58 protein-coding genes and 1 tRNA gene (2 of these 59 cut by a window edge) are annotated in these 55,046 nt (G+C 60.3%); 35 read left to right on the forward strand and 24 right to left on the reverse strand.

Annotated features, from left to right (window positions below):
* From ACRQ1B_RS21375 to argH, 4 genes are all read right to left on the reverse strand, one after another.
* A protein-coding gene (locus ACRQ1B_RS21375; protein ID WP_432296065.1) for a TIGR02302 family protein crosses the window boundary here: on the reverse strand, positions 1–610 show its 5' end (the start). It extends 2,171 nt beyond the left edge of the window; only the first 610 of its 2,781 coding nucleotides appear in the window; it begins with the start codon at positions 608–610; its stop codon lies off the left edge, out of view.
* Positions 611–793: 183 nt separating this feature from the next.
* Complete coding sequence (gene lysA / locus ACRQ1B_RS21380) at positions 794–2,062, reverse strand: diaminopimelate decarboxylase (protein WP_432296067.1); 1,269 nt, start codon at positions 2,060–2,062, stop codon at positions 794–796.
* A 13-nt stretch (positions 2,063–2,075) separates the two neighbouring features.
* A complete protein-coding gene (gene lptM, locus ACRQ1B_RS21385) occupies positions 2,076–2,285 on the reverse strand; it encodes an LPS translocon maturation chaperone LptM (RefSeq protein WP_432296068.1) in 210 nt (69 codons plus the stop codon).
* 109 nt (positions 2,286–2,394) lie between these two features.
* Complete coding sequence (gene argH / locus ACRQ1B_RS21390) at positions 2,395–3,798, reverse strand: argininosuccinate lyase (RefSeq protein WP_432296069.1); 1,404 nt, start codon at positions 3,796–3,798, stop codon at positions 2,395–2,397.
* A 21-nt stretch (positions 3,799–3,819) separates the two neighbouring features.
* Here argH and tlpA point away from each other — a divergent pair, with 21 nt between their 5' ends.
* The gene (gene tlpA / locus ACRQ1B_RS21395) at positions 3,820–4,491 is read left to right on the forward strand and encodes a thiol:disulfide interchange protein TlpA (protein WP_432296070.1); all 672 of its coding nucleotides are present in this window, start codon (positions 3,820–3,822) and stop codon (positions 4,489–4,491) included.
* A gap of 333 nt (positions 4,492–4,824) precedes the next feature.
* Here tlpA and ACRQ1B_RS21400 read toward each other — a convergent pair whose 3' ends face one another.
* The 6 genes from ACRQ1B_RS21400 to ACRQ1B_RS21425 all read right to left on the reverse strand — a co-directional run bounded on the left by ACRQ1B_RS21400 (position 4,825) and on the right by ACRQ1B_RS21425 (position 9,353).
* The gene (locus ACRQ1B_RS21400; protein ID WP_432296071.1) at positions 4,825–5,706 is read right to left on the reverse strand and encodes a 3-hydroxybutyryl-CoA dehydrogenase; all 882 of its coding nucleotides are present in this window, start codon (positions 5,704–5,706) and stop codon (positions 4,825–4,827) included.
* 121 nt (positions 5,707–5,827) lie between these two features.
* On the reverse strand, positions 5,828–6,757 hold the full coding sequence (locus ACRQ1B_RS21405; protein WP_432296072.1) for an electron transfer flavoprotein subunit alpha/FixB family protein: 930 nt from the start codon (positions 6,755–6,757) through the stop codon (positions 5,828–5,830).
* Between the two features lie 20 nt (positions 6,758–6,777).
* On the reverse strand, positions 6,778–7,524 hold the full coding sequence (locus ACRQ1B_RS21410) for an electron transfer flavoprotein subunit beta/FixA family protein (protein ID WP_432296073.1): 747 nt from the start codon (positions 7,522–7,524) through the stop codon (positions 6,778–6,780).
* Positions 7,525–7,708: 184 nt separating this feature from the next.
* The gene (locus ACRQ1B_RS21415; RefSeq protein ID WP_432296074.1) at positions 7,709–8,287 is read right to left on the reverse strand and encodes a cob(I)yrinic acid a,c-diamide adenosyltransferase; all 579 of its coding nucleotides are present in this window, start codon (positions 8,285–8,287) and stop codon (positions 7,709–7,711) included.
* On the reverse strand, positions 8,287–8,484 hold the full coding sequence (locus ACRQ1B_RS21420) for a twin transmembrane helix small protein (RefSeq protein ID WP_112729151.1): 198 nt from the start codon (positions 8,482–8,484) through the stop codon (positions 8,287–8,289). The genes ACRQ1B_RS21415 and ACRQ1B_RS21420 overlap by 1 nt, the downstream gene beginning before the upstream one ends.
* Positions 8,485–8,519: 35 nt before the next feature.
* Positions 8,520–9,353, reverse strand: coding sequence for an SDR family oxidoreductase (locus ACRQ1B_RS21425; RefSeq protein WP_432296075.1), 834 nt, complete (start codon positions 9,351–9,353; stop codon positions 8,520–8,522).
* Positions 9,354–9,472: 119 nt separating this feature from the next.
* On the opposite strand from ACRQ1B_RS21425, the gene ACRQ1B_RS21430 reads away from it, so the two are divergent.
* Positions 9,473–10,453: a YihY/virulence factor BrkB family protein gene (locus tag ACRQ1B_RS21430; RefSeq protein ID WP_432296076.1), complete on the forward strand. Its 981-nt coding sequence runs from the start codon at positions 9,473–9,475 to the stop codon at positions 10,451–10,453.
* Here the strand turns inward: ACRQ1B_RS21430 and gluQRS are convergent.
* Positions 10,418–11,299, reverse strand: coding sequence for a tRNA glutamyl-Q(34) synthetase GluQRS (gene gluQRS, locus ACRQ1B_RS21435; protein ID WP_432296077.1), 882 nt, complete (start codon positions 11,297–11,299; stop codon positions 10,418–10,420). The two genes, ACRQ1B_RS21430 and gluQRS, sit on opposite strands and share 36 nt — an antisense overlap.
* 67 nt (positions 11,300–11,366) lie before the next feature.
* Between gluQRS and ACRQ1B_RS21440 the strand changes: the two genes are divergently transcribed.
* Complete coding sequence (locus ACRQ1B_RS21440) at positions 11,367–12,008, forward strand: DNA-3-methyladenine glycosylase family protein (RefSeq protein WP_432296078.1); 642 nt, start codon at positions 11,367–11,369, stop codon at positions 12,006–12,008.
* Positions 12,009–12,142: 134 nt separating this feature from the next.
* Positions 12,143–12,700: an HNH endonuclease gene (locus tag ACRQ1B_RS21445; protein ID WP_432296079.1), complete on the forward strand. Its 558-nt coding sequence runs from the start codon at positions 12,143–12,145 to the stop codon at positions 12,698–12,700.
* Between the two features lie 96 nt (positions 12,701–12,796).
* Here ACRQ1B_RS21445 and ACRQ1B_RS21450 read toward each other — a convergent pair whose 3' ends face one another.
* Positions 12,797–13,324 carry a disulfide bond formation protein B gene (locus ACRQ1B_RS21450; protein ID WP_432296081.1) on the reverse strand — a complete coding sequence of 176 codons (528 nt, stop codon included), beginning with the start codon at positions 13,322–13,324 and terminating at the stop codon, positions 12,797–12,799.
* 260 nt (positions 13,325–13,584) lie between these two features.
* Between ACRQ1B_RS21450 and ACRQ1B_RS21455 the strand changes: the two genes are divergently transcribed.
* Both ACRQ1B_RS21455 and ACRQ1B_RS21460 read left to right on the forward strand, forming a co-directional pair.
* A tRNA-Leu gene (locus tag ACRQ1B_RS21455) sits at positions 13,585–13,669 on the forward strand.
* Between the two features lie 206 nt (positions 13,670–13,875).
* The gene (locus tag ACRQ1B_RS21460) at positions 13,876–14,082 is read left to right on the forward strand and encodes a hypothetical protein (RefSeq protein ID WP_432296082.1); all 207 of its coding nucleotides are present in this window, start codon (positions 13,876–13,878) and stop codon (positions 14,080–14,082) included.
* 132 nt (positions 14,083–14,214) lie between these two features.
* Here ACRQ1B_RS21460 and rhaI read toward each other — a convergent pair whose 3' ends face one another.
* Positions 14,215–15,507, reverse strand: a complete 1,293-nt coding sequence (gene rhaI / locus ACRQ1B_RS21465; protein ID WP_432296083.1) for an L-rhamnose catabolism isomerase — start codon at positions 15,505–15,507, stop codon at positions 14,215–14,217.
* 158 nt (positions 15,508–15,665) lie between these two features.
* On the reverse strand, positions 15,666–17,762 hold the full coding sequence (locus ACRQ1B_RS21470) for a bifunctional rhamnulose-1-phosphate aldolase/short-chain dehydrogenase (RefSeq protein WP_432296084.1): 2,097 nt from the start codon (positions 17,760–17,762) through the stop codon (positions 15,666–15,668).
* A gap of 198 nt (positions 17,763–17,960) precedes the next feature.
* On the opposite strand from ACRQ1B_RS21470, the gene ACRQ1B_RS21475 reads away from it, so the two are divergent.
* The 8 genes from ACRQ1B_RS21475 to ACRQ1B_RS21510 all read left to right on the forward strand — a co-directional run bounded on the left by ACRQ1B_RS21475 (position 17,961) and on the right by ACRQ1B_RS21510 (position 26,400).
* Positions 17,961–18,779, forward strand: a complete 819-nt coding sequence (locus ACRQ1B_RS21475) for a DeoR/GlpR family DNA-binding transcription regulator (protein WP_432296085.1) — start codon at positions 17,961–17,963, stop codon at positions 18,777–18,779.
* Positions 18,780–18,831: 52 nt separating this feature from the next.
* On the forward strand, positions 18,832–19,827 hold the full coding sequence (rhaS, locus tag ACRQ1B_RS21480; RefSeq protein WP_432296086.1) for a rhamnose ABC transporter substrate-binding protein: 996 nt from the start codon (positions 18,832–18,834) through the stop codon (positions 19,825–19,827).
* A gap of 73 nt (positions 19,828–19,900) precedes the next feature.
* Complete coding sequence (locus ACRQ1B_RS21485; RefSeq protein ID WP_432296087.1) at positions 19,901–21,454, forward strand: sugar ABC transporter ATP-binding protein; 1,554 nt, start codon at positions 19,901–19,903, stop codon at positions 21,452–21,454.
* 10 nt (positions 21,455–21,464) lie between these two features.
* Entirely contained in the window at positions 21,465–22,454 is a 990-nt protein-coding gene (locus ACRQ1B_RS21490) for an ABC transporter permease (RefSeq protein ID WP_432296088.1), read from the forward strand.
* Entirely contained in the window at positions 22,451–23,479 is a 1,029-nt protein-coding gene (locus ACRQ1B_RS21495; RefSeq protein ID WP_432296089.1) for an ABC transporter permease, read from the forward strand. The genes ACRQ1B_RS21490 and ACRQ1B_RS21495 overlap by 4 nt, the downstream gene beginning before the upstream one ends.
* Positions 23,476–23,796, forward strand: coding sequence for an L-rhamnose mutarotase (gene rhaM, locus ACRQ1B_RS21500; RefSeq protein WP_432296090.1), 321 nt, complete (start codon positions 23,476–23,478; stop codon positions 23,794–23,796). The genes ACRQ1B_RS21495 and rhaM overlap by 4 nt, the downstream gene beginning before the upstream one ends.
* On the forward strand, positions 23,793–25,196 hold the full coding sequence (locus ACRQ1B_RS21505) for an FGGY-family carbohydrate kinase (protein ID WP_432296091.1): 1,404 nt from the start codon (positions 23,793–23,795) through the stop codon (positions 25,194–25,196). Before rhaM ends, ACRQ1B_RS21505 begins: the two co-directional genes overlap by 4 nt.
* A gap of 295 nt (positions 25,197–25,491) precedes the next feature.
* Positions 25,492–26,400, forward strand: a complete 909-nt coding sequence (locus ACRQ1B_RS21510) for a hypothetical protein (protein ID WP_432296092.1) — start codon at positions 25,492–25,494, stop codon at positions 26,398–26,400.
* Positions 26,401–26,486: 86 nt separating this feature from the next.
* On the opposite strand, the gene ACRQ1B_RS21515 is transcribed toward ACRQ1B_RS21510, so the two are convergent.
* The 3 genes from ACRQ1B_RS21515 to secA all read right to left on the reverse strand — a co-directional run bounded on the left by ACRQ1B_RS21515 (position 26,487) and on the right by secA (position 32,059).
* Entirely contained in the window at positions 26,487–27,755 is a 1,269-nt protein-coding gene (locus tag ACRQ1B_RS21515; RefSeq protein ID WP_432296093.1) for a GNAT family N-acetyltransferase, read from the reverse strand.
* Positions 27,752–29,170, reverse strand: coding sequence for a lipopolysaccharide biosynthesis protein (locus ACRQ1B_RS21520; RefSeq protein ID WP_432296155.1), 1,419 nt, complete (start codon positions 29,168–29,170; stop codon positions 27,752–27,754). Before ACRQ1B_RS21520 ends, ACRQ1B_RS21515 begins: the two co-directional genes overlap by 4 nt.
* 177 nt (positions 29,171–29,347) lie before the next feature.
* Complete coding sequence (gene secA, locus ACRQ1B_RS21525; protein ID WP_432296094.1) at positions 29,348–32,059, reverse strand: preprotein translocase subunit SecA; 2,712 nt, start codon at positions 32,057–32,059, stop codon at positions 29,348–29,350.
* Positions 32,060–32,307: 248 nt separating this feature from the next.
* Between secA and ACRQ1B_RS21530 the strand changes: the two genes are divergently transcribed.
* The 6 genes from ACRQ1B_RS21530 (at position 32,308) to ACRQ1B_RS21555 (ending at position 36,324) form a co-directional block, all read left to right on the forward strand.
* Positions 32,308–33,177 (forward strand): peptidylprolyl isomerase, encoded by an 870-nt coding sequence (locus ACRQ1B_RS21530; protein WP_432296156.1) that lies wholly within the window; start codon positions 32,308–32,310, stop codon positions 33,175–33,177.
* 71 nt (positions 33,178–33,248) lie between these two features.
* Positions 33,249–34,490 (forward strand): bifunctional glutamate N-acetyltransferase/amino-acid acetyltransferase ArgJ, encoded by a 1,242-nt coding sequence (gene argJ, locus ACRQ1B_RS21535; protein WP_432296096.1) that lies wholly within the window; start codon positions 33,249–33,251, stop codon positions 34,488–34,490.
* Positions 34,471–35,277 (forward strand): GNAT family N-acetyltransferase, encoded by an 807-nt coding sequence (locus ACRQ1B_RS21540; RefSeq protein WP_432296097.1) that lies wholly within the window; start codon positions 34,471–34,473, stop codon positions 35,275–35,277. Before argJ ends, ACRQ1B_RS21540 begins: the two co-directional genes overlap by 20 nt.
* A complete protein-coding gene (gene mutT, locus ACRQ1B_RS21545) occupies positions 35,274–35,687 on the forward strand; it encodes an 8-oxo-dGTP diphosphatase MutT (protein WP_432296098.1) in 414 nt (137 codons plus the stop codon). The genes ACRQ1B_RS21540 and mutT overlap by 4 nt, the downstream gene beginning before the upstream one ends.
* A gap of 120 nt (positions 35,688–35,807) precedes the next feature.
* Positions 35,808–36,140: a hypothetical protein gene (locus ACRQ1B_RS21550; RefSeq protein ID WP_432296099.1), complete on the forward strand. Its 333-nt coding sequence runs from the start codon at positions 35,808–35,810 to the stop codon at positions 36,138–36,140.
* A gap of 10 nt (positions 36,141–36,150) precedes the next feature.
* The gene (locus ACRQ1B_RS21555) at positions 36,151–36,324 is read left to right on the forward strand and encodes a Flp family type IVb pilin (protein WP_432296101.1); all 174 of its coding nucleotides are present in this window, start codon (positions 36,151–36,153) and stop codon (positions 36,322–36,324) included.
* 3 nt (positions 36,325–36,327) lie between these two features.
* Here ACRQ1B_RS21555 and ACRQ1B_RS21560 read toward each other — a convergent pair whose 3' ends face one another.
* Entirely contained in the window at positions 36,328–37,203 is an 876-nt protein-coding gene (locus tag ACRQ1B_RS21560) for a methyltransferase domain-containing protein (protein ID WP_432296102.1), read from the reverse strand.
* Between the two features lie 288 nt (positions 37,204–37,491).
* Between ACRQ1B_RS21560 and ACRQ1B_RS21565 the strand changes: the two genes are divergently transcribed.
* The 5 genes from ACRQ1B_RS21565 to ACRQ1B_RS21585 all read left to right on the forward strand — a co-directional run bounded on the left by ACRQ1B_RS21565 (position 37,492) and on the right by ACRQ1B_RS21585 (position 40,482).
* A complete protein-coding gene (locus ACRQ1B_RS21565) occupies positions 37,492–38,220 on the forward strand; it encodes a ComF family protein (RefSeq protein WP_432296158.1) in 729 nt (242 codons plus the stop codon).
* Between the two features lie 103 nt (positions 38,221–38,323).
* Entirely contained in the window at positions 38,324–38,581 is a 258-nt protein-coding gene (grxC, locus tag ACRQ1B_RS21570; RefSeq protein WP_432296103.1) for a glutaredoxin 3, read from the forward strand.
* A gap of 38 nt (positions 38,582–38,619) precedes the next feature.
* Positions 38,620–39,477 carry a carbon-nitrogen hydrolase family protein gene (locus ACRQ1B_RS21575; protein ID WP_432296104.1) on the forward strand — a complete coding sequence of 286 codons (858 nt, stop codon included), beginning with the start codon at positions 38,620–38,622 and terminating at the stop codon, positions 39,475–39,477.
* Entirely contained in the window at positions 39,474–39,902 is a 429-nt protein-coding gene (locus tag ACRQ1B_RS21580) for a DUF1178 family protein (protein WP_432296105.1), read from the forward strand. The genes ACRQ1B_RS21575 and ACRQ1B_RS21580 overlap by 4 nt, the downstream gene beginning before the upstream one ends.
* A 1-nt stretch (position 39,903) precedes the next feature.
* A complete protein-coding gene (locus tag ACRQ1B_RS21585) occupies positions 39,904–40,482 on the forward strand; it encodes a DUF3291 domain-containing protein (RefSeq protein ID WP_432296106.1) in 579 nt (192 codons plus the stop codon).
* Between the two features lie 36 nt (positions 40,483–40,518).
* Here the strand turns inward: ACRQ1B_RS21585 and ACRQ1B_RS21590 are convergent, their stop codons facing one another.
* From ACRQ1B_RS21590 to ACRQ1B_RS21605, 4 genes are all read right to left on the reverse strand, one after another.
* Complete coding sequence (locus ACRQ1B_RS21590) at positions 40,519–40,860, reverse strand: type II toxin-antitoxin system RelE/ParE family toxin (protein ID WP_432296107.1); 342 nt, start codon at positions 40,858–40,860, stop codon at positions 40,519–40,521.
* Between the two features lie 2 nt (positions 40,861–40,862).
* Positions 40,863–41,126: a ribbon-helix-helix domain-containing protein gene (locus ACRQ1B_RS21595; protein ID WP_432296108.1), complete on the reverse strand. Its 264-nt coding sequence runs from the start codon at positions 41,124–41,126 to the stop codon at positions 40,863–40,865.
* Between the two features lie 94 nt (positions 41,127–41,220).
* Complete coding sequence (gene ubiG / locus ACRQ1B_RS21600) at positions 41,221–41,967, reverse strand: bifunctional 2-polyprenyl-6-hydroxyphenol methylase/3-demethylubiquinol 3-O-methyltransferase UbiG (RefSeq protein WP_432296109.1); 747 nt, start codon at positions 41,965–41,967, stop codon at positions 41,221–41,223.
* Positions 41,964–42,434, reverse strand: coding sequence for a hypothetical protein (locus ACRQ1B_RS21605; protein ID WP_432296110.1), 471 nt, complete (start codon positions 42,432–42,434; stop codon positions 41,964–41,966). The genes ubiG and ACRQ1B_RS21605 overlap by 4 nt, the downstream gene beginning before the upstream one ends.
* Positions 42,435–43,162: 728 nt before the next feature.
* Between ACRQ1B_RS21605 and ACRQ1B_RS21610 the strand changes: the two genes are divergently transcribed.
* The 9 genes from ACRQ1B_RS21610 (at position 43,163) to ACRQ1B_RS21650 (ending at position 53,100) form a co-directional block, all read left to right on the forward strand.
* Complete coding sequence (locus ACRQ1B_RS21610; protein ID WP_432296111.1) at positions 43,163–43,975, forward strand: SH3 domain-containing protein; 813 nt, start codon at positions 43,163–43,165, stop codon at positions 43,973–43,975.
* Positions 43,976–44,285: 310 nt separating this feature from the next.
* A complete protein-coding gene (locus tag ACRQ1B_RS21615) occupies positions 44,286–45,560 on the forward strand; it encodes an aspartate kinase (protein WP_432296112.1) in 1,275 nt (424 codons plus the stop codon).
* A gap of 78 nt (positions 45,561–45,638) precedes the next feature.
* Positions 45,639–47,915, forward strand: a complete 2,277-nt coding sequence (ptsP, locus tag ACRQ1B_RS21620) for a phosphoenolpyruvate--protein phosphotransferase (RefSeq protein WP_432296113.1) — start codon at positions 45,639–45,641, stop codon at positions 47,913–47,915.
* Positions 47,916–48,096: 181 nt separating this feature from the next.
* Entirely contained in the window at positions 48,097–49,179 is a 1,083-nt protein-coding gene (prfA, locus tag ACRQ1B_RS21625) for a peptide chain release factor 1 (protein ID WP_432296114.1), read from the forward strand.
* A 4-nt stretch (positions 49,180–49,183) separates the two neighbouring features.
* Positions 49,184–50,068, forward strand: coding sequence for a peptide chain release factor N(5)-glutamine methyltransferase (gene prmC / locus ACRQ1B_RS21630; protein ID WP_432296116.1), 885 nt, complete (start codon positions 49,184–49,186; stop codon positions 50,066–50,068).
* 341 nt (positions 50,069–50,409) lie between these two features.
* Complete coding sequence (locus ACRQ1B_RS21635) at positions 50,410–51,342, forward strand: DUF4167 domain-containing protein (RefSeq protein WP_432296117.1); 933 nt, start codon at positions 50,410–50,412, stop codon at positions 51,340–51,342.
* 612 nt (positions 51,343–51,954) lie between these two features.
* Positions 51,955–52,281 (forward strand): hypothetical protein, encoded by a 327-nt coding sequence (locus ACRQ1B_RS21640; RefSeq protein WP_432296119.1) that lies wholly within the window; start codon positions 51,955–51,957, stop codon positions 52,279–52,281.
* 37 nt (positions 52,282–52,318) lie between these two features.
* Entirely contained in the window at positions 52,319–52,693 is a 375-nt protein-coding gene (locus ACRQ1B_RS21645) for an EF-hand domain-containing protein (RefSeq protein ID WP_432296120.1), read from the forward strand.
* Between the two features lie 158 nt (positions 52,694–52,851).
* Positions 52,852–53,100: a hypothetical protein gene (locus tag ACRQ1B_RS21650; protein ID WP_432296121.1), complete on the forward strand. Its 249-nt coding sequence runs from the start codon at positions 52,852–52,854 to the stop codon at positions 53,098–53,100.
* A 78-nt stretch (positions 53,101–53,178) separates the two neighbouring features.
* Here the strand turns inward: ACRQ1B_RS21650 and ACRQ1B_RS21655 are convergent, their stop codons facing one another.
* Complete coding sequence (locus tag ACRQ1B_RS21655; RefSeq protein WP_432296122.1) at positions 53,179–53,472, reverse strand: hypothetical protein; 294 nt, start codon at positions 53,470–53,472, stop codon at positions 53,179–53,181.
* 385 nt (positions 53,473–53,857) lie between these two features.
* Here ACRQ1B_RS21655 and ACRQ1B_RS21660 point away from each other — a divergent pair, with 385 nt between their 5' ends.
* Complete coding sequence (locus tag ACRQ1B_RS21660; RefSeq protein WP_432296123.1) at positions 53,858–54,820, forward strand: class 1 fructose-bisphosphatase; 963 nt, start codon at positions 53,858–53,860, stop codon at positions 54,818–54,820.
* A 94-nt stretch (positions 54,821–54,914) separates the two neighbouring features.
* Here ACRQ1B_RS21660 and ACRQ1B_RS21665 read toward each other — a convergent pair whose 3' ends face one another.
* A protein-coding gene (locus tag ACRQ1B_RS21665; RefSeq protein WP_432296124.1) for a hypothetical protein crosses the window boundary here: on the reverse strand, positions 54,915–55,046 show its 3' portion. It continues 72 nt past the right edge of the window; 132 of the gene's 204 nt are visible here — the last part of the coding sequence; the start codon falls outside the window, past its right edge — the gene reads right to left on this strand; the stop codon is at positions 54,915–54,917.

Genomic DNA, 55,046 nt, shown 5'->3' on the forward strand with positions numbered 1-55,046 from the left:
GGGCGGCCGGTGCTGACGGGATGAGGGCGTCAGCTGTAGAGCCGCCACCATTGGAGAAGGAATAACCGAAGGCTGCGACGAGGAGGAGAGCCGGCAGTGCGCGAAAACCATAACGGTCGTAATTGGCGATGCCGGGGCGGGGCAGGCCGGCATCGAGGGCGGCGATACGCTCGGCCATGCGGGTCTGGTGTTCGCGCCAGAGGGCGCGTGAGAACGGCGTTTCGAAGGCCGGTTCGTCATCCTGCACGCCGACCGGCTGGTGCGGGAGGTTGTTGCGGTCTTCCAGCAGACGGTCCGCATCGGCCGAACCCGGCAGGCGCATGCGCACCAGTGGCAGAAGCGAGGCGAGGAAGGCGAAGGTGAAGAGGAAATTCAGCGCCCAGCGCAGCCAGTCCGGCGAGAGGCGCATGAGGCCGAACCACGAGATGGACAGGAACAGCGCAACGACGCAAAGCGGTGCGAGCGACAGCGGCAGAAGGCGTTCCAAAAACAGGACGAGGCGGGCGACACCACGCTTCAGCGCCACGCGGCGTGCCAGATCCGGCTTCAGCGCGAAAGCACCTTTGGCGCCACTGTCTCCGGCTTTGTTGCCCGTGTTTTCCGGTCTCATGCGGTCCGTCTCCGTCGTCGTGGCGGCGCAAATCGGTGGCGCGGCGCGCTCTGAGGCGCAATCCTTCAAACTGCAAGGATAGCAATCTTTGTGGCGAAGACGAGGGGGCAGGGGCCTAAGCCCCCGCATTTTACGATATATCGCTCAATCGTGAACGGGCTTCACGCCCGTATCAGCGTGAGATCAGGCCAGCCAGTCGGGCACGGAATCGAGCGCGATCAGCTCCTCATAGGTGCCGCGCGGGCGGATGACGTGGAACGTGTCGCCCTTGACCAGCACTTCGGGAACCAGAAGGCGGGTGTTGTAGGTGCCGGCCTGCACGGCGCCATAGGCGCCGGCGGAAGAGACTGCAAAAAGGTCGCCCGGCTTCGGCACCGCCATGTCGCGGTCGAGTGCCAGATAGTCGCCAGTCTCGCAGACTGGGCCAACCACGTCGGCCTTGATGTGGACGGCGTCCTTTTCCGGCAGAACGACGGGGCGAAGGCCGTGATGGGCTTCGTAGAGCGTCGGGCGGATCAGGTCGTTCATGGCACCGTCGACGATGACAAAGGTTTTTTCGCCGGCATCCTTCACGTACAGCACTTCGGTCACCAGAATGCCGGCATTGCCGACGATCAGGCGGCCGGGCTCGGTGACGACGCGGCAGTTGAGGCTCTTGAGGCCATCGGTGACGATTTCCGCATATGCCGTCGGCTCCGGCGGCGGATTGTTGTCATCGTGATAGGGAATGCCGAGGCCGCCACCGACGTCCACATGGGTGATGGTGTGGCCATCGCCGCGCAGCGTTTCCACCAGTTCGCGCATCAGCTTGAAGGCATCGGCAAATGGCTGCAGATCGGTGATCTGGCTGCCGATATGCATGTCTATGCCGGCGACTTCGATGCCGGGCAGCTGAGCTGCATGCGCGTAAACCTCGCGGGCGCGCTTGTAGGAAATGCCGAACTTGTTTTCCTTCTTGCCCGTCGAGATTTTTGCATGCGTGCGGGCATCGACATCCGGGTTGATGCGGAAGGAGACGTGTGCCTTCTTGCCGGCCTTGACGGCGCGCAGGTTCAGCACTTCCAGTTCCGGTTCGGACTCGACGTTAAAACAGTAGATGCCGGCTTCGAGCGCGAAATCCATTTCCGCTGCCGTCTTGCCGACGCCGGAAAACACGATGCGTTCGGCCGGAATACCGGCAGCCAACGCGCGGCGCAACTCACCGCCCGAAACAACGTCGGCGCCGGCGCCGAGGCGGGCGAGCGTCTTCAGGACGGCCTGGTTGGAGTTCGCCTTCATGGCGTAGCAGACCATGGCATCAAGGCCGTCAAAGGCCTTCGAAAAGACCTTGTAGTGGCGTTCCAGCGTTGCCGTCGAATAGACGTAGAACGGCGTACCGACCGCCTTGGCGATTTCGGTTACGGGTACGTTTTCGGCGTGCAGCACGCCGTCGATATATTGAAAATGGTTCACGGTTCAGCCCGGATCAGAGCAGGGAGTCGAGGACGAAAGGCTTTTCCGGCGCCTGTTCCTTTGGCGCGTTGGTGTCCTTGCGCTTGTTCTGCATTTCGATCGGCGTGCTCGGGCGGTCGAGATCACCCTTGCGGCCACAGCCGGCAAGAACGAGGCCGGCAACGGCAGCGACGACCGTGATGCGGCCAGCATTGCGCCCCAAATTCAGCAGCGATTTCGACATTCCCGTTCCCTTAAATCAGCATGGCGGACGACGATGTCATAGAGGGTTTCGTCGCCCTTGTGCAGTCACATTCGCGAAGTCGGGCAGCGCGCCCGCCGCTTCATGGCAATCAGTTGCGCGCGCGCCACCAGGCGATCTGTTTTCTGACCTCTGCCGGTGCCGTGCCGCCAAAACTGGTGCGGCTGGCGACGGAGGCATCGACCGAGAGAACGTTGAAGACGTTTTCCGTGATCGCCGGGTTGATCTCCTGCAGTTCGGCCAGCGACAGTTCGGAAAGATCGCAGCCCTTGCTCTCCGCCAGCGCGACGGCGCGGCCTGTGACATGGTGGGCTTCGCGGAAGGGCAGGTTGACTTCGCGCACCAGCCAGTCGGCAAGGTCGGTGGCGGTCGAATAACCGGCGCCGGCGGCCTGGCGCATGCGGTCGGTGCGGATGGTCATGTCGCGCATCATGCCGGTCATGGCGGCAATCGCCAGTTCCAGGTTTTCGGCGGCGTCAAACACCTGTTCCTTGTCTTCCTGCATGTCCTTGGAATAGGCGAGCGGCAGGCCCTTCATGACCGTCAGAAGCGCCACCAGCGAGCCGTTGATACGGCCGGTCTTGGCGCGCACCAGTTCGGCGGCATCGGGGTTCTTTTTCTGCGGCATGATCGACGAGCCGGTGGAAAAGGCGTCGGACAGGCGCACGAAACCGAATTGCGGCGTCGACCAGATGACGATTTCTTCGGCGAGACGCGACAGGTGCATGGCGCAGATGGCGGCGACCGACAGGAATTCCAGCGCGAAATCGCGGTCGGAAACGGTGTCGATCGAGTTGCGGGTCGGCTCGCGGAAACCGAGTGCCTTTGCCGTCATGTGGCGGTCGATCGGGTAGGGCGTGCCGGCAAGCGCTGCGGCACCGATCGGGCTTTCGTCGAGATGGTCGATGGCATGGCGCACGCGGGCGCGGTCGCGACCGAACATTTCGACATAGGCCATGCAGTGGTGGCCAAAGGTGACCGGCTGGGCGGTCTGCAGATGCGTGAAGCCGGGCATGACGGTATCGGCATGTTCTTCGGCGCGGTCGAGGAAGGCGGCGATCAGGTCGCTCAGCATCCTCTCCGTCTTGGCAAGCTCTTCCTTCACCCAGAGGCGGAAATCGAGCGCTACCTGGTCGTTGCGCGAACGGGCGGTGTGCAGGCGGCCGGCGGCGGGACCGATCAGGTCGGCCAGCTTCGCCTCGATATTCATGTGAATGTCCTCGAGCTTGCGCGAGAACTGGAACGAGCCCTGCTCGATCTCTGACATGATCGTGTTCAGACCGGTGATGATCTTGTCTTTATCTTCGCTCGAAATGATGCCTTTTTCGGCGAGCATGGTCGCATGCGCGATCGAGCCGCGAATATCCTGGGCGTAGAGCTTCTTGTCGAAACCGATGGAGGCATTTATCTCCTCCATGATAGCGTCCGGCCCGGAAGCAAAACGACCGCCCCACATCTGGTTGGAGGTGAGTGCGTCCTTCGTGCCGTCAGCCATGATGCCCGTCCTGGAGTAGTTATGACAGAGAAACGACCTTTCGGCCTACCGTCTGCCAGATTGATTGCCATTGCTGCCACCGCGGGGATCCTGGCGGGAGCCGTGGCGGTATACGTGACGAACATGGGGTCTGGCAATGCCACCGAGGTTGCCGGTGGCGCCTGTGAGGGTGCGATCAAGCGGGTGGCGACGGTCAACGAGCTGTCGAAGGGCGAAGTGGCGGCAATGAGCGGCGTCGATCGCCCACGGCCGATCGACACTCTCGTCTTCAAGGACGCGGCGAAAGGCGAGGGCGCGCCTGATCTCACCATGACCGATTTTGCCGGCAAGACGGTGCTGCTCAATCTCTGGGCCACCTGGTGCGTGCCCTGCCGCGAGGAAATGCCGGCGCTGAACACGCTGCAGCACGAAATGGGCGGTAAGGATTTCGAAGTCGTCGCGATCAATATCGATACCGGCAGCGCCCAGAAGCCGAAGAATTTTCTCACCGATACCGGCGTCGATGCGCTCGGGTTTTATCGCGACAGTTCGATGGGCGTGTTCAATGCGCTGAAGAAGGAAGGCCTGGCTTTTGGCCTTCCGGTCTCGTTGCTGTTCGATGACAAGGGGTGTCTGATCGGCGCGATGAACGGTCCGGCCGAGTGGGCGAGCGAGGATGCCAAGAAGCTGATTACGGGCGTGAAAGGCGGGTGATCCACGTCGGCCTGCGTCCAGAGACTTTACGGCCAAAGTCTTTTTGTTATTCTCGGTATGGTTGCGCTGACGGAAGCAGATGCGCTCTGCCAGGCGTCTCGGGGAGGGTGGCCACTCCGACCTAGGCGAAGGCCTCGTCATCCAACCGGAGGGTGATCTATGTGGCCTATGCCATTTAGAATCACGTTTATCTTACGGAAAACCCGCACGAGCTGGCAGGCAAGCGTGCGGGTTGAATTCCGAAAATAGACCAGAGAGGCGGGCGCAAGCTCGCCTCTCACTCCGAAATATACGCCTTGACGGCATACTGTGCAAGACAGTGCGCGCTTCGAACTACCGCGTCGGGACCGGCACTTCGCCGCGGTAATCATAAAAACCGCGACCGGACTTGCGGCCGAGCCAGCCGGCCTCGACATATTTTACGAGAAGCGGGCAGGGGCGGTATTTGCTGTCGGCCAGTCCATCATGCAGGACCTGCATGATCGACAGGCAGGTATCGAGGCCGATGAAATCGGCGAGCTGCAACGGGCCCATTGGATGGTTGGCGCCGAGCTTCATGGCGGTGTCGATCGCCTCGACCGAGCCGACGCCTTCATAAAGCGTATAGATCGCCTCGTTGATCATCGGCAGCAGGATGCGGTTGACGATGAAGGCCGGAAAGTCCTCGGCGACCGTAAAGGTCTTGTCGAGAGTGGAGACATATTCCTTGGCGGCGTTGAAGGTCTTTTCTTCCGTCGCGATGCCGCGCACCAGTTCCACCAGCTTCATCACCGGCACCGGATTCATGAAGTGGATGCCCATGAACCGTTCCGGGCGGTCGGTGGCGGAGGCAAGGCGGGTGATGGAGAGCGACGAGGTATTGGTCGCGAGAATGGCTTCCGGGCGCAGGACGGGACACACGGTCGCAAAGATCTTGCGCTTGATCGCTTCGTCTTCCGTGGCAGCCTCGACCACGAGATCCATCGAAGCAAGGTCGTTGACATCCGTCGAGCCGCTGATGCGCGAAAGAGCCGTCTTGCGTTCTTCTTCCGTCAGCTTGCCGGCGCCGACCTGACGGGCGAGCGTGCCGTTGATCGTGGCAAGGGCTGCCTCGATGCGATCCTGGGCCAGATCGTAGATCTGGATCTTGTAGCCGGCGATGGAGGACACATGTGCGATGCCGCAGCCCATCTGGCCCGCGCCGATGATGCCGATGTTCTTGATGGCGGTGGACATGTTCGCTCCTGCGTTTCTGTCTGGTTTGCCCAGTCGAATGTAAAATGCCGAACCCTTGTCGGGTCCGGCAGATTGTTAGCCATGCGGGTGGTATTTAGCCAGCCCCTTTTGATGCACTCGGTTAAAGCGCCTTTTCCAGCTGCGGCAGGATCTCGAACAGATCGCCGACGAGGCCGTAATCGGCGACCTGGAAGATCGGCGCTTCCTCGTCCTTGTTGATGGCGACGATGACCTTCGAATCCTTCATGCCGGCGAGATGCTGGATGGCACCGGAAATGCCGACCGCGATATAAAGCTGCGGTGCGACGACCTTGCCGGTCTGGCCGACCTGCCAGTCGTTGGGGGCATAGCCGGCATCGACGGCGGCGCGCGAGGCACCGACGGCGGCACCGAGCTTGTCGGCCACCGGCAGGATGACTTCCTGGAATTTTTCCGAGGAGCCAAGCGCACGGCCACCGGAAATGATCACCTTGGCCGAAGTCAGTTCAGGACGTTCGGATTCAGCCAGTGCGTCGGACACGAAGGTCGACAGGCCGGCATTGCCGGCTGCCGTTGCGTTCTCGACTGAGGCCGAACCGCCTTCCGCCGTTGCCGCAAAGGACGCGGTGCGCACGGTGATGACCTTTTTGGCATCGCTGGACTGCACCGTCTGGATGGCGTTGCCGGCATAGATCGGACGCTTGAACGTGTCGGCCGAAACGACCTCGACGATTTCCGAAATCTGCATGACATCGAGCAGGGCTGCGACGCGCGGCAGGACGTTCTTCACCGAAACGGAGGCCGGTCCGAGGATGACGTCATAGGCAGGGGCGAGCGAGACGATCAGGTCGGCCAGCGGCTCGGCGAGATTGTTGGCATAAGCCGCATCGTCAGCCAGCAGAACCTTTGTTACGCCCGAAAGCTTTGCAGCCGCGTCGGCGGCAGCCTTGGCGCCGGAACCGGCCACCAGCACATGCACGTCGCCGCCGATCTGGGATGCTGCGGTCAGGGCCTTGGCGGTCTGGTCGTTGAGGCTGGCATTGTCGTGTTCGGCGAGAAGAAGAATGGTCATGATTTGCTCCTGTCCTACCGTTAGATCACGCCAGCGGTCTTGAGGCTGGACACCAGCTCCTCAACCGACTTAACCTTGATACCGGCCTTGCGGCCGCCCGGCTCTTCCGTCTTCAGAACCTTCAAGCGCGGCGCGACATCGACGCCGAAATCGGCCGGCGCCTTCTTGTCGAGCGGCTTTTTCTTGGCCTTCATGATGTTCGGCAGCGAGGCGTAACGCGGCTCGTTGAGGCGCAGGTCGGAGGTGACGATGGCCGGCAGCTTGACGTCGATCGTCTGCAGTCCGCCATCGACTTCGCGGGTCACGGTCGCCTTGTCGGCACCGAGGTCGATCTTGGATGCAAACGTTGCCTGCCCCCAGTTGAGCAGGGCTGCCAGCATCTGGCCGGTCTGGTTCGAATCGTCGTCGATCGCCTGCTTGCCGACGATGACCAGGCCCGGCTGTTCAGCCTCGACCACGCCCTTCAGCAGTTTTGCGACGGCGAGCGGCTCGACGGCTTCGTCGGTCTCGATCAGGATGCCGCGATCGGCGCCCATGGCAAGAGCGGTGCGGATGGTTTCTTCCGCCTTCGCCGGGCCGATCGATACGATGACGATCTCTTCCGCCTTGCCGGCTTCCTTCAGACGCAGCGCTTCCTCGACGGAAATTTCGTCGAACGGGTTCATCGACATCTTCACGTTGGTCAGTTCGACACCCGTATTGTCCGGTTTCACCCGGATTTTTACGTTGTAATCGACCACACGTTTTACCGGCACAAGGATCTTCATGGCTTCCTTCCTTTGGACATCACGCCGCCGCAAGATGCGACGTCTCCCACGCGTTCAGTTGTCAATTGACGACATGGGTAAGCATTTTTTTGAGCGAACACAATGTGCTTGCCCGACATCGGGCGTGTCGATTTGTCATAACGCCATTCCATCCTCCCGGAGTACCGCGCGATGGCAAAGCTGTTCAGCGATTTTGCCCCGGCACCCATAAAATATCGGCCTTGCCGTTGCCATTGGCATAACGGGCGGCCACGAACAGGAAGTCGGAGAGCCGGTTGATGTATTTCAGTGCCGGTTCGCTGACGACCTCGTCTGCCTGCTGCGCCAGCGCCACCATGATGCGTTCGGCTCGCCGTGATGTCGCACGCGCGACATGCAGGTTGGCCGCGGCCGGGCTGCCGCCGGGAAGAACGAAGGAGGTGAGCGGATCAAGGCTTTCGTTCAGGCGGTCGATTTCGGCCTCGAGCCGGTCCACCTGCGACTGCACGATGCGCAGTGGTTCGTATTTCGGCGGCGTGCCGGTATCGGGTGTGGCAAGGTCTGCACCGAGGTCGAACAGGTCGTTCTGGATGCGGAACAGCATCGGGTCGAGCGCGGACATGGCGCCGGTGTGGAGGCGTGCGATGCCGATGAGCGAATTGGTCTCGTCCACCGTGCCATAGGCTTCGACGCGCAGATCGTGCTTGAAGCGGCGCGGGCCATCCACGAGGCCGGTCGTGCCATTGTCGCCGGTGCGGGTATAGATCTTGTTGAGCTTGACCATCAGCGGCCACCGCCGGACAGCCACAACGTGAGCATGATCAGGCCGATGGCGACAGCCTGCAGCAGCACGCGCAGCTGCATCAGCTTGTTGGAACGGTTGGCATCCTGCCCCTTGACCATGTTGAACAGGCCGCGGATCAGCACGAGCGCCACGAGGCCCATGACGATCACCGTGAGAACGGTGGTGAAACTGGACATTTTTGGCGCCTCCCGGATTTTCTTGTCGTTATTGTTCAGTCAAATTTGCGCATCAGCCGGTAGAAAAGGTCTGCGGGCAAAAACCATTTCAACAACATGCCCTGTTTTGCCGGTTTGGTGACGAGATAATGTGGCTTTGGCCTCTGTGCGGTCAAGGCGTGTATCAGCACCTTGTGAACGGCTTCGGGCCCGAGCTTGTGGCGATTGACCGGGCCTGAACCATCCAGCCGCGCCAACTGGCGTTTGTATTCCTGCGCATGGGCGGAATTTTCGAGGTCGATATTTTTTCGCACGGCCTCGAGCGCATTGGCGGTGAAACGCGAGGCGATCGGGCCGGGTTCGATCAGGCTGACATGGATGCCGGAACCGTCGAGTTCCATGCGCATCGTCACCGTCAGACCTTCGAGCGCAAATTTGGAGGCATTGTAGGCGCCGCGATAACGATAGGGGATGAGGCCGAGGATGGAGGAGCAGTTGACGATGCGGCCATGGCCCTGGGCCCGCATGATGGGGATGACCCGCCGCGTCAGTTCGTGCCAGCCGAAGACGTTGGTTTCGAACTGGACGCGCAGCACATCGGTGGTGAGGTCCTCCACTGCGCCCGGCTGGCCATAAGCGCCGTTGTTGAACAGTGCGTCGATGCGGCCGCCAGTGCGCGTTGTGACTGTCTCTACCAGCGCGGCGATGGTTTCGGTTTTCGTGTAATCCATCAGCAGGGCTTCGATACCGTCGGCTTCGAGCGCCGCGAGGTCTTCTTGCTTGCGTACGGTCGCAAAAACACGCCAGCCTTCGGCCTTCAATGCCCGCGCGCAATAAGCGCCTATGCCGGATGAACAGCCGGTGACGATGATGGTGCGCCGCTCGGTCATGTTCTGCAAACCTTCATGCTCATTCGGAACTATAGATCCTGTACAACGCCCGGGGATTTCCCATATTTCAGGGTGGAAAACAACGGAGCGGCGGGTGCCAAAAAACCTGTCCGGAGAGAATGCGCAAAACCGCCTGGTACAGCCTTGCCTATACGGTCCTGTCGGATGCCTATAACCATTTCCACGAGGACGATGGCTGGGCGATGGCGAGCCATGTGGCGCTGTCCGGTCTGCTGGCGCTCTTCCCGTTCCTGATCTTCGGGACCGCGCTTGCCGGTTTTCTCGGCGCCAGCACGTTTTCATCGACCTCCATCCATCTGCTGTTTGACGCATGGCCGGCGGATATCGCCGATCCGCTGCAGGCCGAAATCCAGCGTGTGCTCGAAATTCCGCGCGGCGGCCTGTTGACGGTATCTGTTCTGGCGGCCGCCTATTTTGCCTCCAATGGCGTGGAGGCGCTGCGCATCTCGCTCAATCGCGCCTACCGCGTCAGCGAAACCCGCGCCTGGTACGTTACCCGTTTGGCCAGCCTTGGTTACATCGTGGTGGTTGTCGTGGTGTTTGCGGCGATCAGCATTCTGCTCGTTGCCATTCCCATCGCCTTGCGCTTTGCCGGCACGCGGTTTCCGCAATTGCAGGACTGGCTCGGTGGGCTGATGAACTACAGCACTTACGGTATCTACGGCACGGTGGCGATTGTGGTGATCGGCTTGATCGCCTCGCACAAATGGCTGCCGGCCGGTAGCCGGCGGCTGGTCGATATTTTGCCGGGCGCGCTGCTGACCATTGTCTTCTGGGCCGGCGGCGCCTTTGCCTTTGCCTCCTACCTGTCTACCTTCGCCACTTACGCGGCCACCTACGCCGGCCTTGCCTCGGTGATGATCGTGCTGGTGTTTCTCTACATGGTCGGCGTGATCTTCATGCTCGGCGCGGAAGTGAATGCGGCGCTGATGAAATACCGCGTCTATTCCGTGGTGACCCATCATCTGCGCACGGGCGAAATGCCGGGGGAGGTGACCGGCGCCGGTGGCCGTGATCCGGCCGACGCCGGGTCGAGCCAAACTCTAGAGGCCGACAAGGTGGCGGATATCGGCCGCTGAGCGGCCGTTTTCGCGTAAGTGTGCAAGCCCGGTCGAACCGCTGCTTTTCGAGAGTTTTTTGCCGTCTTGATCCAGCAATAGCCGATGGTGATGGTAGAGCGGTTGCGGCAGGTTCAGCAATGTCTGCAAAAGCCGGTGTACGGATGTGGCGTGAAACAGATCCAGCCCGCGCACCACATTGGTGATGCCTTGCAGGGCGTCGTCCACCACCACTGAGAGGTGATAGCTGGAAGGCGCATCCGAGCGCGACAGGATGATATCGCCCCATGCGGCAGGGCCGGCGGGAATGCTGCCGCGTTCTCCGTCGCCGGTCTCCTGCCATGTCAACGGTTCACTGATCGTCGCCAGCGCCCTTGCCATGTCCAGCCGCCATGCATGGCGGATGCCTTGCTGCATCAGCGACTGACGCTCGTTGGCGGAGCGCAGCTTGTCCCTGTCAGGGTAAAGCGGTGAACCGTCGGGATCACGAGGCCATGGTCTGCCGGTCTTTTCGTGGTCCGCCACGATCGCCTTGACCTCGCCTCGTGTCAGGAAGGCGGGATAGATCAGCCCCATGGCATCCAGCCGCGCCAGCGCTTCGGCATAGGCATCGAAATGCTGCGATTGTTTTCGGACCGGCTCTTCCCAGGTCAGGCCTAGCCATGCCAGGTCCTCGAAAATCGCCTGTTCGTATTGCGGCGTGCAGCGGGTGAGGTCGATATCTTCGATGCGCAGCAGAAAGCGCCCACCCGCCTGTTGCGCCATGTCGTGGTTGAGGATGGCGGACAGGGCATGGCCGAGATGCAGAAGCCCGTTGGGGCTCGGCGCGAAACGAAAGACAGGTTTTGGGTGGACATTCGAAGGCATGCGCGATTTGCTTGCGTTCGGGGGACTTGGTCAAGTCCGCGCATAAAAACTCATTCCACAGGGTTTCATGACAACCATCCGAGACATGAGCGATATCGAAACCGGCTTGACCTATCTGGTCGAGCTCGACCCGCGTCTCGAAACGGTTGTTGCCGCATCCGGCGCCGTGCCGTTGCGGCTGAGCGAGCCGGGTTTCGCGAGCCTTGCCTCCATCATCGTCTCGCAGATGGTGTCGAAGGCCAGTGCTGCCGCGATCTGGAACCGCATTCTGGCGCAAGGCATGGTGACGCCTGCCGGTTATCTGGCGATCTCGCCAGAAATTTCCGCCACGTTCGGCCTGTCGCGCGCCAAGGCGAAAACGCTGGCCGGTCTGGCCGAAGCCATCGCGGAAAAACGTGTCGATCTCGACGCGCTTTTGCAACTGCCGCCGGACGAGGCCATTGCCGGCCTGACGGCGCTGCCGGGCATCGGACCGTGGACGGCGGAAGTGTATCTGATGTTCTGCGGCGGGCACCCGGATGTTTTTCCGAGCGGTGACGTGGCCTTGCAGGCGGCGGTGGCGCATGCCTTTGCGCTCGAGGCACGGCCATCGTCCAAACAATTGCGGCAGATGGCCACAATCTGGTCGCCCTGGCGTTCGGTCGCCGCAAGGCTGTTCTGGGCTTATTACGCCACCCATATGCGCCGAGATGCCCTGCCGACGCTCTGATTCGGCACATGTTTGCGAGATTGGCTGTGACTGATTCGCCTATCAGCCAAGTGCCTGCATTTCTTGGCTTCACATTCCTGTAACAACGGTCCTAATATAGAGGAGATAGATGCCGAATCGGGTAGGAGCGTCACTTGACGATTGCAGTCTCCCCGCAGGCCTTGCCGGCGCTCGTCCTGAACGCTGACTATCGGCCGCTGAGTTATTATCCCTTGTCGTTATGGTCCTGGCAGGACGCGATCAAGGCGGTTTTCCTTGACCGTGTGAACATCATCGCCGAATACGACCACGCGGTGTCTTCCCCCAGCTTTTCGATGCGCCTGCCGAGTGTCGTCAGCCTGAAAACCTATGTGCAGCCGACCCGCAATCCGGCCTTCACCCGCTTCAACGTGTTTCTGCGCGACAAGTTCGAGTGCCAGTATTGCGGCGATCACAACGACCTGACCTTCGACCATGTCATTCCGCGCGCCCATGGCGGCGAAACGACATGGCAGAATGTCGTGGCCGCCTGTTCGCCCTGCAACCTGAAAAAGGGAAGCAAGCTGCCGAAACAGGCCGGCATGTTCCCGCACCAGAAACCCTATGCCCCGAGCGTGCAGGACCTGCACAACAATGGCCGGCTGTTTCCGCCCAACTATCTGCACGAAAGCTGGGTCGACTATCTCTACTGGGATACGGAACTGCAGCCGTAAGGCAGAGGCACGAAAAAGCTGTTTTCCGTTCTGATGAAAAAGACCGCCAGCGATCAGCGTTTTGGCGGTCTTTTCAATTCATCGGGGAAGAACGGGTCAAGCCGTTTTGCGGAAGGCGCCGACGAAGGCAAGCACTGCCAATGCGGCGCTGGTCAGGACGTTCCAGCCGGCCATGGAGAGACCGAGAACACGCAGCGCTGCGGCATCGCAGGAAGGGCCGCGTATGGTGTTGAGGTCATCGAGAAGACCGGCTGCGTTGGTGGTGACCGCACCGGCCGGATTGGTGCAGCTGGAAGGACCGGCCCAGAAGCCCCATTCGACGCCCGAGTGATAAACCGCGATGGCGCCGCCGACCAGCATCATCAGGCCGATCAGGGCCAACAGCACGCGTCCGGTCCAGGAGGGCAGCTTGAAGGCGATGGTGCCGATGGCAAGGATGCCGACCGGAATGCCGTAATAATAGGGATCGCGCTGGATCAGGCAGAGATGGCAGGGCATGTAGCCGCCGATATGCTGGAAGGCGAGCGCACTCAGAATGACGACGGCCATACCGAAGGTCAGGAGAAGGGGGAACGCGATCTGCGGAATGCTGCGGATGGAACCGCTGGATGCTGCATGCGCCATGGGCGTCTCCTGCTGTGTGTCACGCGGCATCGTGCCCATCATGGCATGGCGATGCTTGCCGCTGCTTTAAGCTTATGTGTGATCGCTGTAAATCGGCATGCCGTCGCAGATTGGCTTAGCGCATGGCACAGTTTCGTGAAGCGCGCCCTTGCGGCGGCTTGAAGACGGCAGAGATTTTTTCGGTGGTGCTGCCAAGAGGTGGCGAAGGCGTCTTGCCGCGTCGGCGCACTCATGCTAGAGGCCGATCACTCACTTGGAATGCCCCGTTGGCGGAATTGGTAGACGCGCCTGACTCAAAATCAGGTTCCGAGAGGAGTGCTGGTTCGATTCCGGCACGGGGCACCAGAAATCTTTAAGTAATTCAAAGTTTTATTTATGTTCGGCGTGCCAGATTTTTATCTGCTGCTGTCAGGCATGGAAGACGCCATCGTTTGTCTTCAGTTGACCCTCCGAAATCTCCGCTATTATCTGCGCGATCTCGTTGCCGACATCTGTGAACTGTTGGGCAGGGACAGGATTCGGAAATCTCTTGGGATATAGGACCTTCAACTTTGGACGACAGCGCGTCAAGCAAGCATGAAAACCAGCCGGATAAGCGAAAGCCGCCGATCTGGCCGTGGATCGTGATTTTGGTCCTGGTGCTGGCGGGCATCTATGCCCACCATCAGATTTCCATGATGATTGATGATTTCGGGCGGACAGGTCAGGACTTTGTTCAGCTGTTCGAATGGTTATGGTCCATCGTGGAGGCCGATTAGTCTGGTGTTGCGGCTGTGATTGTTTGGTCGCTTATGCGCACCATCATCGCTGCGTCTCAATTTTGCTTTCCGCCTCAAATGACAAACGGCGCGTCTTGCAACGCGCCGCCATTCGGTTCGTTTCCTGTCTGATCAGATTATGCCGCCGCTGCCGCCCACGACTGCGGGACGCTCCTCCGCCACCCTGGCGCGATACCCGCTGGCGCGAAAGGCGGCGATCGGGTCGATCGCTCCGCCGGTACGGCGGCGGGCTTCGGCGAGGATTGGTTCTACATCGGTCCGGTAGGCGCGTTTCAGCGTGTCGGTTGCCATCAGTGCGTCATTGTCTTCCTGAAAGCCGTCGAGCGCCGCGCGGTCGACGATCAGAGCTTGCGCGTAAGCGCGGCGGATCTCGTTGGCGCTGGAAATCAGGCTTTCGATCGGGTCGGTGACATTGTGCGACTGGTCGATCATGTGGGCCGGGTGAAAACCTTTTACGCCACGCGCTTCGGCGTCCACCAACTCGTTGAACACCAAGAACAGGCGATAGGGCTCGATTGAACCGGCATCGAGGTCGTCGTCGCCGTATTTCGAATCGTTGAAATGGAAACCGCCGAGTTTTTTCGCCTGTATGAGGCGGGCGACGATCATCTCGATATTGGTATTGGGCGCGTGGTGGCCGAGATCGACAAGGCAGAAAGCCTTTTCGCCGAGCGTCTGGGCAATCAGCAGGTTGCTGCCCCAGTCCTGCACGACGGTGGAATAGAAGGCCGGCTCGTACATCTTGTGTTCGGAAAACAGCCGCCAGTCATCCGGCAGCGCCTTGTAGATATCCGCCATCGACGACAGGTAGCGCTCGAACTGGCGGGTAAAATTGCTCTGGCCCGGAAAGTTGGAACCGTCACCGATCCAGACCGTCAAGGCCTTGGAGCCGATCGCGTTGCCGATCTCGATACATTCGATGTTGTGTTCGACGGCCTGCGCGCGGGTGGCGGCGTCGGTGTGGCTGAGCGAGCCGTATTTGTAGGAATGTTTCTGGTCCGGCGCGTCGGAAAATGTGTTGGAATTCATGGCGTCGAAACCGAGGCCAAGCTCCTCGCCCTTGGCGATGAGATCCTTCGGATCGGTCTTGTCCCATGGAATGTGCAGGGAGACATTTGGCGTCGCGCGGGTCAGCTGGTTGATGACGGCGCAGTCGTCGAGCTTGTCGAAAATGCCGCGCGGTTCGCCCTTGCCGGGGAACCTAGCAAAACGGGTGCCGCCGGTGCCGACACCCCAGGAGGGGACGGCCACGAAAAACTCCGAGACTTTTTGGGTGATGATTTCGATATCGATACCACGGCGGGACAGGTTGTCGCCGAGTGCCGCATAATCGAATGTGAGGGCGGTGAGGCGCGCTTCATTGTCCTTGTCGACGGTGTCGGCGGCGATCTTGAGTGTGGTCATGTCAAAAAAATCCTCCCGAAATGCTGTGAACTGCGGCTGCCCCTCATCCGGCTACCGCCACCTTCTCCCCGCAGGCGGGGAGAAGGGCTATGCCGCGCTCTCTCCGTCTTCCTTCAACTCCCGTGTCTGGAGGAAAGGCAGGTGCAAATGTGCCTATATTAGCGCGTAAAACTCTGCGCGTTGCCGGCATCGACATTGATGATGTTGCCGGTCGATTTCGCGGAAAGATCGGAGGCGAGGAAATAGATGGCCTCGGCAATGTCCTCCGGGAACACGTTGAGCTTCAGCATCGAGCGCTTGCGGTAATGTTCCTCCAGCTCGCTGACGTCGATCTTGGAGGAGGTGGCCCGCTGTTCGCGCCACTCGCCGCTCCAGATTTTTGAGCCGCGCAGGACCGCATCCGGGTTGACCGTGTTGACGCGGATGCCGGCATCGGCCCCTTCCAGCGCCAGGCAACGGGCGAGGTGGATTTCGGCGGCCTTGGCCGTGCAATAGGCGGATGCGTTGGGCGAGGAAGCGAGGCCGTTTTTCGAGGCGACGAAAACGACATTGCCGCCCAGTTTCTGGCGACGGAACAGGCGGAACGCTTCACGCGACACAAGGAAATAACCGGTGGCCAGAATGTCGATATTCTTGTTCCACATGGCCAATGTCGTGTCTTCCACCGGTGCCGAAGAGGCGATGCCGGCATTGGAAACGAGGATATCGATGCCGCCGAATTCGACGGTGGCCTCCGTGAACGCCTTCTCGACGGCGTTTTCCGACGTCACATCCAGCTGTACGCCGCGTATTGCGTCAGCGCCAAAACGTTTTACGAAATCGGCATGGGCTTCGTCGAGCGCGGTCTGGTCGATATCGGCCAGAACCACGCAGGCGCCTTCACCGACAAGGCGCGCCGCAGTGGCGCGGCCGATGCCGCCGGCGCCGCCGGTGACGAAGGCGACCTGGCCGGCAAGGCTCTTTGGCTTGGGCATGCGCTGCAGCTTTGCCTCTTCCAGCAGCCAATATTCGATATCGAAAGCTTCCTGTTCCGGCAGGCCCTGATATTCCGACACGGTTGAGGCACCGCGCATGACGTTGATGGCGTTGACGTAGAACTCACCGGCGATGCGGGCCGTCGCCTTGTCCTTGGCAAAGGACAGCATGCCGACGCCCGGAACCAGGAAAATGACCGGGTTCGGATCGCGCATTTTTGGTGAGTTGTCGTGTTTGCAGGTCTCGTAATAACGGGTGTAATCGGCGCGGTAATCGTCCAACGCCTTGTCGAGGCCGGCGATCACGGCATCCGTATCCGGTTTCGCCGGATCGAAATCGACGATCAGCGGACGGATCTTTGTGCGCAAAAAGTGGTCGGGGCAGGAGGTGCCCAAGGCTCCGAGGGTCGCGAGGTTCTTCGAGTTGGCGAATTCGAGCACGGCGTCCTGATCATCGAAATGGCCAAGCTTGCGCTCCGAATTGCCGATGCGGCCACGGATTTCCGGCATCAGTCTTGCCGCGATGGCGCGGCGTTCGTCTGCGCTCAGGCTTTTCGCGACGGCGCCGCCAAAAATGGCCTTGCCGTCCGTTTCCTTGGCAAACCACTCGATCGCCTTGTTGATGATTTCGAGCGTCAGCAGGTAGCAATCCTTGGCATCATCGGCCCAGGTGAACAGGCCGTGGCTTTCGAGAACCACGCCCTTGGCGGTCGGGTTGGCCTTCACGAAGGCTTCGAGATCGAGGCCGAGCTGGAAACCGGGGCGGCGCCAGGGCAGCCAGCCGATATCGCTGCCAAAGATGTTTTGGGTCAGTTCGCGGGAATTCTTGGAGGCGGCGATTGCGATAATCGCATCCGGGTGCATGTGATCGACATGCGCAAAGGGTACAAAACCGTGCAGTGGCGTGTCGATCGAGGCAGCGCGCGGGTTGAGATTGAAGGTGCAGTGCGGCAGGAAACCGACCATGCGGTCTTCGTCTTCCACGCCCTTGTAGATGCCTTTCAGGGCTTCGAGCTTGTCCATGTAGAGGGTGGAGAAACCGTCAAGCTTGATGGTGCCGACATCGCCACCGGAGCCTTTCACCCACATGACCTTGACATTTTCGCCGGTCAGCGGATCGGTTTCCAGCACTTTTGCCGAGGTGTTGCCGCCACCGTAATTGGTGATGCGCTTGTCGCTGCCCAGAAGGTTGGAGCGATAGAGCAGTTTGCCCGGCTCATCGAGCTTTGCGGCGTAAGCATCATCCCAGCGGTTATCGAGTAGGCGGATCTGGCCCGACATGTCGTCCTCCCTGACGTTGTCTCCTGGCAGCGCTAGTCCTCCGGCGCGGCGTGTGCGACAGGATATCGCGCACTCGCTTGGCGCTTGTCAATCGTGTTCGATCAAAATCAATCATGTTGCGTCGCAACAGGAATATTCGTGATCGATGATGATTGACAAGTTTCAGAAACTGACAATAGTTGGCATCAGGAGGACCTCATGCACGAACGCGAACGCCATCGCATCATCTTAAGCGCGATCCAGGAAAAGCCTGTGATCACGGTGCAGGATATTGCCGATCTGACGGACGCGTCCGAGGCGACGATCCGGCGCGATATCGCGTCCCTGCATGTTCAGGGCAAGCTGCGTCGTGTGCGGGGCGGGGCGGAAGCGATGCATCCACCGCAGATCGGCCAGCTGGCTGCGCGTTCGTTCCGGGTGTCGGAATCGGTCAATATCGATAAAAAACGCTCAATCGCGCGTCAGGCCGTCGAACTGTGCGAGGAAGGCGAGTCGATCATCATCAATGGCGGCACGACGACCTTCCAGATGGTGCATTACATGGCGCTGCGGCGCATGCAGGTGATGACCAATTCGTTTGCGATCGCCGAACATCTGGTCAAGCATTCCAAGAACAATGTGACCGTGCCGGGCGGCACGATCTATCGCGAGCAGAGCCTGATCCTGTCGCCTTTCGACAATGACGCGATCCGCAATTTTTATGCCCGCCGCATCTTTATCGGCGCGCAGGGCATCGGCCCGCTCGGCATCATGGAGCCGGATGCGCTGGTGATCCAGAGCGAACAGAAGCTGATGCAACAGGCGGAAGAGCTGATCGTCTTGGTCGATTCGTCGAAATTCCAGCGGCGCTCGAGCATGATCCTGTGCCCGCTGGAGCGGGTGACGGCCATCATCACGGATGACGGTATCTCGGAAGAATCGATGCGCATGGTGGAGGATGCCGGCGTGCGACTGATCATTGCAGGGGCGGGCAATGCCGCTCAGGCGGATGAGGAGGATACCCCGTCGGTCGCTTGAGGGCGCGCGGGAGGAAATGGAAACCGGTTCAATCTTTGGGAGGAGAATTGACATGAAACTTGCGAAAAAACTGGCTTTGGGCGCGGCACTGGCCGTGGTGATGATGTCGTCCGCGGCGTCCGCCGCCGACATGAAGATCGCGCTTGTGGTGAAATCGCTCGGCAACGGCTTTTTCGAAGCCGCCAACAAGGGCGCGCAGGAAGCCGCCAAGGAACTCGGCGGTGTCGAGATCATCTATACCGGCCCGACCTCGACGACGGCGGAAGGCCAGATCGAGGTGATCAATTCGCTGATCGCTCAAGGCGTCGATGCCATCGCCATTTCCGCCAATGACCCGGATGCGGTCGTGCCGGCGCTGAAAAAGGCGGCGCAGCGTGGAATCAAGGTCATCTCGTGGGATTCGGGCGTTGCACCGGAAGGCCGTATCCTGCAGCTCAACCCGTCGTCCAACGAGTTGATCGGCAAGATGTGCCTGCAGCTGGCCGCCAGCCATCTTGAAGGCGGCAAGGGCGATTTCGCCATCCTGTCAGCCACCACCACCTCGACCAACCAGAATATCTGGATCGGCGAGATGAAAAAGCAGCTGAAGGATTTTGCCGGGCTCAACCTCGTCACGACGGTTTATGGCGACGACCTTGCCGACAAATCCTATCGCGAAGCGCAGGGGCTTCTGACCTCGCAGCCGAACGTCAAGGTCATCGTTGCGCCGACCACGGTTGGTGTGCTGGCTGCATCGCAGGCGGTGAAGGATGCCGGCAAGATCGGCCAGGTGTTTGTCACCGGTCTCGGCCTTCCGTCCGAAATGGCGGGTGCCATCAAGTCGGGTGCGACGAAGGAGTTTGCGATCTGGAACCCGATCGACCTCGGTTATTCCGCCACCCAGATTTCCTATCACCTCGTGAAGGGTGATGCCGACGGCAAGCCGGGTTCGGAAATCGAGGCCGGCCGCATGGGCAAGATCAAGATCGACGACAAGGGCGAAGCCGCCATGGCCGATCCGTTCATCTACGACGCCAAGAATATCGACGAGTTCTCGAAGATTTTCTGATCCCTCCCGGGACTTCGAGGTCCGGCGTCATTTCTGGCGCCGGGCCGACCATGATTTTCAAATGGCAGATGTGATGATGACTGCAGTCGAAAAGACCGGCGCGGAGACTTTTCCTGTTGGGGATGCAACGCCCGTCAGGCCAATGCCTGTTCTGGAAATGCGCGGCATTTCGCAGATTTTTCCGGGCGTGAAGGCGCTGGATGGCGTCAGCATTTCACTGCATGCCGGCGAAGTCACCGCCCTTATTGGTGAAAACGGTGCCGGCAAATCGACGCTCGTGAAAATCCTGACCGGTATCTATCGGCCCAGCGAAGGCGAGATCGTCATCGACGGCCAGCCGGTCGCTTTTGCCAGTGCGCAGGATGCGATCGATGCCGGTGTCACGGCCATCCATCAGGAAACCGTGCTGTTCGACGAGTTGACGGTGGCGGAAAACATCTTTCTCGGCCATGCGCCGAAAAAACGTTTCGGTCTGATCGACTGGAAGACCATGAATACGCGTGCCGGCGAATTGCTGCATGCGCTGGAAAGCGAGATCGACCCGACCATCCGGCTCAAGGATCTGTCGATTGCGCAGCGACACCTCGTGGCGATAGCCCGCGCGCTGTCGGTCGAGGCGCGTATCGTCATCATGGATGAGCCGACAGCCGCCCTATCCCGCAAGGAAATCGATGACCTCTTTCGTATCGTCGAGGGCCTGAAGAAACAGGGCAAGGCGATCCTGTTCATCAGCCACAAGTTCGATGAGCTTTATGAAGTTGCCGAAAATTTCGTGGTGTTTCGTGATGGCCGCGCTGTTGGGCATGGCCGTCTGGCCGATACGCCGCAGGATGCCATCGTGCGGATGATGGTCGGTCGCGATGTCGAAAACATCTTTCCCAAGGTGGCGGTATCGATTGGTGCGACGGTGCTGTCCGTCGAAAACTACTGTCACCCGACCGAATATCGCGACATTTCCTTCGATCTGAAGCGTGGCGAGATTCTTGGTGTCTACGGGCTCATCGGTGCCGGTCGCTCCGAGCTTTGCCAGTCGCTGTTCGGTGTGTCGCAACCGTCTTCCGGGCGTCTTGCGCTAGAAGGAGAGGATCTCAAGATCCGTTCGTCGCGCGATGCGATTGCCGCCGGTATCGTTTATGTGCCGGAAGAGCGTGGCCGTCATGGTCTGGCGCTGCCCATGCCGATCTTTCAGAACATGTCGCTGCCTTCGCTTGCCCGCACTTCGCGGTCAGGTTTCCTGAAGGCTGCCAACGAGCTGGCTCTGGCGCGCAAATATGCCGAGCGGCTGGATCTGCGCGCTGCTGCCCTTTCCGTGCCGGTCGGCACGCTTTCGGGCGGCAATCAGCAGAAGGTGGTGATCGGCAAATGGCTGGCGACGCTGCCAAAAGTGATCATCCTCGATGAACCGACCAAGGGCATCGATATCGGCTCAAAGGCCGCCGTCCACGGCTTCATCAGCGAACTCGCCTCGGAAGGTCTGTCGATCATCATGGTCTCGTCGGAACTGCCGGAAATTCTCGGTATGTCGGATCGTGTTCTGGTCATGCGCGAGGGGCTGATGGCCGGCATGTTCGATCGTGATCAGTTGAGCGCCGAGACTTTGGTGCGCGCCGCCACCGGAAATGCGTGAGGACGCGACGATGAAAAAACTCCTGAAACACCGCGAACTTCTTCTGGTCGGCATCATCGCCATCATGGTGGCCGGTTTTGCCACGCGTGCGCCCGGTTTCGCGACACCCGGCAATCTCGCCAATATCTTTAACGACACCTCGATCCTGATCATTCTGGCGCTTGGCCAGATGACGGTGATCCTGACGAAATCGATCGACCTTTCGGTCGCTGCCAATCTCGCCTTCACCGGCATGGCGGTGGCAATGCTGGATGCCGCCTATCCGGGCCTGCCGCTGGCGCTTCTGGTGGTACTGGCAATCGGCATCGGTGCAGTGCTGGGCGCCATCAACGGTTATCTCGTCTGGGCTTTGCAGATCCCGCCGATCGTGGTGACGCTTGGCACGCTCACCATCTATCGCGGCATGGCCTTCGTTCTCTCCGGTGGCGCTTGGGTCAATTCGCATCAGATGACGCCCGGTTTTCTCAATTTCCCGCGTGTCTCGGTGCTCGGCATGCCGCTCCTGTCGTGGATTGCCATCGTCATCGTTCTTCTGATGTGGGGGGGGCTGACCCGCACGCCGTTCGGCCGGGCCGCCTATGCCTCCGGCGGCAATCCGACCGCTGCCGTTTATGCCGGCATCGATATCGGCAAGACGCGGTTTTTCGCCTTCGTTCTTTCCGGAGCCTTAGCGGGCCTTGCCGGTTATCTCTGGGTGTCGCGTTATGCGGTCGCCTATGTCGATGTCGCGGCCGGCTTCGAGCTTGATACGGTGGCGGCGAGCGTCATCGGCGGCATTTCCATTGCCGGCGGTATCGGTTCGGTTGCCGGTGCGGTGCTCGGCGCGCTGTTTCTTGGCGTCATCAAGAATGCACTGCCTGTCATCGGTATCTCACCATTTGCGCAGATGGCCATTTCCGGCATCGTCATCGTGCTCGCCGTCGTCTTCAACGCTCGCGCCGAACGTCGGGCCGGGCGTATCATTCTGCGCGATCGAGGCGCCAAGGAGGTTTCCGCATGAGTGACGCGATCATCGAAAACCAGAGTGAAGAGCCGCGCGCGCGGCAAAAAATTCCCGATCGTCTCGGCACGCCGGTCAGCCGTCTGCTCGGCAGCTGGGAAGTGCTGTTGTTCGGCGTGGCGGTGGTGATTTTTGTCGCCAACTCGTTTGCCTCGCCATACTTCCTCAATGCCTGGAACCTGTCCGACGCTACATTCAATTTCACCGAAAAGGCGATGATCGCCTTTGCCATGGCGATGCTCGTCATTGCCGGTGAGATCGATCTGTCGGTTGCCGCCATCATTGCGCTGGCCTCCACCGCCATGGGGGCGGCGGCGCAGATGGGTATCGGCACGCCGGGGCTGGTGGCGATCGGCATCGGTGTCGGGCTTGCCTGCGGCGCCATCAACGGCACGCTGGTTTCCGTGCTGAAACTGCCGTCCATCGTCGTCACCATCGGTACGATGAGCCTGTTTCGCGGCATTTCCTATATCGTGCTGGGTGATCAGGCCTATGGCAAATATCCCGCAGATTTTGCCTTTTTCGGGCAGGGTTATGTTGTCTGGGTGTTTTCGTTCGAATTCGTGCTGTTCATCGTGCTGGCCGTCATCTTCGGCATTCTGCTGCACGCCACCAATTTCGGCCGCCAGATCTATGTGATCGGCAACAATGAATTTGCCGCGCGCTTTTCCGGCATTCCAGTGGAGCGCATCAAGTTCAAGCTCTTTCTGCTGACCGGTCTGATGTCCGGCATCGCCGCCGTTTGTCTTACATCACGGCTGGGTTCGACACGACCGTCTATTGCTCAGGGCTGGGAGCTGGAGGTTGTGACTATGGTGGTGCTTGGCGGTGTTTCTATTCTTGGCGGTGCCGGCACGATTGCCGGTGTCGTGATTGCCGCTTTCGTCATGGGCTTCGTCACGTTCGGCCTTGGCCTTTTGAATGTGCCGGGCATCGTCATGTCGATTTTTGTCGGCCTTCTTTTGATCATCACCATCGCGCTGCCCATCGTGGCCCGGCGCATCAGGCATATGAGAAACACATGATTTTGGAAAAACACGCATTCAAGATGAAACTTCATCCGGGCATGGAGGTGGAATACCGCAAGCGTCATGACGAGATCTGGCCGGAGCTCAGCGCGTTGTTGCGGGAGGCGGGGGTGCGTGATTATTCGATCCATCTCGACCGCGAAACCAACATTCTCTTTGGCGTGCTGTCGCGTCCGGTCGATCATTCCATGGCAAGCCTGCCCGAGCATCCGGTGATGAAACGCTGGTGGGCGCATATGGCCGATATCATGGAGAGCAACCCGGACAATTCGCCGGTCGAGAGCGATCTCGTGACGGTGTTTCATCTGCCATGAGTGATTTTGGGGGGAGTGATTTCAGACGTATTGCGGTTCTTGATATCGGCAAGACCAATGCCAAGGTCGTTGTGGTCGATGTCGCGAGCGGTGGCGAAGTGGCGGCGGTCAAAATGCCGAACCGGGTTGTCGCAGGCCCGCCATATCCGCATTATGACGTCGATGGCATCTGGTCTTTCATGCTTGCGGCTCTGGCGCGCTTCGCTATCGAGCCGGGTTACGATGCCATTTCCATCACCACGCATGGTGCCTGCGCCGCTTTGCTGGATGCGGATGGAGCACTGGCGCTGCCGGTTCTGGATTATGAGCACAGTTATCCGCAACCGATCCGTGAGGCTTACGCATCGTTGCGGCCCCCCTTTACGGAAACCGCGTCGCCACCGCTCTCCGGCGGTCTCAATCTCGGCGCACAGTTTCACTATCAGAAAGCGAACTTTCCGGAAAAATTCGCCCGCGTGGCGACGATCCTGACCTATCCACAATACTGGGCCTTTCGGTTGACCGGTATTGCGGCAAACGAGGTAACCTCGCTCGGCTGCCATACCGATCTCTGGCAGCCAAGCCGCGGTGAATATTCGGCACTGGTCGATGCGCTTGGCATCCGCCATCTGATGGCGCCTGTCCGATCGGCTTTCGACGCTATCGGTCCTGTCCTGCCTGAGATCGCGCAGAAGCAGGGGCTCGGCGGGGCTGTGCCGGTTTTCTGCGGCATTCACGATTCGAATGCCTCGCTGTTGCCGCATCTGCTTGAGCGCGAGGTTCCGTTCTCCGTAGTCTCTACCGGTACCTGGGTCGTCAGCTTTGCCGTCGGTGGTCAGATCGCCGGGCTCGATCCCGCGCGTGATACGCTTGCCAATGTCGATGCCCACGGTCGTGCCGTTCCATCCTCCCGTTTCATGGGCGGACGTGAATTCGAAATGCTCACCTCGGATTGGCCGCAACCTGCGTCCGATGATGTCACCTCCGCGGTTGCGGACCTGCTGAGATCCGGCCGCATGCTGTTGCCGAGCATTGTTCACGGGACTGGCCCGTTTCCTGACAGGGAACACGAAATGGTGGGCAGGCGGGTCGAAACCGCTGCCGAAGCGCATGCGCTGGCATCGCTGTATGCTGCGTTGATGACCGACGCCTGCCTCGATCTGCTGGGTGCCGGTGGGGACACGATTGTCGAGGGGCCTTTTGCCGGGAATGCAATCTATCTTCGGCTGCTTGCGGCCCTGACTGCTCGCGACGTCCTGGCCGTCTCCGGTTCGACGGGAACGAGTGCCGGAGCGGCACTTCTGACAGGCGTGCGGTTGCTGCCCACCGCATTTCGGCGGGCCGAGCCTTTCCCGCAAACCCGGCTTTCATCGTATAAGCGCCTGTGGCGGGAAAACCTTGGCATGACAGCCTTCGCCTGATCCGCTTTGCGCAAGAGACGGGTTGTTCCTCGGGTGCCGAGCCATCGAAATACCGTTATCTGGTTCTTGCAGCGGTCATTCCCCAATATCTGTTGGTGTGTCATCGAAGGTCGCCAGAGGTATCATCGCACCCTAAAACCCGAAAAATGTCTCGATTTGAAACGCATTTTCCGGGTGCGTTGCAGCAATTAATTCTTGCTTTGGTTGAATTATGTAAAGCTAAAACAGAAATCGAAAAACATGCTCTACTACACTCACAGCCTCGCAAACGCCGAGGTATTGAGAGGAGAATGACATGCGCAAGTCGAGTAAAGTTCTGGTTCTGTCTGTATGTCTCTTGCTTCCGGTTGCATCTGGCGCCTTTGCGCAAGCGCTTGGCGGTGGTGGTGGCGGCGGTCTTGGTGGCGGCGGCGGTCTTGGTGGTCTGGGCGGTGGTAACGGCGGCGGGCTGGGGCTTGGCGGTCTCGGCGGTGTCAGCGTTGGCAGCAGCAATGGCGGTCTTGGTATCGGTGCATCGGTTGGCGGCATCAATGCCGGCGTGGGTGTTGGCGGCGGCGGCCTTGGCGTCGGCGCGTCTGCCGGCGGTGCAAACGGTGTGAATGCCGGCGTCGGTGTCGGCACCAGCAATGGCGTGAGCGCCGGTGTCGGCGCATCGGTCGGTGGCAGCAACGGCGTCAATGCGGGCCTCGGCGCCAATGTCGGGAACGGCGTGAATGCGGGCCTTGGCGCCAATGTCGGCGGTACGAGCGGCTTGAGTGCCGGTGTCGGTGCTGCTCTTGGTCGAGACGGTATCGATGCAAGCACCACGGCGTCGATCGGCGGTGCCGGTGGCGTGAATGCCGGTGTCGGCGCCGCGATTGGCGGCGGTCGTGGTATCAACGCCAACGTCAATGCTTCGGTTGGCGGAACCAGTGCCAATGTCGGCGTCGGTATCGGCGGCCGCGGCACGACCCCAGGCGGCACGACTCCCGGTGGAACGACCCCGGGTGGCGTGACCCCCGGCGGGACGACCCCCGGTGTGACCTCGCCTGGAACCAGCACCGGCCCGAGAACACCCTCGGCTGCTCTGCAGGCCTATAACCGGATGTCGAGCACCGAGCGCAAGAAATTGCTGATCACCTGCCGTGGCGTGCTGAGCGGCGGCGGCTACGACGCATCGCTGGTTTCGCTCTGCAAGCTTTTGAACGCCAGCGCCAAGCGCTAAACAATAACCTCCCGAAAAACCCAGGGTTTCGGCCCTGGGTTTTTTTATGCCCGCAAAATGCGATCGGCAGAACCGCCCTGGATGCCTCAGCCGTGGCGGCCGGCGATCGCCATGATCTTCTGCCGCAGCATGCGGGCGACGTTGCGGGTGTTGCGGTAAAAATGCAGCTGGCTGGCCGCCTGGCGCATGTCGCGGTCGACATTCGAGCGCAGGCCGATCAGGACCGTGCCCATCTCCTCGCGTTCTTCCCAGAAACGGCTCATGATCGGGTGATCCGGCACGGCGCAGCTGTCGGTGCGCATGATGTTGGCGTCGTCGAGATGCCAGTCGGTCAGCTTCATCATCAAGAGCTTGCCCGGCGAGAAGCGGGAATAGCTTTCGTCATAGGCTGTCTTCCACGTATAGGCCTCGCCGGCCATGACGAAGACGACGAGGCTTGCGATCGCGCGGCCCTCGAAATCGATTGTGTGGATACGTACGGCATCGGCTTCGGAGAGATTGCTGATCGCCTCGCGCGCGAAGGCGGCGCGGTAGCGGTCATTGATGAGGGCGGTGCGCTTGCGGCCTTTCCAGCCTTTCGCTTCCAGCGACAGAAACTCTTCGGTGCGCTTGCGGATTTCAGCCGGCTGGCGCGCGACATTGTAGGAGAGGGCGCCTTCCTTTTCGAGCAGGCGCCACTGCCGGCGCATGTCGCGCAGATGGCCTGACGTCATCGCCTGTTTCAGATAGGCATCACCGTCGAGCAGACTTTCCAGCATGGGGCGCTGGTACTGGCCGGTAATGCTGACCGGCAGTTCACGGCTGATGGCGACGGCGCGCAGCAATTGCGCAAAACGCCCGTTGAGGCGCAGGTCCGGCAGGACCAGGATGGACGGCAGTTTTGCCTGACGCGAGCCGAGTGCCTCGAGCAGGTTGTCGATCGTTTCGGCTGCATCCTCGGCATCAACAAGCGGCGTGCCAAGCGGACCGAACGGGTTTGCCCAGACGCGGATGATCGGCGGCCCCATGGAGAAGCCCGGCTTTTCGACGGAATAGGGCATGAGCAGGCGCATGCGGCTGCGGCCATCGCGGTCGTCGCGGATCAGCGCCAGACGGACGTCGCGATCTTCCACACGCGGCATGGCGGGTGCCAGAAGGCGACCGGAAAAGAAGATGTTCGGCTCCATCACGCGGTTGGAGAGAAAGTCGAGTTCTTCCTGCAGATCGTAGCCCAGCGCGGCCGGATAGATGGACATGTGGCGCCCGGACCGGCCGACATCGACCGTGACTTCTGCATCCGGTCGCTCGATGCGGGTGAGTTCGCGTGCATCCGGAGCCTGCTGATAAACATCGTTGCTGATCGGTGGCAGGGTCATGATTTGGCTTTCGCGATTTTATGGGCGGGGCGCGGATCGGCAAAGGCAAACAGCACGATGCCGAGGACGCGGCGCACGGCGATGTGTAGAAGCACGGCTTCCACCACCATCGCGCCGGCCGTTGCCGATGCCGCGCCCACCAGCCCGAAATGCGGGATGAGGGTCAGGTTGAGGCCGATATTGGCGGCCAGTGTCACGGCATAAAGCGCGACGCAGAGTTTTTGTTTTCCGGCCATGGTGAGCAGGATCTCGCCCGGACCGATCGATGCCTTCGAAAGGATACCCGCAAACAGAATGACCATCAGGATGTAGCCTGACGTGAAGGCAGAGCCGAACAGGGAGAGAAGGAATTCTCCCAGCGCCAGAACACACAGCCCGACGCCGAGCGCCGGCCAGAAGGCCCAGCGGGCTGCCTGACCGGCAAAGGTTGCAAGCGCCTCATCGTCGTGGGCGGCCATGATGGCGGAGAATCGCGGCGCGGCCGCCGCCTTCACGGAGAAGTACACGAACTGGACGAGCGCGATTGTCTTGGCTGCCGCGTAATAGACGCCGACCTGATCCGGCGGCATGTAAAGGCCGACCACGACGACATCGGAATTGGTGAGGAGGAAACCGATGCCGTCGACGAGGAAGATCGGCAGCGAGAACTTCATCCAGGGCAGGATGCTGAAGCGCAATGCGCCGCGACCGTAATTTTTGCGCAGGCGCCAGGTGATGCGGATGAACTGGAACAGCGTTGTCGCATAGGTGGCGGCGAGCGCTGCCGTCATCGCGGTCACTGCCGTGCGCGGCTCGCCGATCCAGACGGCCAAAAGCATGAAGGCGAGGATGAGGACGGGGCGGATGATATAGGTGGGCGACAGCGCCGTCACCGTCCAGCCATGGGCGCGGGCAGTGCCGTCGAGCACGTCGCCGAGCGCGATCATCGGCAACGTGAACAGGGCGAGGAACAGAGGTATCATCCAGTATTCGGCGATCTTTTCGCCGGCAAAATGCAGCAGGACGAAACCGATGGCGGCAAGGATGCTGGCTGAAACCATGGCAAAGACGCGCACGGTCCATGTCAGGCCGCGCACCAGACTGTGGTCGTTTTCGGAATGGTGTATCGGCAGGAAGCGGATGACCGCCGTGTGCATGCCGAGGCAGGAGAGATTGCCGAACACCACGACCAGAACCCAGACGAAGGCAAAGATGCCGTATTCGAATTCGCCCATCAGGCGGGCCTGAATGATCTGGGAGAGGAAGGCGATGCCGGCACTGATCACGCGGATCACGAAGGCGATGAGCGCCATGCGTTGCGAGCGAGCGGTGTCGTTGTCGTCGGTCAGCACGGATTGCAGCCGGGACAGGACCGGTGCGGCCCGCCGACGCAAGACATGCGGGAGCTGACGCTCCGCAAACTGGATGACCGTCACCAGGGACACGCAATACTCGCAATGACGCAGATATACAGCTGTGTAGACTGTCAGAACAGCGTTAAGAAACTGTTTCCATTAGCAATGTCTGCTAAACAGGAATTCTAAATTCCACAGGTTTCCAGCCAATAAAAAATGCCGCCCGGAGGCGGCATTTTTTTCAGTGTTTCAAGTCGCTCAGGCGTTTTCGAAGGCGCCGTGGCAATGCTTGTATTTCTTGCCCGAGCCGCAGGGGCAATTTTCATTGCGTCCAACCTTGCCCCATGTGGACGGGTCTTCCGGACGGCGGTCCTGCGGCGCGGCGACAAAATCCTGACCATCACGGTTCGCCACTTCGTCCCAACCGGTCGAGGCGTCGATATGATGTTCGCCGTACACTTCCGGCGGCTGCGGCGGTTCCGGATTCTGGACCAGCTCGACGCGCATCATCTGTGCGGTGACGGCCTCACGCAGGTTGGCGAGCAGCGCCTGGAACAGTTCGAAGGCTTCGGCCTTGTATTCCTGCAGCGGGTCGCGCTGGGCGTAACCACGGAAACCGACGACGGAGCGCAGGTGATCGAGGTTGACGATGTGCTCGCGCCACAGGTGGTCGAGCGTCTGCAGAGTCACCGAACGCTGGACATAGGTCATGATTTCGGCGCCAAAGCGTTCCGTGCGTTCCGCATTGGCCTTTTCGGCCGCCTCGGTGATGCGTTCGCGCAGGTCGTCCTCGCCGATGCCTTCCTCGTGCGCCCAATCGACGATCGGCAGTTCGAGGTTGAGAAGGCGGGCGACTTCTGCCTGAAGACCGGCGGCATCCCACTGTTCGGCATAGGCGCGCTCGGGGATATGCTTGCCGACGAGTGCGTCGATGACGTCCTGGCGCATGTCATCGACGATCTCGGTGAGGTCCTCGGCGTCCATCACTTCGAGGCGCTGCTCGAAAATGACCTTGCGCTGGTCGTTGGTGACGTCGTCGTATTTCAGAAGGTTTTTACGAATGTCGAAGTTGCGGGCCTCGACCTTCTTCTGGGCGCGTTCCAGAGCCTTGTTGATCCAAGGATGGACGATGGCTTCGCCTTCCTTGAGACCCAGCTTCTGCAGCATGCCGTCCATGCGGTCGGAGCCGAAAATGCGCATCAGGTCGTCCTGAAGCGACAGGTAGAATTTCGAACGGCCCGGGTCGCCCTGACGGCCGGAACGACCGCGCAGCTGGTTGTCGATACGGCGGCTTTCGTGGCGTTCCGAAGCGATGACGTAAAGACCGCCGGCTTCCAGCGCCTTGGCCTTCAGTTCCTTGATTTCGGCACGAACCGTTGCTTCGATGGACTTGCGTTCGGCTTCGTCCTCAATGCCTTCAAGCTCGCGCTCGAGACGCATGTCGACATTGCCGCCGAGCTGGATGTCGGTACCACGACCGGCCATGTTGGTGGCGATCGTGACGGCACCCGGAACACCGGCCTGCGACACGATATAGGCTTCCTGCTCGTGATAACGGGCGTTCAGGACCTGGAAGTTTTCAAAGCCGTCATTGCGCAGCATGGTTGCCAGCAGTTCGGACTTTTCGATGGAGGTCGTGCCAACGAGAACAGGCTGGCCGCGCTTATGGCTCTCCTGGATCTCCTTGATGATTGCCGTGAACTTTTCCTCGCCGGTCCGATAGACCTCGTCGTCCTCGTCGATACGCTGGATCGGCAGGTTGGTCGGCACTTCGACAACTTCGAGGCTGTAGATGTTGCCGAATTCTTCCGCTTCCGTCGATGCCGTACCGGTCATGCCGGCAAGCTTCGTGTACATGCGGAAATAGTTCTGGAAGGTGATTGAGGAGAGCGTCTGGTTCTCCGGCTGGATCTGCACCTTTTCCTTGGCTTCCAGCGCCTGGTGCTGGCCTTCGGAGAAACGGCGTCCCGGCATCATGCGGCCGGTGAATTCGTCGATGATGACGATCTCGCCGTTGCGGACGATATAGTCCTTGTCGCGGGTGAAGAGCTTGTGAGCCTTCAGCGCGTTGTTGATGTGGTGAACGATCGCGACGTTTTCGACGTCATAAAGCGACTCGCCTTTCAGCAGGCCGGCCTGGCGCAACAGGTTTTCCAGCTTTTCGGTGCCGTCTTCGGAGAAGTTGGCCGAACGCTGCTTTTCGTCGATCTCGTAATCTTCGGCCGACAGCATCGGAATGAAGGCGTCGATCGTGTTGTAGAGATCGGAGCGGTCGTCCAGCGGGCCGGAGATGATCAGCGGCGTGCGGGCTTCGTCAACCAGGATCGAGTCGACTTCGTCGACGATCGCATAGTTGTGGCCGCGCTGAACCATCTGGCCGCGCTCGTATTTCATGTTGTCGCGCAGATAATCGAAGCCGAGTTCGTTATTGGTCGCGTAGGTGATGTCGCAGGCATAGGCCTCGCGGCGCTGCTCGTCGTCGAGACCGTGGACGATGACGCCGGTCGAAAGGCCGAGAAAGCTGTAGAGACGCGCCATGGTGGCGGCGTCGCGGCTGGCGAGGTAGTCGTTGACGGTGACCACGTGTACGCCCTTGCCGGACAAGGCATTGAGGTAGACCGGCAGGGTGCCGACCAGCGTCTTGCCTTCACCGGTCTTCATTTCGGCGATATCGCCGTCGTGAAGGATCATGCCGCCGGTGAGCTGAACGTCGAACGGGCGCATGCCAAGAACACGGCGCGAAGCTTCGCGAAGAACAGCAAAGGCCGGAGCAAGAATGTCGTCCAGCGTCTTGCCTTCGGCCAGCATCTGGCGGAATTCGACGGTCTTGGCGGACAATTGCTCGTCGGTCAGAGCTTTCGTCTTTTCCTCGAGGGCGGCGATGGCCTGGATGCGGGAGCTGTAGGAGCGGACGCGGCGGTCATTTGCCGAGCCGAACAGTTTGCGGGCGATGCCGCCGAAGCTGACCATTCAAATGGTCCTTTCTCAATCATGTCCCATGGTTGCGGACCGCTTGATTGCAAGGTCTTCAAACCAAACAAAATGCTCCGCTGCGCCTGAAACTCTTCTGGACGCGAAGTTGCGTGACAGATAAGAGGGGGGCCGAATGATGTCAACGGTTCCGGCCGATACAGAATGGCCACAATCCGGTGTTTTTGAAGGTTCCCGGCCGGAATCAAGACATGCAGATACCGGTGCCTAACCCGAAAGGTTTCTATATGTTGCGCCATAAGCTTCTTGCAGCGACTGCCCTGATTGCTGCGATCTCCTTCTCTTCCGCCTCTTTTGCGCAGGAAGATGCCGTCGTCGCGAAGGTCGATGGCGTCGAGATCCACAAGTCCGATCTGGACATGGCTGCCTCCAGCCTCGGCCCGCAATACCAGCAGTTGCCCGACGACCAGAAACAGGCTGCCGCTCTCTCGCAGGTTATCGACGTGAAGCTGCTGGCCAAGAACGCCGCGGCCCTGGACCTCGACAAGACCGACGACTTCAAGAAGCGTCTCGCTTTCCTTCAGGAACGCGAGCTGCACAATGCTTACCTCCGCAAGGAAGTTTTTGACGCCGTCAAGGACGAAGAGGTGAAGGCCCGTTACGAGAAGGAAATCGCTTCGCTTCCCAAGGAAGAAGAAGTGCATGCCCGTCATATCCTCGTAAAGACCGAGGAAGAGGCCAAGGACATCATCAAGCAGCTCGACGAAGGCAAGGATTTTATCGAACTGGCGAAGGCCAAGTCGGAAGATTCCAGCAAGTCGGACGGTGGTGACCTCGGTTACTTCACCAAGGGCCGCATGGTTCCCGAGTTCGAAGAAGCTGCCTTCACCCTTGAAAAGGGCGCCTACACCAAGACGCCGATCAAATCGCAGTTCGGTTTCCACGTCATCAAGGTCGAAGACAAGCGCGAAGCCGCTCCGCCGGCATTCGAACAGGTCGAGCCGCAGGTTCGCCAGCTCGTGATGCAGGAAAAGTATTCGGCCCTTCTCGAAAAGGCCAAGGCAGAGCAGAAGGTGGAAATCACCGATGAAGCGCTGAAGAAGGCTTACGACGAAGCCACCAAGGAACAGCAGGAACAGCAGCAGCCGCAGCAGTAACCTGCTTTTCCAAAAGGCCCGCTCACGCGGGCCTTTCTTTGTCCGGTATTTTTAAGATCCAGGGTTTGACCATGTCCACCACCGTTTCTCCGCTCGCCCCGAAATCCTATCCGGACATGCCGTCGCTGCGCGGTGTGCGCATGGCAACGGCTGCCGCCGGCATCAAGTACAAGAACCGTACCGATGTGCTGATGATGGTGTTCGATGAGCCGGCTGCCGTGGCGGGCGTATTCACCAAGTCCAAATGCCCGTCGGCGCCGGTCGATTTCTGCCGTTCCAACCTTTCGCATGGCGTTGCCCGCACGGTGGTGGTCAATTCCGGCAATGCCAATGCCTTTACCGGCGTGAAGGGCAAGGCTGCGACCGAACTCACTGCAAAGTCTGCCGCCGCGGCTGTCGGGTGCGGTGAAAACGAGGTTTATCTGGCTTCGACCGGCGTGATCGGCGAGCCGCTGGATGCCACCAAATTCGCAGGCGTTCTGGGTGACATGCACAAGACCGCCACCGGCGATTTCTGGCTGGAAGCTGCCAAGGCGATCATGACCACCGATACTTATCCGAAGGTCGCGACCCGCACCGCCGAGATCGGTGGCGTGACGGTGACGATCAACGGCATCGCCAAGGGCGCCGGCATGATCGCGCCCGACATGGCGACAATGCTCTCCTTCGTCGTGACGGACGCGGATATCGCGGCTCCTGTGCTGCAGAGCCTGCTGTCTGCCGGTGTCGAGCCGAGCTTCAATTCGATGACGGTCGACAGCGACACGTCCACATCCGATACGCTGATGCTGTTTGCCACCGGCGCTGCGGCAAAGGATGGCCAGACACAGGTCACTGACGCCAAGGATCCGGCGCTTAGCCCCTTCCGTGATGCGCTCAACGCGCTCCTGAAGGATCTGGCAATCCAGGTTGCCCGCGATGGCGAAGGCGCCACCAAGATGCTGGAAATCACTGTGACCGGCGCCGAAAGCGATGCGGCTGCAAAAACGATCGCGCTGTCGATCGCCAATTCGCCGCTGGTCAAGACCGCCGCCGCCGGTGAAGACGCCAACTGGGGCCGTATCGTCATGGCTGTCGGCAAGGCCGGTGAAGCCGCCGATCGCGACAAGCTGGCGATCTGGTTCGGCGATGTGCGTGTTGCCGTCAACGGCGAACGCGATGCCGGTTATTCGGAAGAGGCGGCCTCGAACGTGATGAAGGGCCAGGACATTCCGGTGCGCGTCGATCTCGGTCTCGGCTCGGGCAAGGCGACGGTGTGGACCTGCGATCTCACCAAGGAATATGTCGCCATCAATGGCGATTACCGGAGCTGATGTGTTGATGCTGGCGAATTCTCCCCATGGCGACCTGCCGATGGTCCGACGTCTGGAAGCGGTAGGCTTCCGGGCATGGCCGGCGGCCTCCGTGGTGTATGACGGCAGCTGGCAGGTGCGGTTGACCGGTGGTCATCCGTCGAAACGGCTCAACTGCGTGGTGCCGCTTGATCCTTCCGATTACCATGATGCCGACATCCGGCTGGAAAAGGCGCGCAAGCGTTTTGCCCATTACGGACGGCAGCTGGTCATTCGCGAAACGCCGCTTTCGCCGCGGCCTCTGATCGATGCTCTGGACGAGAATGGCTGGAGCTGTTTCGAGACGGTTTCGGTGATGACAGCGGATCTTGCTGCCATAGATTTTTCCGAGACGCTGGCGCATCTGCCGACCCATGATATCGGGCGGTTCATCGATGCCAGCCTTGCCGTGCACGGCGCCGATCCGGGGATCAAGCCGGCAATGGCGGAGATCGTCAGCGCCATCAAGCCGGCGACCGGCCTGTTTCTGATGGAAAACCCCGGCGAGGGGCCGGCTGCGGTGGCTATTTGCGTGCAGGACAATGATCTTGCCGGTATTCAGGATCTCGCCGTCGCCGAGGAGCGTCGCGGGCAGGGGCTTGGCACGGAGCTTCTTGCTGCGGCCCTACGCTGGGCCCGCATCAGCGGCGCACGCACTGCATGGCTTCAGGTTGTCAATACCAATGCGGCAGCCATGGCGCTCTACAGACGTTTCGGTTTCCGCGAGGCCTATCAATATCATTACTGGCGCAAGGACGAGACCGCGTGAACAATCCCGAACGCAAGATCCTGCTGGTTGCCGCCTGCGCCCTGATCGATACCGATGGCCGCATTCTTCTGGCGCAGCGCCCGGAAGGCAAGTCGCTGGCCGGCTTGTGGGAGTTTCCCGGCGGCAAGGTCGAGGCCGGAGAAACGCCGGAAGAGACACTGGTGCGGGAACTTCAGGAGGAAATCGGCATCGAAACCAAGGTGCCGTGTCTTGCGCCCCTGACCTTTGCCAGCCACACATACGAGACGTTTCATCTTCTGATGCCGCTTTATGTCTGCCGTCGTTACGAAGGCATTCCGGTGGGCAAAGAAGGGCAGGCCATCAAGTGGGTTCGACCGCAGGCGCTGCGCGATTACCCGATGCCGCCGGCCGATGAACCGCTGATCCCCTTCCTGCAAGACCTTCTCTGATTGTCCACAGGTCATTTGCGTTCGTCGCAGTTATGACAACGGCATTAACAGATCCTTTAACCGATCATGCGAAGTTTAGGCTTCGGCGGGCAAGTAACTGCGTGTGTGAGGCTTTAGGTGATGGACGACGAAATCTGGAAGACTGTGCGGACGCGGCAGCGGCCGGCGTTCCGGTCGAGCCGGACTGGCGCGCTCAATGTTGCACTTCTTTTCGGTACGGCCGCGATTGCGTTGTCGCTGATCGTGACGCCGATGCTCGCAAAACGTGGCGAGCAGGATCGCATGGCGCATATCCAGCAAGATTTCGACATGATCTCGACTGGTTCAATTAAGCGCGATACTGATAACACAAAAGAAAAGAATAAGCATTATACCATCCGCAGAAGTGTCCTGCAGGAGACGCCGGGTTCGGTTTGCATCGTGCAGGGTTATAGTTCCGAGACCGGTTGCTGAGGCCTTGTTCATGGGTTTGATCCGCTCCTTCCTGCACGACACAAGCGGTGCGACGGCCATCGAGTACGGCTTGATCGCTGCTCTGATCGGCACGGCGCTGATCGGCGGCATGGGCGCTTACGGCACGGAGCTTGGAAAGCTGTTCAACTTGGTGGGAAACACGTTGACCAACACGTTCTACTGAGTTTCAGCCGCCTTTTCCCTTCAACGCATCCGCCAGCCTGACCGTAGCCGAACCGGGCTTCAGTGGTTTCGGCTGGTTTTCGTGTGGTGCCCATCCTGACACATAGATCATCGCGAAGGTTGCCCGGATGCGGCCGTCGGGATCGCTGTAGCGTTCGGCATAGATCTGTGCTGCCCGCATCAGGAAGGCGCGATTGAGCGGCTTGCGGCTGCGTCCTGCAAGCGGATTGGTCATGCCGGTGGCGCGCAGGTCGCGGATCAGATCGAACAGCGAATCGTAACGCACGGTATAACTTTCCGCATCGGCAACGGGCAGGGCAAATCCGGCGCGTTGCAGCAGGGCGCCGACATCGCGCACATCCGGGAAGGGAATGACACGGGGGCTCGCCCCACCGGAAACCTCCGCTTCCGTGGCAAGCAGGACATCGCGCAATTCGGCGAGTGTGCCGGCACCGGGGATGGCGGCGAGAAACAGGCCGTCGGGTTTCAGCGCGCGGCGAATGCGGATCAGCACGCCCGGCGTATCATTGGTGAGATGCAGGGCGAGCGGTGATAGAACAAGATTGGTCGATTGCGGCTCGAGCGGCACGTCTTCAAGTGGTGCGGTGATGAATGTCCGCTCGCCTGCGCCTGAAAAGACGGCGTCGGTTTCGACACGGGTCAGATTGGTGACCTTGCCCGTCTCCAGGCTCAAGCGTGCTGCCGTGCCAGTGCCGCCATGCAGTTCCACCGCTTCCTCAAACACGCGCTCGACCACTTCGAGCCGCTCGGCCAGTTCACGGCCGGCCAGATCGAGCAGGAAATCGGCACCGGGCAGGGGCTGGCTTGCGGCACGTTCACGGCGGGCGGCGATCAGGTCGAGATCGAAGAGGATGTCCATCAGGCACTCCAGATGCGGGATCGGTCTGATATGGTGGGCGCGAAACAATCCCCCAAGTGGTTCAACCCCCAAGAATTCCGGATCGCAAAGGCGCCGGTGAGCGATTAAAGTCAAGACCAAACGCTGTCTGCCGGCGAACTGACTTCGGTCGCACCGCAGCCTTTTTTCCATTGGGAACCGTGTTCGGGGGCTGGCATGGAAGACGAGATCGATGAGGGTGGCGATGGATCGTGCGGTTCAAATGCCGTTGCGTCTATCGGGCATGGTGTGCGTGCCATCTTCGGGCGTATGGCGGATCTTGTCTATCCGCCGGTCTGTGCGGGATGTGGCGTGACGATCGGCCGGCATGGTGCGCTTTGCCCGATTTGCTGGCAATCGATCGACTTCATCGAGCGGCCCTTTTGCGACATTCTCGGCATACCCTTCGCCTTTGATCACGAGGCGGGGAGGCCGGGCGACGGCGGGCGGCTGGTTTCGGCCAGGGCGATTGCCGATCCGCCGCGTTACGACCGGCTGCGGGCGGTCGCCATTCATGATGGCGTGGCCCGTAAGCTCGTGCATGGACTGAAATATCGTGATCGCACCGAGCTTGCGATCATGATGGCCGCCTGGATGCAAAGGGCGGGGGCCGATTATCTGGCCGCCTGCGACGGCATCTTGCCGGTCCCGCTGCACTGGACCCGGTTTGCATCGCGAAAATTCAACCAGTCGGCCGAACTGGCGCGGCATCTGGCAAGGCTTTCCGACCGCCCGCTTTTGCCCTCGACACTGAAACGTGTGAAACGCACCAGCCGGCAGGTGGGGCTGACGGCGAAGGGGCGGCAGGACAATGTGCGCGCCGCCTTTGCCATTGTGCCCGGTCATGAACCGGATGTGTTCGGCAAAAGGCTGGTGCTGGTGGATGATGTTCATACGACGGGCGCGACCGTGTCTTCCGCCGCCGCGGTGCTCAAGCGGGCTGGTGCCGTCGAGGTCACTGTTTTGACCTTTGCACTGGCGATTTCCGGGCCTATATGACAAGACGATAGACGAGACGGCCCAAAGGCCCTCATGGTGCCAATGGGAGCATCCGATCCCGAAGGACTTCATGCAGGGTGTGTGTGAGCCCTATGGAGACCCTATGGCAGACATTATCATCTATACTCGCGACGGCTGTGGTTACTGTTCGCGTGCAAAATCCCTTCTGGAATCGAAGGAGGCAGACTATGTCGAGCATAATGCGACGCAGCGCCCGGAAGCGCGTGCCGAGATGATCGCCGTTTCGAATGGCGGCACGACTTTCCCGCAGATCTTCATCAATGGCCAGCATATCGGCGGCTGCGACGACCTGCATGCGCTGGAACGCGCCGGCAAGCTCGATCCGCTGCTGGCGGCCTGATCACGATATTCACGATCTGAAAAGCAGGAACAGGAACCATGGCTTTCAAGGCTGCCGCCATCCAGATGTGCTCCGGTGTCGACCCGGTGAAAAATGCCGCCGACATGGCGCGGCTGGTGCGTGAAGCAGCCGCGAAAGGTGCGATCTATGTGCAGACGCCGGAAATGACCGGGGCGGTGCAGAAGGATCGCGCCGGGTTGCGCGCCGTGCTGAAGGACGAGGATGGCGATATCATCGTTTCGACGGCGGCTGATCTCGCGAAGGAACTCGGCATTCATGTGCATGTCGGCTCCACGGCGATTGCGCTTGAGGATGGCAAGATCGCCAATCGCGGTTTTCTGTTCGCGCCGGACGGTTCGCGGGTCTGCACCTATGACAAGATCCACATGTTCGACGTCGATCTCGACAATGGCGAAAGCTGGCGCGAAAGCGCCGTCTATCGGCCGGGTGAGGAGGCGCGTGTTGCCGAACTGCCGTTTGCAAAGCTTGGTTTCGCCATCTGCTACGATGTGCGTTTTCCGCAATTATTCCGGACCGAAGCGCTTGCCGGTGCAGAGGTTCTGACTGTTCCAGCCGCCTTTACCCGACAGACCGGTGAGGCGCACTGGGAAATTCTGCTGCGCGCCCGCGCCATCGAGAACGGCGCGTTTCTGATCGCTGCAGCCCAGGCCGGCGTGCATGAGGATGGCCGCGAGACCTTTGGGCATTCGATGATTATCGACCCGTGGGGTAAGGTGCTGGCTTCTGCCGGTGGTTCCGGCGAGGCCGTGGTGATTGCCGAGATCGACGTGGCCGACGTGCCGGCGGCGCGTGGAAAAATTCCCAACCTGAAAAATGCCCGCGACTTCACCCTCGACACGGTCGCGCCGGCAAAGTCCGGCGAGGTTGCGGCGTGATCAAATATTCGCTTAGCTGCGACAGTGCGCATGCGTTTGAGGGCTGGTTTTCGGAAAGTGCCGATTTCGACCGGCAGCTTGCAAGCGGTTTTCTGACCTGTCCCGTCTGCGGCTCCGGTGCGATCTCCAAGAGCCTGATGGCGCCGTCTGTTTCGACGGCGCGCGCCAAGGAAAAGCGGCAGGCGGTGGCCATGGATGTGGCACGTGCCGAGGCGATGGCCAAACTGAAGGCGGCCGTCGCCGAGATCAAGGCCAGTTCCGAGGATGTCGGCGAGCGGTTTCCCGAAGAAGCTCGAAAAATCCACTACGGCGAAGCGGATGCGCGCGGTATTATAGGGCAGGCCAGCCTGACCGATGTGCGCGACCTTTTGGACGAAGGCATCGAGATCGCGCCGATCCCGGTCATCCCCGACGACGCCAACTGAGATGGCGGGCGTGGCGAAAAGACTGGCGATCTACAATTTCGGTCTTTTCGTTGGTCCTTACGACAGTTCCGAAGTCGAAGGTTTTCGCGTTCGCGAGCCTGTGAATTTTGCCGCCGCCGAAAGCGCGGAAGGATTTGTCGGACGTTCAGGTTATGATGGCGAACCCGGACCGGAATGCTGGGGCAGGCAGGTGTTTCCGCGATTTATCGAGGGCAGCGGGTTTGCAACGGCACCGTCCAGCCTGTCGCTCTGGGTTGATATCGAAAGTCTGATGGCGTTTTCCTATTCCGGCGTGCATGCGGATGCGCTGAAACATGCGCGCAACTGGCAGCTTCCCCGGCGCTGGCCAGCGCTGGTTCTGTGGTGGACGGATCACCGGCCGGACTGGCAGGAGGCGGTCTCGCGCTTCGAGCAGTTGCACGACCACGGGCCGGGGCCGTCGGCTTTTCATTTCAAAGAACCATACGGGCCGGATGGGGAGAAAGTGCTCCTCGACCGCGCCCGTATCCGCAGACTGTCAGAGGTGAATGCCGAGAGGCATGAGGACCTGCTGGCGGCCGTGCGTGGGATGGGAGTGTAACGCGGGTTTGGGGCAGGGGGATGAATGCGGACGGTTTTATTTTTGCTCTGGTTCACGATCCAGTTCGAGTGAAGAGCCGTTATCTTCAGGAAATAGAATTCTATCGTAATCCCGCGCGCCGTGCAGGATGTGAAGGATTTCGATCCGCTCCTCGCCGACCTCATAAAAGATCAGATATTTCCCGGATCGGCGCCTGCGTATTTCTCTCGCCGAAGGGCGCGCGAGGCGTGCGAAAGCGAATGGCCTGTTTGCGAGATCGAGCGACTTTTCTTCAAGGTCGGTTACGAAGCTTGCAGCCCGCTGCGGATTCGATTCCGCGATATATTCACCGATCGCAACGAGGTCTTCGATTGCCTCGCGTGCGAAGATGATTTTCATCGTTATCGTGCCTTGATGCCAAGCCGGGTGCGCACTTCCGCAAAAGCCTCATCGATCGGCAGGAAACGTCCCGCCTCTATGTCGTCGATACCCCTTTGTATTGCCGCGTCGAGCTTTTCCCGCGCCAACTCAGTTTCCTGGCGATTGCGGATCAAATCTCGCACGAGATCCTCGGGCGAGGCCGCAGCGCCACGCCGGACTTCCTTGAGAAGGAAGTCTTCCATCTCCGGTTCAAGCGTCACGGTGATCATGGCCATCTGCGACATTGGCGTTTCCTCAAGCAAGCCCAAGTTCTCAGGCTTAATCCTATCATAGCAGATTTCTCATCCGCAGGGATCCTTCCTTTTCAGGGGCCGTCTTTCACCCCGGACGCCGTGCGAGCAGCATGTAGTTCACATCCATGTCCGACGACAGGTTCCAGCTGTCGCCGAGCAGGTTGTAGAACACGCCGGTGCGGTGGATGATTTCCAGCCCGTCCGCCGTCAGCGGCTTTTCGATCTCTTCCGGGCGCACAAGCTTTTCATATTGATGCGTGCCGCGCGGCAGCCAGCGCAGCACGTTTTCGGCCGCGAAAATGGCAAGCGCGCGGGCCTTCAGCGTGCGGTTGATGGTGGCGACGAACATCAGGCCGCCGGGCTTGACCATCGAGGCGCAGGTGCGCAGGAAAAACTCCACGTCGGCAACGTGCTCGACCACTTCCATGTTCAGCACGACGTCGAAATGTTCGCCCGTCTCGGCCAGGTGCTCGGCGGTGACGGCGCGGTAATCGACCTCGACGCCGGTCTGCTCGGCATGGGTGGAGGCGATGCCGATGTTCTTTTCCGACGGATCGGCACCGACGACGATTGCGCCCATGCGGGCGATCGGTTCCGACAACAGGCCACCGCCGCAACCGATATCGAGAATGCGCAGGCCTTCGAGCGGTTTGTGGGCGCGCGGATCACGGCCGAAATGGGCGCAGATCTGGTCGCGGATATAGGAAATGCGCACCGGATTGAATTTGTGCAGCGGCCGGAATTTGCCGGTCGGGCTCCACCATTCGGCGGCCATCTTCGAAAACCATTCGACCTGGCTCGGATCGACGGTGGTTTTGTTGGCTTCGCTCATGGTGTCTTTCCTTTTTCATCGGCGGTTTTCAAGGCCGTCTCTTTGGCGACTGAAGTCGGATGATCGGCAAACGAAGTCAAGTGTGCATAGATGCCGATTTCGCCGCGGTCTCTCAGGTGTCTGAGAGAGAGACGCAGTATCTCACTATCTGAAAGGGTCCCCTGCATCGTGCCAACCTTATCCATGGTTCGTTTGAAAAGGTCGACTATGTCTTTTTGCTGAAAGGCCATGCAGGCTGGCAGATCGGCATTTGCCTTGCCGCTGAGGCCAAGCTCCTTGTGCAGTTTCACGACCCCTTCCTGATGCGGAGAGGGCAACATCGGGCCAATGCAATATCGGTTGCGCCGGCATGCCCTGCGGTGGCAAAAGCCCTGTCTTACATTGACCATCGCCGCAGTCAGCCGGCATTGCACTTCGTGCAGGCGGGCGCGGGTCTGTTCGTATTCGCTGAGATCGTCGGTCGCCATTGCTCATCTCCTCAAAAGATCGTGGATCGTGACTGCCGTTGGTTCCTGCTGCGGCTTCATGCGTGCCGATTTCAGTAGACAGAGTCCTCCCTTGGTGCGGATCGCCTTTTTTAAATTTCGGCCGGGACACGTCGGGTGCCTCTGACTGAAATTTATAAATGACACTCGACGTGCCCCGTTCGGGTCCTCGGGTTAAACCCGAGGATTTCCGCGCAACTCCGGTCCTTCTGCGGCGGCCCTGTTCTCGTTTTTATAACCGTCGGGCCGGTTTGTGTGCGACACACGCACGCCCCGCCATCTTTCAGGCGAGAGGAAGACCATTTTCTGCGCAGCCCCGCATGGATCACCTGCATCAGGGCGTCCCATGCGATCACCGGCTCTATCTCGCCGGCAATGCGGACCGGTGTAGCCGAAACAGAACGCGTGAAGTATCGCACAATCCCGAAATGCGGGGATGAACTCGAAGTCAAGATATTGATATCATTGAATCGACCCTTCAAAACGTCCCCGGGCTTTTGTCAATTTTCGCAGGCGAAGGAGCTGGGCCAATCATCTCGACAGTTGGGGCAAGCGACTAAACATCAGCTAAACGCCGCATTCATGCCCGGTTCACCGCCATGGTGGAACTATCGGGACGTCTTCGGCATTGTCTGCCGCATCTGAGCAGGCAAGCCGACCCCTGGTCCGGACGACCGAGGTATCAGGCAATGTTCTTCAAGGAGGAACACGTGAAGAAATTTATTCTCGCTGCGGCCGCGACCAGTGCGCTGATGGTAGCGCCGACGCTCGCAGAAGCTGCCGTGCGCGGTTATGCGACCGCGAACGTCAACATGCGTTCAGGCCCGAGCACCGGTTACCCGGCGGTCACCGTTGTGCCTGTCGGCGCGCCGATCACCATTCATGGCTGCATGAGCAACGTCAACTGGTGTGATGTGCAATTTTCGGGTGGGCGCGGTTGGGTTTCGGGCAGCTATATCAGCACCACCTACCGTCAGAACCGCGTTTACGTCGCGCCGGACTATTATCGCCCGCTCGGCATTCCGACCGTCACCTTCGAGGTCGACAATTATTGGGGCCGTTATTACCGCGACCGCGATTTCTATCGGGATCGCGACCGTTGGGACCGCCGCCCGCCGCCGCCGCCGCCGCGCTGGACGCGTGACGATCGTCGTCCGCCACCGCCGCCGCCGGGTTGGGACCGTGATGATCGCCGTGGTCCGCCTCCGGGATGGGACCGGGACAGGGATCGTGACCGTGATCGCGATCGGGGTGACTGGAACCGCGGCAATGACGACCGCCGTGATCCGCCTCCGGGCTGGGATCGTGGTGATGATCGGCGTGGCCCGCCTCCGGGTGACGACCGTCGCGGCCCGCCGCCGGGTGCCGATCGTGGCGATGACCGTCGCGGCCCACCTCCCGGCTGGAACAATAACGACGACCGTCGCGGACCGTCTCCGACCTGGAACCAGAACAATCGCGATCCGGATGCCCCGCCTCCGGGGGGCTGGGGCAACCGCATCCTGCCGCCTCCGGGCCAGTAAAATTCGTGCATCGTCAGCGCGGCGATGCACATCACCGAACACCCGGTCCGGCCTGTCTTCGGGCTGCGCGGGAAGAAGGGCTGCCTTTGGGTGGCCCTTTTTCGTGTCTTGCATGTGAGGCGGCGTCGATTTCCTGAGTGAGGCGTACCGCTTTGGCTTGAACCGACCATTGCGCCGCATCCCGCTTTTCGCTAAGAGACCCGGCAACTTCGGGCTTTTCAAATAAAAGTCCGTTCGACAGGAGACGCGTCCGCCGGCATCCCTAGCCGATGCCATATGGGGCGCGAACGGGTGGTATTGGTTCTTAAAAATGGCGCGCATTGTCATGAAATTCGGCGGTACATCCGTCGCCAACCTCGAACGCATCCACAACGTTGCCCGCCATGTGAAACGTGAAGTCGATGCCGGCCATGAGGTCGCGGTCGTCGTTTCCGCCATGTCCGGCAAGACCAACGAGCTGGTTGGCTGGGTTCAGGACATGCCGAAAGTGGCTGGCGCCACCTCGCCCTTCTACGACGCGCGCGAATATGATGCGATCGTTGCATCCGGCGAGCAGGTGACGTCCGGCATTCTCGCCATCGCGCTGCAGTCGATGGGCATCAATGCCCGTTCCTGGCAGGGCTGGCAGATCCCGATCCGCACCGATAGCGCCCATGGCGCAGCGCGTATCGAGGAAATCGACGGTGCCGATATCATCAAGCGCATGGGCGAGGGCCAGGTGGCCGTGGTGGCCGGTTTCCAGGGACTTGGGCCCGATAACCGCATCGCCACGCTTGGCCGCGGCGGTTCCGACACGTCGGCCGTGGCGATTGCCGCAGCCGTCAAGGCCGACCGTTGCGACATCTATACCGACGTCGATGGCGTCTACACGACCGACCCGCGCATCGTGCCGGCCGCGCGCCGCATGAAAAAGGTGTCCTTCGAGGAAATGCTCGAAATGGCATCGCTGGGCTCCAAGGTCCTGCAGGTTCGCTCGGTCGAGCTTGCCATGGTCCACAAGGTCCGCACCTTCGTTCGCTCCAGTTTCGAGGATCCCGATGCACCGGGCATGGGTGACCTTCTCAATCCGCCCGGTACGTTGATTTGCGCAGAGGAAGAAATCGTGGAACAGGAAGTCGTTACCGGCATCGCCTATGCCAAGGATGAGGCACAGATCTCGCTGCGTCGGCTCGCCGACCGTCCGGGCGTTTCGGCAGCGATCTTTGGCCCGCTGGCCGAGGCCCATATCAATGTCGACATGATCGTGCAGAACATTTCCGAAGACGGTTCGCGCACTGACATGACCTTCACCGTGCCTTCGGGCGACGTCGACAAGGCGATGCAGGTCCTCAATGAGAACAAGGACGCGATCGGCTTCGACGTCGTGCAGACCGAATCAGGCCTGTCCAAGGTTTCGGTCATCGGCATCGGCATGCGCAGCCATGCGGGCGTTGCAGCCACTGCCTTCAAGGCACTTGCCGCAAAAAGCATCAACATCAAGGCCATTACGACGTCAGAAATCAAGATTTCCATCCTGATCGACGGCGCTTACTCCGAACTTGCAGTTCGCACTTTGCATTCCGCTTACGGTCTCGATAAGAATTGATCGTGAACCGGTTCGCCGCGCCTGACATTTGAGGCGCGGCCGCTTCCGGGGGTGGGGTACCTGTTTTCGGGAGCAAGCATGCCGACGCGAGATCTATCGGCAGGTCCGCGGGTTCTGTTGAAGCGCCTGCGTGAGTTGATGGCGGAACCGCTCGAGCCACAGGATCGGCTCGATCGTATCGTGCGCCAGATTGCCAGCAATGTGGTGGCGGAAGTGTGTTCCGTCTATGTCCTGCGCTCCGATGGTGTGCTGGAGCTTTACGCGACCGAAGGCCTCAACAAGGATGCCGTCCACCTTGCCCAGCTGAAAATGGGCCAGGGTCTGGTCGGCACGATTGCCGCTTCGGCGCAGCCTCTCAATCTCTCCGATGCCCAGTCGCATCCGGCTTTCCGTTATCTGCCGGAAACCGGTGAAGAGATCTACCATTCCTTCCTCGGCGTTCCTATCTTGCGGGCCGGCCGTACTTTGGGCGTTCTCGTCGTCCAGAACAAGGCACAGCGCAATTACCGTGAAGACGAAACGGAAGCGCTCGAGACGACTGCAATGGTAATCGCCGAGATGATCGCGACCGGAGAACTGAAAAAGATAACAGCCCCCGGTCTCGAACTCGATCTGACCCGTGCGGTGTCGATCGATGGTGACGGCTATAACGAGGGCATCGGGCTCGGCCACGTGGTTCTGCATGAGCCGCGCATCGTCGTGACCAATCTTCTCAACGAGGATGCCGACAAGGAAATCGAGCGCCTTGTGCATGCACTCGGTTCGCTGCGTATCTCCATCGACGACATGTTGCAGCGCCGTGATGTGAGCCAGGAAGGCGAACACCGCGAGGTTCTGGAAGCGTTTCGCATGTTCGCCCACGATCAGGGCTGGGTGCGGCGCATGGAAGAGGCGATCCGCAACGGCCTGACGGCGGAGGCGGCTGTCGAAAAGGTGCAGAGCGACACCAAGGCGCGCATGATGCGCCTGACCGATCCTTACCTGCGCGAACGCATGCATGATTTCGACGATCTCGCCAACCGGCTGCTGCGGCAGTTGACCGGCTTTGCCGGGCGCGATTTCGAAAACGGTTTCCCGAACGATGCGATCGTTCTGGCGCGCGCCATGGGCGCTGCCGAACTGCTCGATTATCCGCGCCAGAGCCTGCGCGGTCTTGTGCTGGAAGATGGTGCGGTGACGAGCCATGTGGTGATCGTTGCGCGTGCGATGGGCATTCCGGTGGTCGGGCAGGCGGCGGGCATCGTGGCGCTGGCCGAAAACGGCGATGCCGTGATCATCGACGGCGACGACGGCCAGGTGCATCTGCGCCCGATGATCGACATGCAGAACGCCTATGCGGAAAAGGTGAAACTGCGCGCTAAAAGGCAGGAACAGTTCAGGGCCTTGCGGTCGGTCGATCCGGTGACCAGGGATGGGCAGCGCATCGGCCTGCAGATGAATGCCGGCCTGATGGTGGATTTGCCGCAGCTTGCCGAATCCGGCGCCGAAGGCATCGGCCTGTTCCGCACCGAATTGCAGTTCATGATCGCCTCCAACATGCCGAAGCTGGAGGAGCAGGAGGCCTTTTACCGCGCCGTGCTGAAACAGTCGGTGGGGCGTCCGGTGACGTTCCGCACGCTCGATATCGGCGGCGACAAGGTCGTGCCGTATTTTCGCGCCCATGACGAGGAGAATCCGGCGCTGGGCTGGCGGGCGATCCGCCTGTCGCTCGACCGGCCGGGCCTGTTGCGCACGCAGCTGCGTGCCCTGTTGCGGGCTTCCGCCGGTTCCGAGTTGAAGATGATGGTGCCGATGGTGACGGAGGTTTCCGAAATCCATGCGGTGCGCGAACTTCTGCTCAAGGAAGTCCAGCATCTTTCCAAGCATGGCCATGCTTTGCCGAAGAAGTTGCAGTTCGGGGCGATGCTGGAAGTGCCGTCGCTGATGTGGCAGATCGACGAACTGATGGCGGCGGTCGATTTCGTTTCGGTCGGTTCCAACGATCTGTTCCAGTACACGATGGCGGTGGATCGGGGGAACACACGGGTGTCGGATCGTTTCGACAATCTCGGCAAACCCTTCCTGCGTGTGCTGCGCGATATCGTGCGGGCAGGGGAGCGCAACAACACACCGGTGACGCTGTGCGGCGAGATGGCGGGACGGCCGCTGTCTGCCATGGCGCTGATCGGGCTCGGTTTCCGCTCCGTTTCCATGTCGCCGACGGCGATCGGTCCGGTCAAGGCGATGCTTCTGGGGTTGGATGCCGGCAAGCTGGCCGATGCGCTGAACGCGGCCCTTGACGACCGTTCGTTGTCGGGCGAAACGACGCGCGAGATCCTGCTGCGCTTTGCGGCGGAGCATAACATTCCGGTCTGATCCAAGCTTCAGCCTTGAATGGTGGTCTTTGGTCGGGCTAAACGCTCTCCATCGTCATCCTCGGGCTTGACCCGAGGATCTGCTGTCCTCTCCGAAGTGGTTAGATCCTCGGGTCAAGCCCGAGGATGACGACAGAGGAAATGGCGCCCAAGAGTAAGCCGGCATATCTGGAGTTTTCTAATTGGCAAAACTGCCTGTCGAAAAGATGCGCGAACTGGAGCGTCGGTTCGCCGAGATCGAGGCACGCATGTCGGAAGGCCCGGCGGCCGACGTCTATGTGAAGCTGGCATCGGAATATTCCGAGTTGCAGCCGGTGGTGCGCAAGATCCGCGAATATGAAAAGGCCGTTTCGGAAGAGGCGGACCTGCGCGCGCTGCTGTCCGACAAGGCCACGGATCGCGAGATGCGCGAGCTGGCCGAAATGGAACTGCCGGAAGCGGAAGAGCGGGTCGAGGCGCTGGAAAAGGAGATGCAGATCCTGCTTCTCCCCAAGGATGCTGCCGACGAGCGCAGCGCCATCCTCGAAATCCGCGCCGGCACCGGCGGCAACGAAGCGGCACTTTTTGCCGGCGACCTTTTTCGCATGTATGACCGTTATGCCTCGACACATGGCTGGAAGGTGGAAGTGCTGTCCGCCAGCGAAGGCGAAGCCGGTGGTTACAAGGAAATCATCGCCAACGTGACCGGACGCGGCGTGTTTTCCAAGCTGAAGTTCGAAAGCGGCGTGCACCGTGTGCAGCGTGTGCCCGATACCGAAACGCAAGGGCGCATCCACACATCCGCCGCGACCGTTGCGGTGATGCCGGAAGCCGAAGAGATCGATATCGAGATCAAGGCCGAAGACATCCGCATCGACACGATGCGCGCTTCGGGTGCCGGTGGCCAGCACGTCAACACCACCGATTCGGCGGTGCGCGTCACCCACCTGCCGACCGGCATCATCGTCGTCAGTGCCGAAAAATCGCAGCACCAGAACCGCGCCAAGGCGATGCAGGTTCTGCGCACGCGGCTTTACGACATGGAGCGCCAGAAGGCTGACAATGAACGCTCCGCGGATCGCAAGAGCCAGGTCGGTTCGGGTGATCGTTCCGAGCGTATCCGTACCTACAACTTTCCGCAGGGGCGGGTGACCGATCACCGTATCAACCTGACGCTCTACAAGCTCGACCGGATGATCGAAGGCGAAATCGACGAAATGGTCGATGCGCTGATTTCCGATTATCAGGCCGGACAGCTGGCGCAACTGGGCGAGCGGCAAGGGTAACGTCATGAAGAACCTTGCCGAGGCGGTGATGACCGCCAAGCGCCGGTTTGCCGAGGCTGGTCTTGCCGATGCGGCGTTTGAAGCGCGGTATCTGATCGGCGGATTGCTGGGGCTTTCGAATACGGACGTCTTTACCGGTGGCGAACGGCTTTTGACCCTGGCCGAGACGGCGACGATCTCAGATGCGATCGAAAGGCGGCTGCGGCATGAGCCGGTTCACCGCATTATCGGTGCCCGCGATTTTCACGGGCTGACGCTCAAACTTTCGAAGGAAACGCTGGAGCCGCGACCGGATACGGAAACGCTGGTGGAAGCGCTGTTGCCGCATGCGCAGGCGATTGCGGCGGCGAAAGGCGTTGTTCGGCTGCTCGACATGGGCACCGGGACCGGTGCGATCGCACTGGCCCTGGCGAAGGCCGTGCCGCAATTATCGGCTGTCGGCAGCGATATTTCGCGCGATGCCCTTGATACGGCTGCCGCCAATGCCCACCTGAATGGTATCGCGGACCGGTTTTCGACAAGGGAAAGCCGCTGGTTCGACAAGATTGAGGGATGTTTCGACATAATCGTGTCAAATCCTCCCTATATACGATCAGATGTTATCCCCGAGCTTCAACCGGATGTCCGAAATTTCGACCCGCTTGTTGCATTGGATGGTGGCCCGGATGGGCTCGACGCTTATCGTGACATAGCAGACGGTGCCCGAAGGTTTCTTGAACCGGGTGGGGTGATCGGTCTGGAAATCGGCTTCGACCAGAAGGAAACGGTCGCGGCAATCTTTGAACAACGGGGTTTTACACTGATCGATGCCGTGCGTGACTACGGCGGAAACGATCGTGTTCTGGTGTTTCGTGACATTGCGCAAGACCAGACCCAAGCAACAGCATGACAGCCAAATAACAAAGCTTGTGCGAGACTTTAGGACGTTTTGCACAAGCGAAAGAAAAGGCTTGGAATTCCGCTTGAAGCGGGCTAGGTTCGGATCACGCATTGGGCGGCTGGGAATGAACGGTTAACGTTCAAAGACTGATCAACCGGAGTTCGGCTCTTTTTTCGGGAGCTTCGAGGGTTGAGCTTTTCCCGGTGCGTGATCAGACAAACCGACCTTCACGAGCAGCAGAGCGACGATGATGTCTGCATGCCGCCAGTGAAGCCTTGGTCCGGCGCGTGGCCGGCACGGCCAGCGTGGCCCTTTTATCAGCAAAACTAGAGAATTCAGGTGAAAGATCGATGAGGCCAGGACAACAGCAGAATAAGCGTGGTCGAGGGCGCGGTAACAACAACAATGGCGGCGGCGGTGGTGGTGGTAACAACTTCAACCGCAAGGGCCAGAACCCCCTGACCCGGACTTATGACAGCTCCGGTCCCGACGTGAAGATCCGTGGCACTGCGCAGCATATTGCCGAAAAATATTCGACGCTCGGCCGTGATGCCATGAGCTCCGGCGACCGGGTCATTGCAGAAAACTACCTACAGCACGCCGAACATTACAACCGCATCATTGCCGCCGCACAGGCGCAGATGCAGGAACGTTTCCAGCATCAGGATCGCCAGGACTTCAATGGCCAGGACGATCGTGACGGCGACGATATCGACGGCAACGATTACGACGATGCGACGGGCGCACAGCCGGTCATGGACCAGCAGCCGCGTGAAAATCGCGAGCAGAACCAGAATCGTGACCGCAATCGCGACGACCGGGGCAACCGGGGTGACCGCCAGGAACGCGGCAATCGCGATGATCGTGGCAATCGTGAAAACCGTGGCGAGCGTCAGGACCGTGACAATCGCGGCAACCGCCAGGAGCGCAGCAACGAAGTTGTGGCCGAAGCCAAGGCTGATGTCGCTGCAGAAGGTGTTGCGCCGGAAGCCGCTGCCGAAGTGGACGACCAGCCGCGCATCGAAACCCGCGAGCGTCGTCCGCGCCGCGAGCCGCGTGAGCCGCGCGAGCCGGCCGCCGCAGCCGTTGACGATGGCACCGGCCCGCAGCCGGTGATCGAAGGCGTGCCGGCCGAAGTGGCCGCCGAAGAGGCCGAAGCGACAGCGGCTCCGCGCCGCCGCGCCGCAGCCCGCCCGCGCCGCCAGCCACGCAAGGCTGCTGACGCTGCCGAAGGTGCTGACGGCGACGCCAAGCCGGAAATGGCAGAGGTTGCCGGCGAATAAGTTTTTCGCCGATATGAGATGAAAAAGGGCCGTTCCGCGAGGGGCGGCCTTTTTTCGTTTGCGGGAAATCATACGACCGAACCGCTGATGCGATCAGCCGGCACTGCTCAGCCGGCTGCAATTCAGTCAGAAGGGCAGGTGTCTCTCTGCCGGAAACAGCGGTCATTGGCGTGCATGCATCTCTCGCATGCGGGCGCCAATCGCCACCGCTCCCGAGGAACCTGCTCCATTTTACAATGAACCGCTCCGACCCGTTGGCTGGTGCCGCATTCATTCGGATGGGATTGCGCCGACAATGGTCGTGCAGCCGCGGTGGTGTCTGGTCCGAAGTCGCGATGCGATAATCGCCTGGCGGTGTCGATAAGACTGCGGACGCATTCCTCACCTCGAGCATCCCCCCGGGGCGGTTGCGCGGGACCTCGATCCGTGGCCTGACATGTTCCATGGGCTGCAAGCTATCGGCAAGATCTCCGTCAGGTTGTTCGCCATGCCGTCGACGGTTGCCTGATCGCACAACCCCCAAAAATTCTCGGACGTAATGTTCTCGCAACGTCAGGTGCCGAGTCTGGTGTGGCGTCGAGGCCGATGGCTCACGTTGCACAGGAGAACGATATGACAAAACTCAGGACATCACTTGGCACGCCTGCCCTTGCCATTGCGCTGGCTTTCGCGGCCATGACGCCCGGCGTCGCGCAGGCTGGAAAGAAGGAACGGGCCATCGCGCTTGGGGTCGGGATCGGCATGCTCGGAGGTGCGCTCGCTTCCAAGGGCGATCCGCGCGCCATCCTCGGCGGGGCCGTTGCCGGCGGCCTGATCGGCAGCGTGGCTGAGAAGGACCGTCGAGACCGCCGAGAGGACCGTCGGTCCTGGCGTGACGAGCGGCGTTGGGACGAGCGGCGCGGGGAGGGCCGGCGGCCGGTTTATCGCGACTGGCGCTGATCATCCCCGGACAATCTCAAAGACAAGGAAAAAGACCATGAACAAGACATTCGCGGCAGCACTGGCTGTCATGACCATTGCCGGCCTGCCTGCTCTTGCCCAGGAAAAGCCGGCGGACAAGGAAATGATCGACAAGGCTTTCGATGGCATGGACACGAACAAGGACGGCAAGATCGACCGTGCCGAACTCGGTGTCTACATGCAGGCGATCGTGGACAAGCAGCGAGAGGAATTCGATGCCGGGTTCGTTGAGGTCGACGTCAACAAGGATGGCAAGATCGATCGCGAGGAAGCCAAGGCGAATACGATCCTGGAGACCTATTTCGACCCCCTCGACACCGACAAGGACGGTTTCCTTTCGAAGGCGGAGATGGACCACGCATTGGCTGAAGCTGCCAAATTGAAGAACTGACATCCGGCGGCATCGACCGGTCCGTTGAGCTTACGGATTTTTCCGTGGCGAGCCTGCGGCGCGTCTTGCACGCGCTGAAGCTCAATCCCACCGGATGAACCGCTTCAAAAGAAGGAAGGTCAAACATGACGATAGGCAATCTTGCGCCCAAAAACCTCATGTCGATCAGCGGCGGAGTGCTGCTGGCCCTGACGCTCGGCGGTTGCTCGACGGCCGGGGCAGACGATCATGGTGACAGACGGTGGTGTTCGGGATCTGGAGATTATGACAGATGCATGTACACGCAGCAGCACCGCCGCGATCGCGAGCAACGCATCAATCAGGAAAAGGCTTTGATCAATGCGGAACAGGCGCGTGAAAATCTTCGGATGCTGAGGGAAATCAGACGGAAACGCGGAGAATACTGATTTCTCGCGTGCTTTCGTGAACTGTCGGCAGGGAGTGCATTCCTGCCGACAGTTTTTTAGGCGCGCCGGCCAGCCGGTTCAACCTCGCGGCTCATGCCTTGCGGCGCGTTCATCCAGCGCCGCGACGGCGGCCTGCAGAAACGCGCTCTGGCGGCCATCGGCAGAGCTATTTGTCCCCGGCTGCAGGTCATCCCGGATTTTTGTCATGAATCCCAGGTGGTCGAACGTATCCGATGCGATATTGATCTCCACCTCGTCCAGATAGTGGGCCAGAAGCGGCTCCAGGGCGAGGTTTTTATCCTTTTCATATCTCAGTGCCATCTCGCGAGCGAGTTTGACCATTTGCACGTGTGGGCCAAGTTTGGCACTCATCAATATCTCCATCTGTGTTGTCGTCGCATCCGGCTGGCAGCAAAGGGGAACGGCCAGCGAGCCCTTTTGTTTCTAGGGTCGTGCCGATCAAGGGCAAGTCTTCCGCGTTCACGGATGGCATTTGACCGATAACGGTTACGACAACGATGTCGCTGCTGCCACGATGGTTTCTCCGGCAATCCTCGGTTGGCCACCGACATCCGCCACGAGACAAGCCGCTGCCCTCACGCGTGCAAGCCGCAGCGCTTCGGTAAAATCCTGCGTTCTCCCATTTCCGTCATATTGCAGTGCGCTATGTGATTTACCGAGTAACGATCGATATTTACCGCGATGCGCAATTTCATTACGCTGTTGCACAACCCAATCTGTTCAGGAGACGCTGCCGATGACGACGTTCGAAACCTATCTCGAAGGCCAGAAGGAAGCGGGGCTCGGCGACGATCTGATTGCCGTGCTGCGCGAGATCGCGGAGGCCACGCGAAAGATTTCGGACACGCTGAAAACCTCATCGCTGGAAGGGTTGACCGGCGCGACCGAAGAAACCAACGTTCAGGGCGAAACACAAAAGCCGCTCGACATTCTGTCCAACGACATCCTGCTGGAGGCCTGCCGCGCGCTGCCTTCTGTTTCCTTTGCCGTGTCAGAAGAACTTGATGCGGAAGTGGCGATTCATGCGAATGGAACATATGCGGTCATCTTCGATCCGCTCGACGGCTCTTCCAATCTCGACGTGAACGTGACTGTCGGCACGATCTTTTCGGTCATCGAGGCAAAGACCGCCGCCGATATCCTGAAGAGTGGCCGTCATCAGCTGATCGCCGGTTATGCGGCTTACGGCCCGCAGACGACGCTGGTTCTAACAACCGGCAAGGGAGTGCAGATCTTCACCCTCAATGCCGAGGGCACTTATGTCTTGACCACGGCCGATGCCAAAATCGTGCCGGAAGCGAAGGAATTCGCCATCAATGCCGCCCGCCGCGCCTCCTGGGATGATGTGGTTGCCGCCTATATCGAGGAGGCGATCGACACCGGCCACAACATGCGCTGGGTTGGTTCGATGGTTGCCGATACGCATCGCATCTTTAACCGCGGCGGTGTGTTTCTGTATCCGGCAGACCGCAACAAGCCGGCATCCGGCGGCCGTCTGCGTTTGCTTTACGAGGCAAATCCGATCGGTCTTCTGGTGGAAGCAGCAGGCGGCGAGGCGATCATCGGTGATGCCAAAATCCTCGACATCGAGCCCACTGGCCTGCATCAGCGTGTGCCGGTGATTTTTGGCTCCAAGGCAGAAGTGGACAAGCTCGCCGCAGGTTATGCTGCGCGAGTGCTGGAAGCGGCTGCGGAATAGGATTTTTTAAGGGGGAGGAGGCGTTATGCCGACTTCCATATGCCTTGCGAAAACGCAGTGCCCGGGCGGAGGAGATTCCGTCCGGGCATAAATATCAGAACAGCGTCGAGTGACTTTCGCATTCGTCGCGCGCTTCATCGAATTCATCGACATGGGCCTGAGCAAAGGCCTGGAATTCAGGATCGCTGATGTGTTCGACGCCTTGCGGCAGGCCGTGGTCGTGGAT

This window comes from Endobacterium panacihumi (genome assembly GCF_050847465.1).
Taxonomy (GTDB): domain Bacteria; phylum Pseudomonadota; class Alphaproteobacteria; order Rhizobiales; family Rhizobiaceae; genus Neorhizobium; species Neorhizobium panacihumi.

Bases quoted from the DNA above. Each gene is read 5' to 3' on its own strand.
- ACRQ1B_RS21490 (WP_432296088.1), top strand. From the start codon at position 21,465: ATGAAAAAACTCCTGAAACACCGCGAACTTCTTCTGGTCGGCATCATC.
- grxC (WP_432296103.1), top strand. From the start codon at position 38,324: ATGGCAGACATTATCATCTATACTCGCGACGGCTGTGGTTACTGTTCG.
- ACRQ1B_RS21595 (WP_432296108.1), bottom strand. From the start codon at position 41,126: ATGTCGCAGATGGCCATGATCACCGTGACGCTTGAACCGGAGATGGAA.
- rhaI (WP_432296083.1), bottom strand. From the start codon at position 15,507: ATGACCACACTCAAGATCGCCGCCGACACCGTCGACAAGGACAATGAA.
- ACRQ1B_RS21575 (WP_432296104.1), top strand. From the start codon at position 38,620: ATGGCTTTCAAGGCTGCCGCCATCCAGATGTGCTCCGGTGTCGACCCG.
- secA (WP_432296094.1), bottom strand. From the start codon at position 32,059: ATGGTCAGCTTCGGCGGCATCGCCCGCAAACTGTTCGGCTCGGCAAAT.
- ACRQ1B_RS21555 (WP_432296101.1), top strand. From the start codon at position 36,151: ATGGGTTTGATCCGCTCCTTCCTGCACGACACAAGCGGTGCGACGGCC.
- argH (WP_432296069.1), bottom strand. From the start codon at position 3,798: ATGGCTGACGGCACGAAGGACGCACTCACCTCCAACCAGATGTGGGGC.
- ACRQ1B_RS21485 (WP_432296087.1), top strand. From the start codon at position 19,901: ATGATGACTGCAGTCGAAAAGACCGGCGCGGAGACTTTTCCTGTTGGG.
- gluQRS (WP_432296077.1), bottom strand. From the start codon at position 11,299: ATGCCTTCGAATGTCCACCCAAAACCTGTCTTTCGTTTCGCGCCGAGC.
- ubiG (WP_432296109.1), bottom strand. From the start codon at position 41,967: ATGAGCGAAGCCAACAAAACCACCGTCGATCCGAGCCAGGTCGAATGG.
- ACRQ1B_RS21495 (WP_432296089.1), top strand. From the start codon at position 22,451: ATGAGTGACGCGATCATCGAAAACCAGAGTGAAGAGCCGCGCGCGCGG.
- ACRQ1B_RS21640 (WP_432296119.1), top strand. From the start codon at position 51,955: ATGACAAAACTCAGGACATCACTTGGCACGCCTGCCCTTGCCATTGCG.
- ACRQ1B_RS21650 (WP_432296121.1), top strand. From the start codon at position 52,852: ATGTCGATCAGCGGCGGAGTGCTGCTGGCCCTGACGCTCGGCGGTTGC.
- ACRQ1B_RS21510 (WP_432296092.1), top strand. From the start codon at position 25,492: ATGCGCAAGTCGAGTAAAGTTCTGGTTCTGTCTGTATGTCTCTTGCTT.
- ACRQ1B_RS21430 (WP_432296076.1), top strand. From the start codon at position 9,473: ATGCGCAAAACCGCCTGGTACAGCCTTGCCTATACGGTCCTGTCGGAT.
- ACRQ1B_RS21400 (WP_432296071.1), bottom strand. From the start codon at position 5,706: ATGTCCACCGCCATCAAGAACATCGGCATCATCGGCGCGGGCCAGATG.
- ACRQ1B_RS21425 (WP_432296075.1), bottom strand. From the start codon at position 9,353: ATGACCGAGCGGCGCACCATCATCGTCACCGGCTGTTCATCCGGCATA.
- ACRQ1B_RS21420 (WP_112729151.1), bottom strand. From the start codon at position 8,484: ATGTCCAGTTTCACCACCGTTCTCACGGTGATCGTCATGGGCCTCGTG.
- ptsP (WP_432296113.1), top strand. From the start codon at position 45,639: ATGCCGACGCGAGATCTATCGGCAGGTCCGCGGGTTCTGTTGAAGCGC.
- ACRQ1B_RS21655 (WP_432296122.1), bottom strand. From the start codon at position 53,472: ATGAGTGCCAAACTTGGCCCACACGTGCAAATGGTCAAACTCGCTCGC.
- ACRQ1B_RS21450 (WP_432296081.1), bottom strand. From the start codon at position 13,324: ATGGCGCATGCAGCATCCAGCGGTTCCATCCGCAGCATTCCGCAGATC.
- ACRQ1B_RS21475 (WP_432296085.1), top strand. From the start codon at position 17,961: ATGCACGAACGCGAACGCCATCGCATCATCTTAAGCGCGATCCAGGAA.
- ACRQ1B_RS21410 (WP_432296073.1), bottom strand. From the start codon at position 7,524: ATGAAGATCCTTGTGCCGGTAAAACGTGTGGTCGATTACAACGTAAAA.
- argJ (WP_432296096.1), top strand. From the start codon at position 33,249: ATGTCCACCACCGTTTCTCCGCTCGCCCCGAAATCCTATCCGGACATG.
- ACRQ1B_RS21440 (WP_432296078.1), top strand. From the start codon at position 11,367: ATGACAACCATCCGAGACATGAGCGATATCGAAACCGGCTTGACCTAT.
- ACRQ1B_RS21590 (WP_432296107.1), bottom strand. From the start codon at position 40,860: ATGAAAATCATCTTCGCACGCGAGGCAATCGAAGACCTCGTTGCGATC.
- lptM (WP_432296068.1), bottom strand. From the start codon at position 2,285: ATGTCGAAATCGCTGCTGAATTTGGGGCGCAATGCTGGCCGCATCACG.
- ACRQ1B_RS21530 (WP_432296156.1), top strand. From the start codon at position 32,308: ATGTTGCGCCATAAGCTTCTTGCAGCGACTGCCCTGATTGCTGCGATC.
- ACRQ1B_RS21505 (WP_432296091.1), top strand. From the start codon at position 23,793: ATGAGTGATTTTGGGGGGAGTGATTTCAGACGTATTGCGGTTCTTGAT.
- ACRQ1B_RS21415 (WP_432296074.1), bottom strand. From the start codon at position 8,287: ATGGTCAAGCTCAACAAGATCTATACCCGCACCGGCGACAATGGCACG.
- ACRQ1B_RS21565 (WP_432296158.1), top strand. From the start codon at position 37,492: ATGGCGGATCTTGTCTATCCGCCGGTCTGTGCGGGATGTGGCGTGACG.
- ACRQ1B_RS21550 (WP_432296099.1), top strand. From the start codon at position 35,808: ATGGACGACGAAATCTGGAAGACTGTGCGGACGCGGCAGCGGCCGGCG.
- ACRQ1B_RS21605 (WP_432296110.1), bottom strand. From the start codon at position 42,434: ATGGCGACCGACGATCTCAGCGAATACGAACAGACCCGCGCCCGCCTG.
- ACRQ1B_RS21540 (WP_432296097.1), top strand. From the start codon at position 34,471: ATGGCGATTACCGGAGCTGATGTGTTGATGCTGGCGAATTCTCCCCAT.
- ACRQ1B_RS21635 (WP_432296117.1), top strand. From the start codon at position 50,410: ATGAGGCCAGGACAACAGCAGAATAAGCGTGGTCGAGGGCGCGGTAAC.
- ACRQ1B_RS21585 (WP_432296106.1), top strand. From the start codon at position 39,904: ATGGCGGGCGTGGCGAAAAGACTGGCGATCTACAATTTCGGTCTTTTC.
- prmC (WP_432296116.1), top strand. From the start codon at position 49,184: ATGAAGAACCTTGCCGAGGCGGTGATGACCGCCAAGCGCCGGTTTGCC.
- ACRQ1B_RS21615 (WP_432296112.1), top strand. From the start codon at position 44,286: ATGGCGCGCATTGTCATGAAATTCGGCGGTACATCCGTCGCCAACCTC.
- ACRQ1B_RS21560 (WP_432296102.1), bottom strand. From the start codon at position 37,203: ATGGACATCCTCTTCGATCTCGACCTGATCGCCGCCCGCCGTGAACGT.
- ACRQ1B_RS21405 (WP_432296072.1), bottom strand. From the start codon at position 6,757: ATGACCATTCTTCTTCTCGCCGAACACGACAATGCCAGCCTCAACGAC.
- ACRQ1B_RS21470 (WP_432296084.1), bottom strand. From the start codon at position 17,762: ATGTCGGGCCAGATCCGCCTACTCGATAACCGCTGGGATGATGCTTAC.
- tlpA (WP_432296070.1), top strand. From the start codon at position 3,820: ATGACAGAGAAACGACCTTTCGGCCTACCGTCTGCCAGATTGATTGCC.
- ACRQ1B_RS21515 (WP_432296093.1), bottom strand. From the start codon at position 27,755: ATGACCCTGCCACCGATCAGCAACGATGTTTATCAGCAGGCTCCGGAT.
- ACRQ1B_RS21660 (WP_432296123.1), top strand. From the start codon at position 53,858: ATGACGACGTTCGAAACCTATCTCGAAGGCCAGAAGGAAGCGGGGCTC.
- rhaS (WP_432296086.1), top strand. From the start codon at position 18,832: ATGAAACTTGCGAAAAAACTGGCTTTGGGCGCGGCACTGGCCGTGGTG.
- rhaM (WP_432296090.1), top strand. From the start codon at position 23,476: ATGATTTTGGAAAAACACGCATTCAAGATGAAACTTCATCCGGGCATG.
- ACRQ1B_RS21645 (WP_432296120.1), top strand. From the start codon at position 52,319: ATGAACAAGACATTCGCGGCAGCACTGGCTGTCATGACCATTGCCGGC.